Raw genomic sequence first — 55,482 nt, forward strand, 5'->3', positions numbered from 1 at the left:
TCTGCCCGCTCGGTGTAGCGGGACATCCAGAACAGATGGTCGGCAGTGCGGCTCAGCATCTCATTGACCTCCATCCTCATCCCCCAGCACCCAGGTGTCCTTGGTGCCGCCGCCCTGCGACGAGTTGACGACGAGCGAGCCCTCCTTGAGCGCCACGCGCGTGAGCCCGCCGGCCACCATCTGCACTTTCTGTCCACTGAGCACGAAGGGCCGCAGATCGATGTGGCGCGGCGCGATGCCCGCATCCACGTAGGTGGGACAGGTCGAGAGCGAGAGCGTGGGCTGGGCGATGTAGCCCGCGGGATTGGCGATGAGCGCGGCGCGGAAGGCCTCGATCTGGGCGCGCGTGGCCGCGGGTCCGATGAGCATGCCGTAGCCGCCCGCGCCATGCACCTCCTTGACCACCAGCTCCGGCAGATGGCCCAGCACGTACTGCAGGTCTTCAGGGCGGCGGCACATCCAGGTGGGCACGTTGGCCAGGATGGGCTGCTCGCCCAGGTAAAAGCGGATCATCTCGGGCACGTACGGGTACACCGACTTGTCGTCCGCAATGCCCGTACCCACGGCGTTGCAGATGGCCACGTTGCCCGCGCGGTAGGCTTGCATGAGCCCCGCGCAGCCCAGTGTGGAGGTGGGCCGGAACACCTGTGGGTCGAGGAAGTCGTCATCCACGCGCCGGTAGATGACATGCACGCGCTGCAGGCCGCGCGTGGTGCGCATGTAGACGACGTTGTCCTTGACGACCAGGTCCTGGCCCTCGACCAGCTCCACGCCCATCTGCTGCGCGAGGAAGGCGTGCTCGAAATAGGCGCTGTTGTGCATGCCGGGCGTGAGCACCACCACGGTGGGGTCGGCGCTGCTCCAGGCCGGCGCGCTGGCACGCAGCGTGTCCAGCAGCAGGTCGGGATAGTGCGCCACGGGGGCCACCTTGTGCAGCGCAAACAGCTCGGGAAACAGCCGCATCATCATCTTGCGGTTTTCCAGCATGTACGACACGCCGGACGGCACGCGCAGGTTGTCCTCCAGCACGTAGTGGATGCCCTCGCCATCCGCGCCCGGCGCGCGCACGAGGTCGATGCCCGCGATGTGCGCGTACACGTCCTGCGGGACGTCCAGGCCCACCATCTCGGGGCGGAACTGCGCATTGGCCAGGATCAGGTCGGCAGGCACGATGCCTGCGCGCAGGATGTCCTGGCCGTGGTAGATGTCGTGGATGAAGCGGTTGAGCGCCGTGACACGCTGCACCAGGCCGCGCCGCATGCGGCGCCATTCCTGCGCGGGGATGATGCGCGGAATCAGGTCGAAGGGGATCAGCCGCTCGGTCCCGGCGCCCTCCTCGTCCTTGTCGCCATACACGGCGAAGGTGATGCCCACGCGGCGGAAGATCACCTCGGCCTGCGCGCGGCGGGCCTGCATGGCGTCGGCCGGCTGCTGCGCCAGCCACTGGCCGTAATGCCGGTAGTGCGCCCGCACGTCGCTGCCCCCGAAGGGCAGCACGGTGTACATCTCGTCGAACTGCTGCATGCGGCGTGCCTCCTGCACCCAGGATAGCAAGTTGCAGGCCCGGCAACGCTACGGCTGCGGCAAAAGTGACGCCTCGGGCACGCGGTGGTGCCAATAGCGCCGCGTGGCCTCTCGTTCACAGTGCACGGCCAGCGGCGCATCGGATACCCAACGCGCCGCGCCGCAGGGCGGCGACTGCACGAGCAAGACGCCGCGCTGCTGGTAGCGCGCCGCCACGTCGGGCGCGGGGTGGCCGAAGCGGTTGCGGTAGCCGGCCTGCACCAGCGCGGTGCGCGGCTGCACGGCATCCAGGAATGGCGCGCTGGACGAGCTCTTGCTGCCATGGTGCGGCACCAGCAGCAGGTCTGCCGCCAGCGCGGCACCGCCATCTACCAGCGCCTGTTCCTGCGCGCGCTCGATGTCGCCCACCAGCAGGGCCACCGCACCGCCGGTGTTGTCACTGGTCCGCGCGGCTGCGATGCGCAGCACACAGCTCGTGGCGTTGGACGTCGGCGCACGGGCGCCCGGCACATCGCCCGCATCGCGCGGCGGGTGCAGCACTTCGAAAAGCACGCCGTCCCAGTTCCAGTGCTGGCCTGCCAGGCAAGGCTCAGCGGGCCGCAGGGCCTGCAGTGCATGGTCGGCCTCAATCGACCCCAGCAGGCGTGCCTGCGGCTGTTGCGCCAGCACTGCCGCGGCACCGCCGGTGTGGTCGGTATCGCGGTGGCTCAATACCAGCAGGTCCAGCCGTTCGCCCAGCGCGCGCAGCAGGGGCACCAGCACGCGCTCGCCCGCGTCGCTGTCCTGGTGGTAGCGCGGGCCGGCGTCGTACAGCAGCGCATGGCGCGCCGTGCGCACCAGCACGGCCTGGCCCTGGCCCACGTCGGCGGCCAGCAGCTCGAACTGCCCCGGCTGCGGGCGCGCGGGCTGCCACCACAGCGCCGGCAGCAGCAGCGCAAGGCCCAGGGCACGTACGCCCCACGGCAGGCGCAGCGCCAGCAATACGCCGCCGGTCACGGCTGCCGCGCCGGCCCACAGCGGGGCCATGGGCAAAGCGACCTGCGCCCAGGGCCAGGCTGCCAGCCACTGCAGCAACACCGACAACGCCTGCACGCACCACGCCGCCGCCTGCCACAGCGGCGCCCACAGCACCCCCAGCAGCGCCAGCGGCGTGACCACCAGCGTGGTCCACGGAATCGCCACCAGATTGGCCAGCAGCCCCACCAGCGCAACCTGCCCGAACAGCAATAGCGTGAGGGGCGTGAGCGCCAGCGTCACCACCCACTGTTCTCGAAGCAATGCATAAAAACGGCCTGTAACGCCCACGGGATAAGCGCTAGCAGCTCCCAAATCAGTAGCAAACAGCACGGCCACGGCCACAAAGCTCAGCCAGAAGCCCGGCTGCAGTAGCGCCCACGGATCGACCGCCAGCACCACCGCGCAGGCCAGCAGCCACACCTGCGGCCAGGGCCAGCGCCGCCCCGACAGGCGCAGCAGCGCCACAGTGGCCAACATGCACACCGTGCGCTGCGCGGGCACGCCCCATCCGCTGAAGAGCGCATAGGCAGCGGCCAGCAGCACACCGCCCACCAACGCCGCCGTGGGCGCGGGCACGGCCAGGCACAGGCGTTGCGAGCGGCGCCAGGCCCGGTCCAGCAGTGCGGCCGCAAGCCAGGCAAACAGCGTGATGTGCAGCCCCGAGATGCTCATGAGGTGGGCCACGCCCGTGGCGCGGAACACATCCCAGTCCGCCCGCTCGATGGCGCGCTGGTCGCCCGTGACCAGCGCCGCCACCACCCCGGCCGCACGCTGGCGGGCTGCATCCTGCGCAGGGTCCACCAGCGTGCGCACGATGGCGTCGCGCACTCGCTGGCGCAGTTGCTCCACGGGGTGGCGCCAGGTGGCGCCCAGCCGCTCAGGCGGGCCGTGCAGCGCATCCAGCCGCGCGCTGGTGCGCACGTAGCCCGTGGCCTGCACCCCTTGCTCCCACAGCCACAGCTCGTAATCGAAGCCGTGCGGATTGCGCCCGCCGTGCGGCGCCTTCAGGCGCACGGTCAGGCGCCAGCGTTCACCGGCGCGCACAGCGGGCGGTGGATTGTCCGCGCCTGCCTCACCACCCAGCCCGCCGGCATACCAGGTCAGGTCGATAAGCGGCGGCACACGCACGGGCGCACCGTCCAGTTGCGCCGTCTCCACTTCCAGCCGCAGGCGCAACCCGGTCTCGCGCGGCTGCGGCATGGCGGCAACCACGCCCGTCACGCGCAGATCACGCCCCTCCAGCGCCGGCGCCAGAGACTGCTCCAGGAAGACCGCAGCGCGCATGCCGCACAGCCCGTACATCAGCACCGCGGCCAGAATCGCCACGCCGCTGCCGTGCCAGCGGCGCGGGCCGCGCACACCGGCCCACCAGGCGAGCCCCCCGGCCGCCAGCAGCGCGCCAACCATCAACCCCGCATAGGACGGCCAGGGCCACAGCGCAGGCTGCTGCAGTTGCAGCGCCACGCCCACCACCCCCGCAGCCAGCGCAACGGGCAGATGCCAGGCCCGCACCACAGGCACGCGAGCGACCGGCACGCGAGCGGACGCCGTCGCCACCCGCGCGGCGGTGCTCCCTCCCTGCTGGTGCTGTGGCCCTTCGGGCGCCCACTGGTCCATGGCCGCATGCTATGCGAACGCACGCGGTGGACGCTCCGCCGGCGTGGCGATGTGCAACACTCGCCCGGTCCCACGCCGCGTCGGCGGCCGTGGGCGCGCTTCCCGGGCCGTGCCGCGCCCGCCCTCGTTTTCAAGGATTGCCATGAGCGTTTACGACAAGCTGAAGGAACTCAACATCACCCTGCCCCCCGTGGCCGTGCCCGCCGCCGCCTACGTGCCCTATGTGCAGACCGGCAACCTGGTGTTCCTGAGCGGCCACATTGCCCGCAAGGACGGCAAGCCCTGGGCCGCGCAGTTCGGCCGCGACATCACCACCGAGGAAGGCAAGGCCGCCGCGCGCGCCGTGGCCGTCGACCTGCTGGGCACGCTGCATGCGGCCACCGGCGGCGACCTGAACCGCGTGCAGCGCATCGTGAAGGTGATGAGCCTGGTGAACTCCACGGGCGACTACACCGAGCAGCACCTGGTGACCAACGGCGCCAGCGAACTGCTGGGCGAAGTGTTCGGCGACAAGGGCAAGCACGCGCGCAGCGCCTTTGGGGTGGCACAGATCCCCCTGGGTGCCTGCGTGGAGATCGAGTTGATCGCCGAGCTGGCCTAAGCCGCGCACCGCGTTCTTTCCCAGCCTCCCGCGTGCGCTCGTCGCGGCATGCGGAAGGTGAAGGAGCCAGCCCCGCGCGCCCGCGTGGCAAGCAAGGCGCCCCGTCAGCGCAAGGTGTGCGACCGCACGCGGATCAGAAGGACTCCCAATCGTCCTCACCACCTTGGGCCAGTGCCGCAGGCCGTGCGGCGGCGGCAGGTGCAGCAGCCGCACGCAGGGGGGCCGCCACGCGCTGCGCCGGCGCCCGTGCCGGCACTGCCGCCGCGCGGGGCGCGGCGGGGGCCTTGCCCACAGGTGCCACCGGCATGGAACGTGCCTGTGGAGCGGCCGGCACGGGGCGTGCGGCTGGCGGCACAGCAGCTACCGCGCCATCGATGCGGAATGCTGCCACCACGCGCGTGAGGTGATCGGCCTGCTCGCGCAGGCTTTGCGCCGCGGCGGCGCTCTCCTCCACCAGCGCCGCGTTCTGTTGCGTCATCTGGTCCAGTTGACCCACGGCCTGGTTCACCTGCGAGATGCCCGCGCTTTGCTCGGTGGCGGCGGCGGTGATCTCGCCCATCATGTCGGCCACGCGCTGCACCGACTGCACCACCTCTTGCATGGTGGAGCCCGCGCTGTGCACCAAGCGCGAGCCGCTTTCCACGCGGCCCACCGAGTCGCTGATCAGGTCCTTGATCTCCTTGGCGGCCGATGCCGAGCGCTGCGCCAGGTTGCGCACTTCGCCCGCCACCACGGCAAAGCCCCGGCCTTGCTCACCGGCGCGCGCGGCCTCCACGGCCGCATTCAGCGCCAGGATGTTGGTCTGGAAGGCGATCCCGTCGATGACGCCGATGATGTCGGCGATCTTGCGGCTGCTGTGCTGGATGTCGTCCATGGTGGACACCACCTCCCCCACCACGCTGCCGCCGCGGCGCGCGACGTCGCTCGCGCCGCCGGCCAGCTGGCTGGCCTGGCCCGCCGTCGCCGCGCTGTGCTGGACGGTGCTGGTGAACTCCTCCATGGCCGCGGCGGTTTGCTGCAGGTTGCTGGAGGTGGATTCGGTGCGCGCGGACAGGTCCTGGTTGCCGGTGGCGATCTGCGCGCTGGCCACGGCAATGCTGTCGGTGGTGTGGCGCACCTCCTGCACCATGCGCGCCAGCGAGTCGCGCATGCCCGCCAGCGAACGCAGCAGCTCGCCAAATTCATCGCCACGCTGCACATCCACCGCCTGCTCGCGCAGGTCGCCGTCCGCCACGCGCGCCGCGAGCGCGTTGGCCTCGGCCAGCGGGCGCTGGATGCTGCGGATCAGGAAATACGCCCCCAGCACGATGGCCACGAGCATCACGGCTGCGGCCGCGGCCGCCAGCTTCACCGTGAGCATGCGCGTGGCGGCCATCTCCGCCTGGCGCGCCTGGGCGGTCTGCTCCTGCATGCGCACGAAATCCTGCAGCGTGCCCAGATAGGTGGCCACGGCGGGCACGTAGGACTGCTGCGCCAGGCGCACCGCCTCATCATGGCTGCCGGCGTCCTTGAGCTGGCGGGCCTGGTTGCGCAGATCGATCATGGCCTTGCGCGCGGTGGCGATGCGCCCCATCTGCTCGCGGTCGGCGGGCGTGAGGGCCATGGCTTCCAGCCCCTTTTGCAGTTCGCTGATGCGCGCCGAGGTGGCGGCAATGTCGCCCTTGAACGCCTGCTCCACCACGGCGTCGGTGCTGAGCACCAGCGCCAGCGTGCGGGCCGCATTGGTCTCGGTCAGGCCGGCCCAGCGTGTGGCCGTCTGCACGCGCTGCGTCATCTCGCGGCTCAAGGCGTCGGATTCGGCCTGCGCCCTGGCAGAGCGCACACCAGCCACGCCCACGACGGTCAGTTGGGCCAGCACGATGCAGCCCACGGCGAGCCAGAGTTTGTGGGAAATGCGCAGCGATCTCATGGGGTGGGCTCCTGGAATTCGTTATGGCGGGGTTGCGAGAATGCTACCAAACGCAACAAAGAAGCCCCGCCGCCCACGCGACATACTATCGCTATCAAAAAAATAGCTTCTCGCGCTTTCTACACCGGAACTTCAACGGCTTTTATCCGTAAAAGCTTGTACCAGCAAGCGCGACCAGCTATTGTTTTTGAATCACTCCACGCGCAGCACGTCGGACGGCTTGAAACCCAAGTCGGCCGCCTTGCCCTTGCGCCCGCGCGCCGCGCGCGCGTTGTTGAGCGAGCGGATCTCCAGTTGCTCCTCGCGCGGCTTGCCGCCACGGCCCACGCCCACGAAGCGCACGCTGCGCGTGTAGGCCGCCGCGCCGGCCAGTTGGTCCTTGGGCTCCAGGTCGATGAGCATCAGCCCGCGGCCGCCCTTTTCCATGAGCTTGAGTTCGGCGATCTCAAACGTGAGCACTCGCCCACCCACGGATGCGCAGCACACATGGGTGGCGGGCGCCAGCGGCTGGCTGCCGCTGGTGAACGCCGCATGCGAGGGGCGGCACAGGCGTTCGCCCTCACCCAGGTTCACAAAGGCCTTGCCGCCACGGTTGCGTGCGGTCATGTGCTCCACGGTGGACAGGAAACCATAGCCGCCCGAGCCTGCAAGCAGCAGCGCTGCGTTGGCCGGTCCGGCGAAGTAGTGCACCGGCTGCGTGCCGGCCTCCAGCTCGATCAGCGTGGTGATGGGCTGGCCGTCGCCACGCCCGCCCGGCAGGCTGGACACGGCCACCGAGTACACCCGCCCGTTGCTGCCGAAGACGATGAGCGTGTCCACCGTGCGGCACTCAAAGGTGCCGTACAGGCCGTCGCCCGACTTGAAGGCGAAGCTGCCCGCCTCGTGCCCGTGGCCCTGGCGCGCACGCACCCAGCCCTTTTCGGACACCACCACGGTGACGGGTTCGTCCAGCACCTTGACCTCGGCCACGGCCTTCTTTTCGGCCTGGATCAGCGTGCGGCGCGCATCGCCGAACAGTTTGGCGTCTGCCTCGATCTCCTTGACCATCAGGCGGCGCAGCGAGGCGGGGTTGGCGAGGATGTCCTCCAACTTGCCCTGCTCGTCGCGCAGCTCTTTCAGCTCCTGCTCGATCTTGATGGCTTCCAGCCGCGCCAGTTGGCGCAGGCGGATTTCCAGAATGTCCTCAGCCTGGCGGTCCGACAGGTGAAAGCGCGCGATCAGCGCCGCCTTCGGCTCGTCGGCCTGGCGGATGATGGCGATCACCTCGTCGATGTTCAGCAGCACCAGCTGCCGCCCCTCCAGGATGTGGATGCGGTCCAGCACCTTGTCCAGCCGGTGCTGGCTGCGCCGCGTGATGGTGGTCTGGCGGAAGTCGATCCACTCCTGCAGCATCTCGCGCAGCGACTTCTGCACGGGCCGGCCGTCCAGCCCCACCATGGTCAGGTTGATGGGCGCGGAAGTCTCCAGGCTGGTGTGCGCCAGCAGCGCGGTGATGAGATCCTGCTGCGGCACCTTACCGGTCTTGGGCTCGATGACCAGGCGCACCGGCGCGTCCTTGCTGGACTCGTCGCGCACGCCGTCCAGCAGCGCCAGCAGCGCGGCCTTGAGCTGCGTCTGCTCCTGTGTGAGCGCCTTCTTGCCGGTCTTGACCTTGGGGTTGGTGAGCTCCTCGATCTCCTCCAGCACCTTCTGCGCAGAGACGCCGGGCGGGAGCTCGGTCACCACCATCTGCCACTGGCCGCGCGCCAGGTCCTCGATCTTCCAGCGCGCGCGCACCTTGAGGCTGCCGCGGCCCGTGCGGTAGGCGTCCTGGATGTCCGCATCAGTGCTGATGATCTGGCCGCCGCCCGGGTAGTCAGGGCCGGGGACCAGCGCGAACAGCTCCTCGTCGCTCAGCTGCGGCTTCTTGACCAAGGCCACGCAGGCGTCGGCCACCTCGCGCAGGTTGTGGCTGGGGATCTCGGTGGCCAGGCCCACGGCGATGCCGCTGGCGCCGTTGAGCAGCGCGAATGGCAACCGCGCGGGCAGCTGGCGCGGCTCCTGCGTGCTGCCGTCGTAGTTGGGCACGAAATCCACCGTGCCCATGTCGATCTCGTCCAGCAGCAGGCCGGCGATGCGGGTCAAACGCGCCTCGGTGTAGCGCATGGCCGCCGCGCCGTCGCCATCGCGGCTGCCGAAGTTGCCCTGGCCGTCGATCAGCGGGTAACGCTGGTTGAAGTCCTGCGCCAGGCGCACCAGTGCGTCGTAGGCCGACTGGTCGCCATGCGGGTGAAAGCGGCCCAGCACGTCGCCCACCACGCGGGCGCTTTTGACGGGCTTGGCCGCCACGTTGCGGTTTGGCCCGCTGTAGCCCAGGCCCATGCGGTCCATGGCATAGAGGATGCGCCGCTGCACGGGCTTGAGGCCGTCGCACACGTCGGGCAGCGCGCGGCCCTTGACGACCGAGAGGGCGTATTCCAGATAGGCGCGCTGGGCATAGCCGGCCAGTTCCAGGCTGTCGCCGTGGTCGGCGGGCGCGGAGAAGTCGAGAGTGGGTTGGTCGCTCATTCAGTGAAGACAGACTCGGTCGATGACTGCCGGGCCAGGCGCGTGGGCGCAGGTGTGGACATGCGCTGCGCGTCGCCGCGCTCACCGGCATCGGATAGGGAATGGGGCGTGGCGGGCAGTTCCATGCGCACGCGCCCGGGGTTCGCGCGCTGATTGCGCGTCGGTAGCGGCGGCTTGAGCAGCGCATACAGGCCCATCACGCTCTGTACGTAGTTGCGCGTCTCGCGGTAGGCGGGAACGCGGTTGCCGGCGCGCTGCACGGCACCCTCGCCCGCGTTGTAGGCCGCCAGCGCCAAGTCCAGGCGGCCCTCGAAGAGATCCATGAGGTAGCGCAGGTAGCGCGTGCCCGCGGCCACGTTGGTGGCGGGGTCCACCAGCTTTTGCTCCACCGAGCGCCTGGCGTCGCCGCTCACGCCGAAGCGGCTGGCGGTGGCGGGCATGAGCTGCATCAGCCCCACGGCGCCGCGCGGCGAAACCGCACGGGTGTTGAAACCCGACTCGGTGGCGATCACCGCCTGCAGCAGCGCGTAGTCCACGCCATGGCGCGCCGACGCCGAGCGCAGGTGCTGGCGCACGAGCTTGTAGTCGTGCGACCCCTCGAAGAAGGCCAGCAGCCGCGCCCCCGAGGGACTGGCCGGCCCGGTGGAGACATCGGCCGCACCCTGACGTCCGGTGTTGGAGCCGTCGCGCTCGGAGTCGAAGTCGTTGCCGCGAAAGAACAGCGCATAACGCTCGTCCAGCTGCTGCGCGGCGAAATGCGTCACCCCGCGCTCGTCCACGAAGGCCCACAGGTCCGCATGCGCGGTTTGCTGCAAAAACAGGAGCGCGCAGCACATTCCAGTCGTGCGCAAAAGCCCCAAAAGGCTGTTACGCATACAGTATCCCAGGCGCGCAGTCATGGCGAGGGTGCCTTCGTCAGATGTCCACATCCACCAGGTCGCCGTGCAGCTCCATGAGCTCGCGGCGCGCGGCGGCCTCGCCCTTGCCCATGAGCTTGGTGATCAGGCCCTCGGTGGCGGAGAAGTCGAACGTGCCCAACTGCACCGGCAGCAGGCGGCGCGTGTCGGGGTTGAGCGTGGTCTCCCACAGCTGCTCGGCGTTCATTTCGCCCAGGCCCTTGAAGCGGCTGATCTGGCATTTCTCGCGCGGCACGCCGTCCTTGGCGCACTTGTCGAGGATGCTTTCCAGCTCGGATTCGTCCAGCGCATACACCTTGGCCGCTGGCTTCTTGCCGCGCGCCGGCACGTCCACGCGAAACAGCGGTGGCCGGGCGACAAAGATATGGCCGGCCTCGATGAGCTTGGGGAAGTGGCGGAAGAACAGCGTGAGCAGCAGCACCTGGATGTGCGAGCCGTCCACGTCCGCGTCCGAAAGGATGCAGATCTTGCCGTAGCGCAGGCCGGACAGGTCGGGGGTGTCGCTCGGGCCGTGCGGGTCCACGCCGATGGCTACCGAGATGTCATGCACCTCGGTGTTGGCAAACAGGCGGTCGCGGTCGACCTCCCAGGTGTTGAGCACCTTGCCGCGCAGCGGCAGGATGGCCTGGCTTTCCTTGTCGCGGCCCATCTTGGCACTGCCGCCGGCCGAGTCGCCCTCGACCAGGAAGACCTCGTTGTAGGCCAGGTCACGGCTTTCGCAGTCGGTGAGCTTGCCGGGCAGCACGGCCACGCCCGAGCCCTTGCGCTTTTCGACCTTCTGGCCGGCCTTTTGCCGTGTCTGCGCGGCCTTGATGGCCAGTTCGGCCAGCTTCTTGCCGTATTCCACGTGCTGGTTCAGCCACAGCTCCAGCGCCGGGCGCACGAAGCTGGACACCAGCCGCACGGCGTCGCGCGAGTTCAGCCGCTCCTTGATCTGCCCCTGGAACTGTGGGTCCAGCACCTTGGCCGCCAGCACATAGCTGGCGCGCGCAAACACGTCCTCGGGCAGCAGCTTCACCCCCTTGGGCAGGAGCGAGTGCAGCTCGATGAAACTCTTGACCGCGTTGAACAGGCCGTCGCGCAGGCCGCTTTCATGGGTGCCGCCGGCGCTGGTGGGGATCAGGTTCACGTAGCTCTCGCGCACCGGCTGGCCTTCCTCGGTGAAGGCCACACACCATGCGGCGCCCTCGCCCTCGGCAAAGCTCTCGTTGTGGCGGTCGGCGAAGCCCTCGCCCTCGAACAGCGGGATCACCGGGTCAGCGCTCAGCGTCTGCGCCAGGTAGTCGCGCAGGCCGCCCTTGTACTGCCAGGTCTGGGTGTCGCGCGTCTTTTCATTGACCAGTTGCACCGTAACGCCGGGCATGAGCACCGCCTTGCTGCGCAGCAAGTGCGTCAGCTCGCCCATCGGAAGGTTGCTGGACTCAAAGTATTTGGCGTCGGGCCAGACGCGCACGGTGGTGCCCTGCTTGCGCTCGCCCGCCTGCAGCGGGCGCGCCGCCAGCGGCTCGGTCACATCGCCGCCCGCAAACACCAGGCGCGCCACCTGGCCCTCGCGGTGGGTGGCCACCTCCAGCCGGGTGGCCAGGGCGTTGGTGACGCTTACGCCCACACCATGCAGGCCGCCCGAGAAGCTGTAGGCCCCGCCCTTGCCCTTGTCGAACTTGCCGCCCGCGTGCAGGCGGGTGAACACCAGTTCCACCACCGGTGCGTTCTCCTCGGGATGCAGGCCGAACGGAATACCCCGGCCGTCGTCCTCCACGCTCACCGAGCCGTCGGTGTGCAAGGTCACCTTGATCTTCTTGCCAAAGCCCGCCAGTGCCTCGTCGGCCGCGTTGTCCAGCACCTCCTGGATGATGTGCAGGGGGTTGTCGGTGCGGGTGTACATGCCCGGCCGCTGCTTGACGGGCTCCAGTCCCTTGAGGACGCGGATCGAGCCTTCGGAGTAGTCGCTGGCGGAGGTGGATGCGGGTTTGACTGCCATGGCGGCGGATTGTAGTGCTGGATATAAAACCAGGATGGTGACGCTTTCTTGCCCCGCCAGCGTGCTGCACAGGGGGCGCCAAGCAGGCGAAACGGGTTTTCGCTACATTCGCCGGATGCACGACGCAACCCGAAAACTGTCCATGGCCCAGGTGCTGATCTGCGGCGCCGCCATCGTTACTCTGTCCATGGGCATCCGGCACGGCTTCGGCCTGTGGCTGCAGCCCATCACCCAGGACATGGGCTGGACACGCCAGACCTTTGCCCTGGCCATGGCCATTCAGAACCTGTCCTGGGGTCTGTTCGGCATCTTTGGCGGCATGCTGGCCGACCGCCTGGGCGCCTTCCGCGTGCTGATCGGCGGCGCAGCGCTCTACGCCATGGGCCTGGCCGGCATGGCGCTGTCTCCCACGCCGCTGCTGTTTTCGCTGACCACGGGCGTGCTGATCGGCGCTGCACAGGCGGGCACCACCTACGCCATCATCTACGGGGTGCTGGGCCGGCAGATCCCGGCCGACAAGCGCTCCTGGGCCATGGGCGTGGCCGCTGCGGCGGGCTCGTTCGGCCAGTTCCTCATGGTGCCGCTGGAGGGGCAACTGATCCTGCGCCTGGGCTGGCAAGAGGCCCTGCTGGTGCTCTCGGCCATGGTGATCCTGATCGTTCCGCTAGCCTTCGGCCTGCGCGAGCCGGGCTTTCATGGCAGCGCCCCCATCAAACGTACCCAGTCCGTGGGCGAGGCCTTTGCCGAGGCGCTGCGCTACCGCAGCTTCCTGCTGCTCACCGCCGGCTACTTCGTGTGCGGCTTCCAGGTGGTGTTCATCGGTGTGCACATGCCTAGCTATCTGCGCGACCAGGGCCTCACGCCCCAGGTGGCCAGCTATGCGCTGGCGCTGATCGGGCTGTTCAACGTGTTCGGCACCTATATCGCGGGCTCGCTGGGCCAACGGATCCCGAAGCGCCACATCCTGGCGTTCATCTATTTCGCCCGTGCCGTGGCCATCACCATCTTCCTGCTGGTGCCGCTGTCGCCGCTGTCGGTCTACGTGTTCTCGGCCGTGATCGGCGCACTGTGGCTGTCCACGGTGCCCCCCACCAATGCCACCGTTGCGCAGATCTTCGGGGTGCAGCACCTGTCCATGCTCAGCGGCTTCGTGTTCTTCAGCCACCAGATCGGCAGTTTCCTGGGCGTGTGGCTGGGCGGCTATCTGTATGACCGCACGGGCAGCTACGACATCGTGTGGTACCTGGCGATTGTGTTGGGCATCCTCGCCGGCTTGGTGAACCTGCCCGTACGCGAGGGCGCCATCGTGCGCGCCACCCCTCAGGCGGCCTGACCATGCGCACCCTGTACAAGCGGTCGATCGTCGCAGCAGCGCTGCTCGCGGTGCTGCTGGGGGTGTTCGTGCTGTACCTGCAGCCCGACTTCATGCTGACGCTGGCGGACCAGATCTGGGCCTGCTTCTGACGATGGCCCCGCACGGCACCGCCCATGCGCCGCTGCCCGCGGCCTCGGAATGGATACAGCGCTGGTCCCACCTGGTGCCTGCGGGCGGCAGTGTGCTGGACGTGGCTTGCGGTCACGGCCGTCACATGCGCTGGTTTTATGAAAGAAAACACCCGGTAACGGGCATAGATAAAGCGCCAGAAGCTATCGAAAGAATAGCACCATGGGGCGCAACGATCGTTGCGGATATCGAGGCTGGCCCCTGGCCCCTGCCCGGGCAGCGCTTTGCCGGCGTGGTGGTCACCAATTACCTGTGGCGTCCTTTGCTGCCCACCATCGTGGACAGCGTGGCGCCCGGTGGCGTGCTGCTCTATGAGACCTTCGCCGTGGGCAACGAAACTGTCGGCCGGCCTGCGCGGGCCGAATTCCTTCTGAGGCCGGGCGAACTGCTGCAGGCCTGCCGGGACCTGCGCATCGTGGCTTACGAGGAAGGCTTCCTCGACGCGCCCGCGCGCTTCGTGCAGCGCATCGCCGCCGTGCGGCCTGCGCCGTCCATGGACGAGCCTCTGCGCGCGCCGCTGCGCGCGCCGCTGCAGGGCCCCGTCTAGTTAGAATGTCTTTTTACCGTTTTTGAACGCGGACATGACTTCTCCCAGCGCCCCCCTGACCGGCAGCATCGTCGCCCTCGTCACGCCCATGCATGACGACGGCAGTGTGGACTACCCCGCGCTGCGCAAACTCATCGACTGGCACATCGCAGAAGGCACCGACTGCATCGGCGTGGTGGGCACGACCGGCGAATCGCCCACGGTGAACGTAGAGGAGCACTGCGAAATCATTCGCGTGTCCGTGGAACAGGCCGCCAAGCGCGTGCCCATCATGGCGGGCTGCGGCGCCAATTCCACGGCCGAGGCCATCGAGCTGGCCAGGTTCGCCAAGAAGGTCGGCGCCGACAGCCAGTTGCAGGTCGTGCCCTATTACAACAAGCCCACGCAGGAAGGCCAGTACCGCCACTTCAAGGCGATCGCCGAGGCCGTAGGCGACCTGCCGATGGTGCTGTACAACGTGCCCGGCCGGTCAGTGGCGGACATGCAGCACGAAACCGTGCTGCGCCTCACGCAGGTGCCCGGCATCGTGGGCATCAAGGAAGCCACAGGCAACATCGAACGCGCGCAATGGCTCATCCGCGACGTGCCCAAGGGCTTTGCCGTGTATTCCGGCGATGACCCCACGGCCGTGGCACTCATGCTGTGCGGCGGCCAGGGCAACATCAGCGTGACGGCCAACGTGGCGCCCCGCCTGATGCACGAGCTATGCGTAGCCGCGCTGGCCGGCGACACCCGCCGCGCCATGGAGATCCAGTTCCGCCTGATGCCCGTGCACAAGCAACTGTTCGTCGAGGCCAACCCCATCCCCGTAAAGTGGGCTGTGCAGCGCATGGGCCTGTGCGGCGGCGCTCTGCGCCTGCCCATGACGCCCCTGAGCCAGGGCAACGAAGCCGTGGTCGAGGCCGCCCTGCGCGCCGCGGGGCTGCTCTAAGCTCTAATTTCACCCAGCCTGTTGCCAGCTTGCAGCGTATTTGGAACGCTCCCGGCCGAATCTGGATCAATGAGGATTTTCGCGTGAACGCTACCACCCGTTTGGGCCTGCTGGGCCTTGCCGTGACCCTGTCCGCTTGCTCCGTGCTGGAGAACGACAAGATCGATTACAAAAGCGCCACCAAGGGGGCAACGCTGGAGGTGCCTCCGGACCTGACGCAGCTCTCGCGCGACACACGCTACACGGTGCCTGGCGGCGTCGTGTCTGCTGCCGCTTTCGAAGCCGGCCAGGCGCAACAGCCCCGCGGCGCGGCGAGCGCAGCCCCGAAGTCCATTGGAGACGTACGCATCGAGCGCGACGGCAACCAACGATGGCTGGTGGTGGACCGCCCTGCCGACCAACTGTGGGACCCGGTGCGTGACTTCTGGATTGAAAACGGGTTCGTGTACGTGCTGGAACAACCCAAGCTCGGCCTGCTGGAGACCGACTGGGCCGAAAACCGCGCCAAGCTGCCGCAGGACATCATCCGCTCCACGATCGGCAAGGTCTTCGATTCGCTGTATTCCACAGGCGAACGCGACAAGTTCCGTACCCGCCTGGAGCGCAACGCCAGCGGCGGCACGGAGATCTACATCAGCCACCGCGGCATGGTGGAGGTCTACACCAACACCCAGAAGGACAACACCGTCTGGCAGCCCCGTCCGGCCGATCCGGAACTGGAAACCGAATTCCTGCGCCGGCTGATGGTCAAGCTGGGCGTAAGCGAGGAGCAATCCAAGGCCGCCGCCGCAGCGCCCGTACCCTCCGCCCCGTCCGCGCGCATGGCCACGGTCGACAACGTGCCGGTGGTGCAGCTTGATGAAGGCTTTGACCGCGCGTGGCGCCGCGTGGGCGTGTCGCTGGACCGCACCGGCTTCACCGTGGAGGACCGAGACCGCAGCCAGGGCGTGTACTTCGTACGCTACGTCGCCCCGACCGAGAAGAAGGAGCAAGGCTTCTTCAGCAAGCTGTTCAGCCGCTCGCCCGACGCGGTGCCGCCGCTGAAGTACCGCATCGTGGTGCGCAGCGAGGGCAACCGAAGCACCGTGTCTGTGCTCAACGCCGCAGGCGCGCCCGAGACCTCCGCCAATGCACAGCGCATCGTGCGCGTGCTCGCGGATGATCTGAAGTAAAAGGGGCGGCGCCGCGCCGCTTGCGCTCCACGATGCTGCGCTTTCGCAATCTGGCCAGCGGCAGCACCGGCAACGCCACGCTGGTTGAAGGGCGCAGCGGCGCGCATACCCGGCGCCTGCTCGTGGATTGTGGGCTGGGCATCCGGCAACTGCAATGGCGCCTGGAGGCTGCCGGTACGGCCCCGGCGCAGTTGGATGCCGTCTTCATCACGCATGAGCATTCCGATCATGTGGGCTGCGTGCTGAAGCTCGCCCTGCGCGAACGCATCCCCGTTTGGATGAGCGAGGGCACCTACGGCGCCCTAGGGTCACCCGACCTTGACGGCCTGCTGCATGTCGCGTGCGATGGCGTACCCGTCGATATGGGCAGCTTTTGCGCACATCCTTTCAGCGTGCCGCATGACGCACGTGAACCATTGCACTTGCGCTGCAGCGATGGCGCGACGCACATCGGCCTACTGACCGACCTGGGCCATGCGGCAGAAACGGTGGTGGAACGGCTGCAGGGTTGTCACGCGCTGCTGCTCGAAGCCAACCACGACGCCGACCTTCTGGCGTCGGGCGACTATCCCGTGTTCCTGAAACGGCGCATCGCAAGTCCGCGTGGGCACCTTCCCAACCATGTCAGCGCGGACATCCTGCACGCCGTACATCACCCGAATCTGCGACACGTGGTGGCTGCACACCTGAGCGCACACAACAACCGACCGGATCTCGCGCAATCCGCTCTGGCGCAAGCTGTGGGGTGGCATGCAAGTGACATCGTAGTGGCCGATCCGCGCGAGGGCACTCCCTGGATCGAGGCCAGCTACTGAGCCATTGCCTAAAAAAGAAAACCCCGACCTTGCGGTACGGGGTTTGCAGCAAGCCCGGCCCCTGGAGGGGCCCGGCATCAGGGTGTTCTTACTTGGCTTCGGAAGCGGCAGCGCCGGTAGCAGCGGCAGCAGCAGCATCAGCAGCCGCCTTGGCGGCATCGGAAGCTGCGTCGGTAGCGGCAGCAGCAGGTGCCTCGACAGAGGCTGCGGGCGCGGGAGCAGGTGCGGGCTCAACAGCCGGTGCGGGAGCGGGAGCCTCCACAGGAGCGGGAGCAGGTGCGGGCTCTTCCTTCTTGCCGCAGGCGGCGAGAGCGGCAGCAGCGATCAAAGCAGCCAGAACGACGGAGTTCTTCATTTGGTGTCCTATCAAGGGGAACGATTGTTATCAAACAGCCCAACGCCGCCATCCACGCGGCCTGTCAGGCAGTGGCGCTACGCTTTGCGAAGCAAACGCCGGGGGCAAAACCAGTTCGAAATTATAGAAAGATTTCGTCAATAGTGGATAACACGAATAACTGGCTACCCTTGTTACAAAGAGGGTGAATCCGTCACAGGCCAAGTACGGATGCAGGGAATCCAGGAGTGCTCTTGCGGTCTACCCACTCCTGCAGCGATTCGCGCAGGATGATGCGGCGCTCCGGCTCGGCGCCGGCGACGCCGTTGCACCGCACCGGGTCGTGCCGTTGTAGCGCCCACAGCGGCGACCACAGTGCACTGGGCACATCCTGCGGATCTGCGACGGACGCCTTGCGGCAGACAATGATGTGGTCCCAGCGCACGCGCCACTGCACAAAGCGCGCGTGCCGCCGCACGATTTCATCGAACCCCGCCGCCACCAGCACGAAGCGCCGCCCCGCCCGCGCCCAATCCTGCAGGGAATCGGCCACGGAGCGCTCCCCCAACGGCCAATCGTGGAAGCTGGCGTCCGACAGGATGAGCTCGGGCCAACCTTCGCGCGCAGCGCATGCCAGGGCATCGCGCACCAGTTGCTGAAATGCCACCCGCCCTTCAAACCGGCCAGCGGGCAGCGATGACTGTGCGTGCGAGATGGCGTCTTCCATGGTTTGTCTCCGGCGGCGACACGTCAGGCCTGCGCGCCCGCATGGGCCCAGCCTGCCTCGCACCAGGCGGACAGCAGCTCCAATGCTTCATCGCTCGCCCGCGCGAGGTCCCGCGAGCCCAGGAGACGCTCGTCGGCCAAGCGACGCATCAGTACCGCATCGCGACCGGCCGCGCGATAGCTTTCGCCGTTGATGAACACATGCCTGTCGTCATACATCATGCGCGTGCGCCGGTCCAGCACCACGCTCTCCAGCATGCCCGCCGGAGACGGCTCGAACCACACGTTGGGCTTGGGTTCGGTCAGAGCCTCGCCCAGCGCGCACTCCAGCGCCTGAGGCTGCTGCAACGCGCGCTGCACCGCCTTGCGTGCGAAGTCTTGCAACGCGGCCGGGATGGCTCCCGGGTTCGCAACAGCGGACTGCTGTGCGTCACGGTAGATGGCCCCCTCCTCGTCGGCCGCCGCCTCCGCCATGCGCTGCAGCACCTCATGCGCCAACTGGGCACCATTGGGCGAGCGAAAGCCGATGGAATAGGTCATGCATTCCCCCTCGGCAATGCCATCGTGGGCCCAGCCCGGGGGCAGGTAGAGCATGTCGCCGGGCTCGAGCACATGCTCTTCTTCGGGCTCGAAAGCCGCGAGGATCTTCAGCGGCAAGCCGGGGCGCAGCGTCTTGTCCTTTTGCCGGCCAATGCGCCAGCGCCGCCGCCCATGGGCCTGCAGCAGGAAGACGTCGTAGTTGTCGAAATGCGGCCCCACGCCTCCGCCGTCGGTGGCGTAGCTGATCATCAGGTCATCAAGCCGCGCCTCGGGCACGAAACGGAACTGCTGCAGCAGCGCGTGCACGGCATCGTTGTGCAGATCCACGCCTTGCACCAGCGCGGTCCAGCGCGGCGTGGCCAGGGACGGCAGGGAGCGGCGTGCCAACGGCCCGTGGCGCAGCACCCATTGGCCGGCCTTGTCCTGGATGAAGCGCGACTCCACACCGTCCTGCCCCGCCAGCTCCAGCAGTTCGGCGCGACTCAGCAGCGGCTTGAAGCCGGGGATGGCCTGGCGCACCAGCAGCGGCTTCTTGTGCCAGTGGCGGCGCATGAACTGCGCCGGGCTCAGGCCCCCGAGCAGGGCCAGCGGTTGTTGAACGTCCATGGAATCAAAATGGCCGCGCGCGCGGCAGGGCAGTGAACTGCGACAATTCTCCTATGGAAATTACCGAACAATGTGTAGTCGCCTTGACCTGGGTCTTGAAAGACACGCTGGGCGAGGAACTGGATGTGCTCGACGATCCCGTGGAATTCCTCGTGGGGGGCGACGACCTGCTGGGCCGCATCGACCAGGCCCTGCAGGGCCATGGCGTCGGCGCCGAACTCTCGCTGCACCTGGAGCCCGAGGAAGCTTTTGGGGACTACCAGGACAAGCTGCTCTTCCTGGAGCCCCGCCAACTGTTTCCCGCGGATATCGAAGAAGGCATGACGTTCGAGGGAACGGCTTTGCCCCAAGGCGTCAACCCCGATGCACCGCGCGACGCGCTGTACACCGTGGCGCAGGTCTACCCTGAGCACGTGGTGCTGGACGGCAACCATCCGCTGGCAGGCATCGCACTGCGGCTGCAGCTCAAGGTGCACGCGGTGCGCGAAGCCACGGAGGAAGAAATCGGCCGTGGCACAGCGGGTACGGGGTTCTTCCGCATTCAGCCGCAGGCGCCGGGCAGCGACCTGATCCACTGAACCACGCACCTTTCGACACACAGCCCCAAAAGACGGGCTCCCCTCGGGAGCCCGTTGTGTGTGCGCGGCGCCGCCATCGGCGCGTCAATCGTCTTACATGCGCGATATTTGTCCGCCATACAGCCGCACGCGGTCGCCGGTGCGCAAATCGCCTGGCGACGGCACTTCGTACACCCGCTGGCCGCCCCGGTCCAAGTTCACCGTGATGCGATAGGCCTCGTAATCGCCGGTGTTATTGCGGCCTTCGATGGCGTTGCCCGCCACCGCGCCACCCACGGCCCCGATGGCGGTAGCCGCCGTGCGGCCGGAGCCCGAGCCAATTTGATTGCCCAGCACGCCGCCCACGACGGCACCCAGGATCGCGCCAGCGCCGGAGGTGCGGTTGCGCGCCTGCAGTCCCTCGATGTAGGCCACGGTGCCGTACTCGGTACCTTGCTGGTTAGGGTAGGTGGTGTATCCCGGCGCCGGTTGGCTGGTGTAGCCGGGCGTCGGATGGTAGTCAGAATAGCGCGGCTGTTCGGCGCAGGCGACCAGTGCGCCAGCCACCAGCGCGGAGCCGGCCAAGGCGATGAAGCGGGAATGAGGACGCATGGAAATCTCCTTGGTTCAACAATGCAAGCATGGCTACATGAAAGCGGCCACCCATTGGCAGATTGAAGCACCGCGGCATCCTGCACGCTGCCGGCCATGCCCGGCGGGCCTCGTAGTGAAGTGCGCACCCGCCATGTAGGCAGGTGCCGACAGCGGCGCTGGCGCTCAGTGCTTGCCTGTGGAGCCGTAGCCGCCCTCACCGCGCTCGCTGGCCGGAAACTCCTGCACCAAGTTGAACTGGGCTTGCACCACCGGCACGATGACCAATTGCGCCAGGCGCTCCATGGGTTGCAAGGTGAAAGCCTGGGGGCTGCGGTTCCACGCGCTGACCATGAGTTGCCCCTGGTAGTCGCTGTCGATCAGGCCCACGAGGTTGCCCAGCACGATGCCGTGCTTGTGGCCCAGCCCCGAGCGCGGCAGGATCAGCGCGGCATAGCCCGGGTCCTGAAGGTAGATGGCGATGCCCGTGGGCACCAATTGCCAGGCGTTGGGCTCCAGCGTGAGCGGCGCATCCAGGCACGCGCGCAGGTCCAGCCCCGCGCTGCCGGGCGTGGCATACGTTGGCAATTGATCCGCCATGCGGGGGTCGAGAATCTTGACGTCGATTTTCATGGGAGCAGAGGTTCAAAGGAATGGTCGCGCGGTGTCACGCCGGCAGCACCGCGGGCCGAACCCGCGATCATCGCCCAACCGGTGCGCCCCTACCCGCTCAAATGGCGGCAAGGCGCCGCGCGATCTCCGCCACCAGCTGATGGCCCAGCGCTTCCTTTGAAGCACGGGGCAGTTCACGATGGCCCTGCGCGTCGACCAGCAGCAGCGCATTGTCGTCCTGCCCGAACGTGGCCGGGCCGATATTGCCCACCAGCAACGGCACGCCCTTGCGCTCGCGCTTGGCGCTGGCATGCTCCAGCAGGTTCTCGCTCTCGGCGGCAAACCCCACACAGTACAGACGGCCAGCGCGCGCGCGCTCGGTGCGCGCCACCGTGGTCAGGATGTCGGGGTTTTCCACAAACTCCAGCGCCGGCACGTCGCCCGAGCCGTCCTTCTTGATCTTGTGCAGCGCAGCAGTGGCGGGACGCCAATCCGCCACCGCGGCCGTAGCTATGAAAATAGTAGCTTCTCGCGCTTGCTCCTCAACGATTGCAAGCATATTTTGTGCTGAACGCACGTCGATGCGGCGCACGCCGCGCGGGGTGGGCAGGTGCACCGGCCCGGCGACCAATGTGACCTGTGCGCCAGCGGCACGCGCCGCGCGGGCAATCGCAAAGCCCATCTTGCCGCTGGACAGGTTGGTAATGCCGCGCACTGGGTCAATGGCCTCGAAGGTGGGGCCTGCGGTAATCAGCACGTGCTGGCCCGTGAGCAACTGGGGGGTAAAGAAGGCCTCCAGTTCCTCCAGAATCTCCGCGGCCTCCAGCATGCGGCCGTCGCCCGTCTCGCCACAGGCCTGGTCGCCAAAGCCCACGCCCAGCACCGTCGCGCCGTCGCGCGCCACCTGAGCCAGGTTGCGCTGCGTAGCCGGGTGGCCCCACATCTCGCGGTTCATGGCGGGGGCCAGCAGCAACGGCACCCGATCCCGGGGCCGTGCCAGACACAGCAGGCTCAATAACTCGTCGGCCCGCCCCTGCACCAGCCGCGCGATGAAGTCCGCGCTGCACGGCGCAATGAGGATCGCGTCCGCCTCGCGGCTCAGGTTGATATGGGGCATGTTGTTCGCCTCGCGCGCGTCCCACTGCGAGGTGTAGACGCTGCGTCCCGACAGCGCCTGCATGGTCACGGGCGTGATGAACTGCGCAGCCGCCTCGGTCATGACCACCTGCACCGTGGCGCCGGCCTTCACCAGCAGCCGGCACAGTTCCGCCGATTTGTAGCAGGCCACGCCGCCGCTCAAGCCCAGGACAATGTGTTTGCCAGCCAACTGTTCGTTCATGGGGGCGCAATTTAGCAGAGGGCATGGCCCCTGCCACTGCGTCCCTGCAGTGGGCTGATTACAATCCCAATTTCCCACCACCATCAAAGACATGACCAAATTCGTCTTCGTCACCGGCGGTGTGGTGTCTTCCCTGGGCAAGGGAATCGCCTCAGCCTCCCTTGCCGCGATCCTCGAATCGCGGGGTCTCAAAGTCACCCTCATCAAGCTCGACCCGTACATCAACGTGGACCCGGGCACCATGTCGCCCTTCCAGCATGGTGAGGTCTTCGTGACCGACGACGGCGCCGAAACCGACCTGGACCTCGGCCACTACGAGCGCTTCATCGAAACGCGCATGAAGCAGGCCAACAACTTCACCACCGGCCGCATCTACCAGTCCGTGCTGGAGAAGGAGCGCCGCGGCGACTACCTTGGCAAGACCGTGCAGGTGATCCCGCACGTGACCAATGAAATCCAGGAGTTCATCAAGCGCGGCGCCGGCATCGGCACGCCAGACGCCGTGGACGTGGCCATCTGCGAGGTGGGCGGCACGGTGGGCGACATCGAGTCGCTGCCCTTCCTGGAGGCGGTGCGCCAGCTCTCGCTGAAGCTGGGCCCGAACAATTCGGCCTTCGTGCACCTGACCTACCTGCCGTGGATCGCCGCGGCCGGCGAACTCAAAACCAAGCCCACGCAGCACACCGTGCAGAAGCTGCGCGAGATCGGCATCCAGCCCGACGCACTGCTGTGCCGCGCGCTGCACGCCGTGCCCGAGGAAGAGAAAGAGAAGATCTCCCTGTTCACCAACGTGGCCGAATGGGGCGTGATCTCCATGTGGGACGTGGACACCATCTACAAGGTGCCGCGCATGCTGCACGAGCAGGGCCTGGACGGACTGATCTGCGACAAGCTGCGCCTGAACACACCGCCCGCCAACCTCAAGCGCTGGGACGACCTGGTGTATGAGACCGAGCACCCGCGCGGCGAGGTGCAGATCGCCATGGTGGGCAAGTACGTGGAACTGTCGGACGCCTACAAGTCCGTCAACGAAGCGCTCAAGCATGCAGGCATGCAAAGCCATGTGCGCGTGAAGATCACCCACCTGGATTCCGAGACCATCACCGACGACAACGCCGCGCAACAGCTGGCGCAGTACGACGCGATCCTGGTGCCCGGCGGCTTCGGCAGCCGCGGTGTGGAGGGCAAGATCTCCACCGCCCGCTATGCCCGCGAGCACAAGGTGCCCTACCTGGGCATCTGTCTGGGCATGCAGGTGGCCACCATCGAATATGCACGCCATGTGGCGGGCCTGGCGGGCGCCAACTCCACCGAGTTCGACGCACACTGCAAGCACCCCGTGATCGCCCTCATCACCGAGTGGAAGGACGAGGACGGCACCATCAAGACGCGCGATGCCAACTCCGACCTGGGCGGCACCATGCGCCTGGGCGCGCAGTCCTCCGACGTGCAGCCGGGAACGCTGGCCCACAGCATCTACGGCGACGTGGTGACCGAGCGCCACCGCCACCGCTACGAGGCCAACGTGCAGTACCTGGACAAGCTGCGCACCGCCGGCTTGGTGATCTCGGCGCTCACGCAGCGTGAGCACCTGACCGAGATCGTCGAGCTGCCCAAGAGCGTTCACCCCTGGTACATCGGCGTGCAGTTCCACCCCGAGTTCAAGTCCACGCCCTGGAGCGGCCACCCGCTGTTCAACGCCTTCATCAAGGCGGCCGTGGAACACCAGAAGCCAGCGGCGAAAGCCTGATTGGAAGGAAAGCCCATGCAGCTGTGCGGATTCAACGTCGGCCTTCAACATCGCTTCTTCCTGATCGCGGGCACCTGCTCCATTGAAGGCCTGGAGATGTCGCTCGACGTGGCCGGCCAACTCAAGGAGGCCTGCGCGCCGCTGGGCATCCCGCTGATCTACAAGGGCTCGTTCGACAAGGCCAACCGCTCGTCCGGCACCAGCAAGCGCGGTGTCGGCCTGGATGCCGGTTTGAAGATCCTGGACGAAGTGCGCCGCCAGCTGCAGCTGCCCATCCTGACCGATGTGCACGACACCTCGCACGTGGCCGAAGTGGCCAGCGTGGTCGACGTGCTGCAGACCCCGGCCTTCCTGTGCCGCCAGACGGATTTCATCCGCGCCGTGGCGCAAAGCGGCAAGCCGGTGAACATCAAGAAGGGCCAGTTCCTTGCGCCCTGGGACATGAAGAACGTCATCGACAAGGCCCGCGCCGCCGCGCGCGAGGTGGGCCTGTCGGAAGACCGCTTCCTGGCCTGCGAGCGCGGCGTGAGCTTTGGCTACAACAACCTCGTGGCCGACATGACCAGCCTGGCCGAGATGCGCAACTCCGGCGCGCCCGTGGTGTTCGACGTGACCCACTCGGTACAGAAGCCCGGCGGCCTGGGCGCCGTGAGCGGCGGCGCGCGCGACATGGTGCCCGTGCTGGCCCGCGCCGGCGTGGCCGTCGGCGTGGCGGGCCTGTTCATGGAAACGCACCCCAAGCCCGCCGAGGCCTGGTCGGACGGCCCCAACGCCGTGCCGCTCAAGCACATGCGCGCGTTGCTTGAAACGCTGGTGGCGCTCGACGACGTGACCAAGAAGAACGGTTTTCTCGAAAACAACTTTGGAGCCTGACACCATGCCCAGCGGCTACATCATCGCCAACGTCCGCGTGACCAACCCCGCGCAGTACGAGGAATACAAGAAGTGGTCCACCGCCGCCTTCGCGGCGCACAACGCCGAGATCTGCGTGCGTGGCGGCCAGGTGGAGGTGATGGAGGGCGACTGGCAGCCCGAGCGTGTGGTGATCGCCAAGTTCCCCAGCTTCGAGGCGGCCAAGGCGTTCTACCATTCGCCCGAATACGGCAAGGCCCGTGCGGCGCGCGAGGGCGCGGCCATCATGCGGCTGGTGTGCGTCGAAGGCCTTTGACGCTACCTATTTGATAGCTGCCAGCGCTTGATGGAAAAGCGCTAGCGGCCAATTTGATTAAAAACTCCCGCAAAAGGAAACCCATGAGTGCCATCGTTGACATCGTAGGCCGCGAAGTGCTGGACAGCCGCGGCAATCCCACCGTCGAATGCGACGTGCTGCTGGAATCGGGCGTGATGGGCCGCGCGGCCGTGCCCTCGGGCGCGTCCACCGGCTCGCGCGAAGCCATCGAGCTGCGCGACGGCGACAAGGCCCGCTACCTGGGCAAGGGCGTGCTCAAGGCCGTGGAGCACATCAACACCGAGATCAGCGAGGCCGTACTGGGCCTGGACGCCTCCGAGCAGGCCTTCTTGGACAAGACCCTGATCGACCTGGACGGCACCGACAACAAGAGCCGCCTGGGCGCCAACGCCATGTTGGCCGTCTCGATGGCCGTGGCCCGCGCCGCCGCCGAAGAGTCCGGCCTGCCCCTGTACCGCTACCTCGGCGGCATGGGTGGCATGCAGCTGCCCGTGCCGATGATGAACGTCATCAACGGCGGCGCGCACGCCAACAACAGCCTGGACCTGCAGGAGTTCATGATCATCCCCGTGGGCGCGCCGAGCTTCCGCGAGGCTGTGCGCTGGGGCGCCGAGGTGTTCCACGCGCTCAAGAAGATCATCCACGACAAGGGCATGAGCACCGCCGTGGGCGACGAAGGTGGTTTTGCGCCTTCCGTGGAAAACCACGAAGCCGCCATCCAGCTGATCCTGCAGGCGATTGAAGCCGCCGGCTACACCGCGGGCGAGCAGATCGCCCTGGGCCTGGACTGCGCCGCCAGCGAGTTCTACAAGGACGGCATGTACGTGCTCGAAGGCGAAGGCGGCTTGCGCCTGACGGCCCAGCAGTGGACCGACATGCTCGCCACCTGGTGCGACAAGTACCCCATCATCTCCATCGAAGACGGCATGGCCGAAGGCGACTGGGACGGCTGGAAGACCCTGACCGAGCGCCTGGGCCAGAACGTGCAGTTGGTGGGCGACGACCTGTTCGTGACCAACACCAAGATCCTGAAGGAAGGCATCGACAAGCGCATCGCCAACTCGATCCTCATCAAGATCAACCAGATCGGCACGTTGACCGAGACCTTCGCCGCCATCGAGATGGCCAAGCGCGCCGGCTACACCGCCGTGATCAGCCACCGCTCGGGCGAGACCGAGGACTCGACGATCGCCGACATCGCCGTGGGCACCAACGCCGGCCAGATCAAGACCGGCTCGCTCTCGCGCTCCGACCGCATCGCCAAGTACAACCAGCTGCTGCGCATCGAAGAAGACCTGGGCGACATCGCCTTCTATCCCGGCCGCGCCGCGTTCTACAACCTGCGCTAAGCCCACCCGCACCGCTGCGCCCCGCCATGGGCACACGCATCGTTCCGCTCGCCCTGCTGCTGCTCCTCGTGGGGATCCACGCGCAGCTGTGGACCGGGCGCGGCAGTGTCGGCCATGTAGAGGACATGCGCCGGCAGATCGCCGCCCAGCAGGCGGCGAATGCGCAGGCGCGCCAGGCCAATGAGCGCCTGGCCGCCGAAGTGCAGGACCTGAAGGACGGCCTGGAGATGGTCGAGGAAAAGGCGCGCAGCGAACTGGGCATGGTCAAGCCCGGCGAGATCTACGTGCACGTCACCCCGGCCCGCAAGTGAGCCCCTCGCCCGGCCCCGTGCCCGGCGCTACGGCGGTGCGCATCGCCATCCTGGGTGCGCACACGCCCGCGTGTGCAGCCTTGCGCGACGGCATCGCACAGCACTGTCCCGCGCTCGCAGTCGCGCTGGCCGGCCCCGATCTGCCGGCCCTGCCGGCGGACCTCACGCTGCTGTGCGCACTGGACCTTCCCGATGCACACGAGCTGCAACTGCGCGCCGCGCTGGCCCAGGCCGGCACGGCCTATCAGGTGCTGTACGGGCCGCCAGCGGCGCAACTTCGCAACGCACTAAATGCTATTGATTTAATAGCTACTCGCGCTTACCCATCAAGCGCAGAAGCCGAATTGGAGTCGGAACCCAGCCGTCCTCGGCTGCGCGCTTGGGGTTGCGAAGAATGCGTGGAGCCCCAGTGCGAGCACCGGCTGTTCACCGCGCTGCGCGGCCTGGGTGCAGGGGCGTGAGGCGGACGCTTCACGCTCGTTGAAGCGCGACCGCCTGCAGCGCCGCGGCGCGCAGGCTGGGTCGCAAAAGCCGCCCAGAGCGGCCGCCTGGATCACTGCATGCGCGACGGCGCGGGCGGCTGCTTGTGCGGATCGGTGAACAGCTGCGCGGCATCCACCGGGTCGAAGTGGTACTGCTGGCCGCAGTATTCGCAGCCCACCTCGATGTTGCCACGCTCCTCCAGGATGCTCTCGACCTCTTCCGTGCCCAGGCTGCGCAGCATGTTGCCCACACGCTCGCGGCTGCAGGAGCACGCGAAGCGCGGGCCGCTATCGCCCTGCTGAGGCGCAAAGCGCAGCAGTTTTTCCTCCCAGAACAAGCGGCGCAGGATGGTGTCCACGTCCAGCGTGAGCAGCTCCTCACGCGTGAGGCTGCTCGCCAGCGTGGCGATACGGTTGTAGTCCTCGTTGCGGCCGATCTGGTCCTCGTCCTCGCGCCCATGGCCGCCGGCCAGGTTGGCCTCGCCCTTCAGGGGCATGCGCTGGATCAGCACGCCCGCGGCCACCTGGTCGTTGGCAGCCAGCACCAGGGTGGTATCAAGCTGCTCGGACTGCAGCATGTAGTGCTGCAGCACGTCGCTGAGTTTGTGCAGCTTTTCCTGGTGATCGCCATACAGCGGCACCACACCCTGGTAGGGCTGCTGGCCGGGCAGACGGTCCTTGGGGTCCAGCGTGATGGCGCAGCGCCCGCCGCCGCCCACGTTCACCATGTCCGGCAGGCCCGCGTTCGCGGGCAGTTCGCCCGACACCGACGCGGTGGCGCGCAGGCTCAGGTCGGACCGCACCTCGGCCACGGCCAGCTTGACGGGGCCGTCACCAAAGACCTGCAGCACCAGCGCGCCGTTGAACTTGATGTTCGACTGCATCAGCACGCCGGCGGCGGCCATCTCACCCAGCAGCTCGCTCACGGGCGCGGGGTATGGCCCCGTTTCGGTGTTGGCCGCGCGGCGGCGCAGCAGCTCTGTCCAGGCGTCGGTCAGGCGCACGATCATGCCGCGCACGGGCAGGCCATCAAACAAAAACTTGTGCAGTTCGGACACGCAGTATTTCCAGTCAATCAACGGCCGGGCTATTACCCCAGCTTGCGCAGACCCGCCTTGAAGCGGCGCGCGTTTTCCATGTAATGCCGCGCACTCTGGCGCAGCCCTTCGATCTGCTCGGGCGTGAGCTGGCGCACCACCTTGGCCGGACTGCCCAGGATCATCGATCCGTCAGGAAACTCCTTGCCCTCGGTGACCAGCGAGCCGGCGCCCACCAGGCAGTTGCGGCCGATCTTCGCGCCGTTGAGCACGATGGCGCCAATGCCGATCAGTGATTCATCCCCGACGGTGCAGCCATGCAGCATGACCTGGTGGCCCACGGTGACGCGCTCACCGATCACCAGCGGCTGGCCGATGTCGGCGTGCAGCACGCTCGCGTCCTGCACGTTGGTGCCCGCGCCGATGGTGATGCGCGCCGTGTCGCCACGCACCACGGTGCCGAACCATACGCTGGCGTCCTCGCCCAGCACCACGTCGCCCATCACCTGGCCACTGTCGGCCACCCAGGCCGATGCGGCTACCTGCGGCGCCACGCCGTCGAGTTCATAAATCGCCATCGCTTGTCTGTCTCCGTTGTTTGTGTAGGGGGAACCTAGAATTGTAGGGATGGAGCTTCGCCAACGTGCCCTGGAGGTCTTGCGCCTCTGCGACCCTGAAGAAAAATCGGCCGCAGCGCTGGATATGTATGCGCAAGCAGCTCGCATTTCAATAGCGAAAGAAACGCGTCTCACCGCCCCGCCCGCCGACACCCTGCCCGGCCGCCCCGCGCGGCCGCAGTTGCTGCACCACACCGCCGTGGCACGCCGCTCGCCCGCCACGCCCGAGGGGCGCGCGGTGCTGATCCACGCCATCGCCCATATCGAGTTCAACGCCATCAACCTCGCGCTGGACGCCATCTGGCGCTTTGCGGGCATGCCCGAGACGTTCTACCGCGACTGGCTGCGCGTGGCGGCCGAGGAGGCGAAGCACTTTCGCCTGCTGCGTGACCACCTGCGCCGGCAACTGCACCATGACTATGGCGACTTTCCCGCGCACCAGGGCCTGTGGAGCATGTGCGAGAAGACGGCCGACGACATCGTGGCGCGCATGGCCCTGGTGCCGCGCACCCTGGAGGCGCGCGGACTGGACGCCACGCCGCTGATCCAGCACAAGCTGCGCCAGGTCGGTACACCGGACGCGCTGGCCGCCGTGGCGATCCTGGACACCATCCTGCGCGAGGAAGTGGGCCACGTGGCCATCGGCAACCACTGGTACGGCTGGCTGTGCACGCGCGCCGGACTGGACCCCGTGGCGCACTACGCCGCGCTGGTCCAGCGTTACGAAGCCCCCCGCCCGAAGCCGCCGCTGAACGAGGCGGCACGCCGCGCCGCCGGTTTCAGCGAGGCGGAGATGCGCTGGCTGCAGCACGGCTGAATCGCCTCCAGCCGCACTGCCATTCCCCAGCCATCGGGGGTTCTTCCCTACAATGCCAGCAGCGATACGCCACGCCGCTGCCGCCAGCCCTCGCGCCTGCGGCGGCATCCGCATCGCCCGGTATCCCGCACACGCCCAGGCATTCCATGACGAACCCCACACCTCCCGCTTCTCCCTCGGCGGCCGGCGCCTCCCAGGCTGGCAGCACCGGCTCCATGATCGCCCGGCAGGCCATCATGAACGGCCAGCAGGCGGTCGTCGGCTACGAACTCTTCAACCGCTCGCGCTCCACCGTCGGCCACACGGCCGCCAGCGACGTGATCCTGGTCTTCACCGCGCTGTCGCATGCGGGCACCGAAGAGCTGGTGGGCAAGATGCTGATTTTCGTGAACTGCACCCACGAAAGCCTGACGGGCGGGCACCTGGAACTGGTGAACCCCGACAAAGTGGTGCTGGAGATCCCTCCGCTGGGCCACGTGGCCGCGGCCGAGGTGCATGCGCGGCTTCCCATCTTGCAGGCGCTGCGCAGCCGCGGCTTTCACCTCGCCTTCAACCACACGGTGCTGGAGTCCACCTACGCGCCCTGGCTGCCGCTGGCCGACTACATCAAACTCGACATGTCGGTGCTTGCGCGCGACCAGCTCGCGGTGCTGATCAACTACGCGGGGCGCCATTCCCAGGCCGAACTGATCGCGGAAAAGCTCGAAACCGCGCAACAGTACGACATGGTGTCGTCCATGGGCGTGGAAATGTTCCAGGGCTACTGGTTCTCGCGTCCCACGCTGGTGGAGGCCAAACTGCTCACCCCCGGCCAGGCGAGCATCGTGCAGCTGCTCAACCTGGTGCGCAGCCAGGCCAGTACCGACGAGATCGAAGAGGTCCTCAAAAAGGATGCTGGGCTGGCCTTCAACCTGATGCGCCTGATCAACTCCGCGGGGCTGGGCATGACGCGCGAGATCACCTCCTTTCGCCAGGCGGTGCTGCTGCTGGGACTCAAGAAGCTGTTCCGCTGGGCCGCCCTGCTGCTCACGGCGGTGCGCAGCGGCGGTACGCCCCCGGCCGTGGGGCAGACGGCCGTGGTGCGCGGCCGCCTCATGGAACTGCTGGCCCAGGAATTTCTGCCCGCCGAAGAAGCCGACCAGGCGTTCGTGATCGGCATCTTCTCCATGCTGGACCAGATGCTCGGCATGCCGCTGGCCTCCGCCGTGGGGCTGCTCAACCTGCCCGAAGAGCTGTCCACTGCCCTGCTACAACGCAGCAACGTGTACGGCCAGCTGCTGACACTGGCCGAAGCCTGCGAGACCAGCGACGACCACACCTTCGACCAGATCGCCCAATCGCTCCACCTGACGAACCAGCAGATCAACTGGGCCCACTTGCAAGCCCTGGCCTGGGCGGACCAGATGGCGCCCGCCTGAGCCACTGCCGCGCCGACCTCCTAGAATCCAACGAACTTCCCACGCCATCCATGTCGAGCCTTCCAGACACCGCCGCACAGCTCCCCGCCGATTCCGCCCAGCCGTCACCCGAGGCCACCGAGGCGCAGAACCAGGTCGTCATCGCACGACAGGCCATCCTGGACGAACAGCGCACCGTCTTTGGCTACGAACTGTTCGACCGGTCCACCGCCGCGGACGCGCACACCGCCGCCAGCGATGCGGCGCTGCTGTTCAACGCGCTGTCGTATGCGGGCTCCGAGGCGCTGGTGGGCAAGAAAACCGTCTTCATCAATTGCACGCACGACAGCCTGGCCGGCGGACACCTGGAGCTGATCCACCCTGAAAAAGTGGTGCTGGAAGTACCCACACTCGGCGCCCAGGCCACGGCCGAGCAGATCGAGCAGTACATCCCCACGCTGCAAGCGGTGCGCACGCGCGGCTTTCGGCTGGCCTTCAGCCAGGACGTACTGCGGCGCGCCTACAGCAGCTGGGTGCCTCTGGCCTCGTTCATCAAGCTGGACATGCAGGCCTTCAAGCCGGAGCTCGCCGAGCCGCTCGTGAAGTTCGCCCAAGCCCACTCGCAGGCCACCCTGGTGGCCGAGAAGGTAGAAACGGCCGAACAGTACCAGCGCATGGCTTCGCTGGGCGTGAAGCTGTTCCAGGGCTACTGGTTCGCACAGCCCTCGCTGGTCAAGGCGCAAACCATCCGTCCCTCGCAGGCGACCATCATCCAGCTCATCAACCTGGTGCGCCAGCAGGCCAGCACCGGAGAGATCGAGGAGCTGCTCAAGAAGGACCCCACGCTGTCCTTCAACCTGCTGCGTTTCATCAATTCCTCGGGCTTCGGCCTGTCGTGCGAGGTGACCTCGTTCCGTCACGCGGTGATGATCCTGGGCCTGAAGAAGCTGTTCCGCTGGGCGGCACTGTTGATGACGACCTCGCGCGCCAGCGGCTCGCCGCCCGCCGTGGGCCAGACGGCCGTGGTGCGCGGCCGCCTCATGGAACTGCTGGCCGCCGAGCTGCTGCCCCCCGAGGAATGCGACAACGCCTTCGTGGTGGGGGTCTTCTCGCTGCTGGACGCGATGCTGGGCGTGCCGCTGGAGCGCGCCCTGGAAACGGTGGCCCTGCCCCAGCCGGTGCTTGACGCACTGCTGCACAACAAGGGCGTGTTCGCCCCCTTCCTCGAACTCACCAAGGCCTGCGAAAGCGGTGACGACGAGGCTTTCGCGCGCACGGCCGAGGCGCTGCACCTGTCCAACCGCCAGGTCAACTGGGCCCACCTGCAGGCCCTGGCCTGGGCCGAGAGCCTGACGGCCGACGAATAAACCCGATGCCCCCTGTGCGCGGGCCGGCCGGCGCGCGCACGGGGCAGCCGTCAGTTCAGGCGGATGTTGGCGGCGCGGATGATGCGCGCGTTGCTCTGCGACTCCGCCGCGATCTGCCGGCGAAATGCCTCGGCGCTGCCGCCCGTGGGCACGTTGTCCGAAGCCTCCAGGCGCGCCTGGATGTCGGGCAGCGCCAGCGCGCGGTTGATCTCGGCATTCAAGCGCTCCAGCACCGCGGCCGGCACGCCCGCTGGCGCGAACATGCCGAACACCGAATTCAGGTTGGCCGCGGGCAGGCCCAGTTCGCCCAGCGTGGGCACGTTCGGCAGGGTGTTCAGCCGCGCGGGCGCACCCACGGCCAGCGGGTGCAGCTTGCCCGCCTTGATCTGCTGCATCACGGCCGGGCCGGCGTTGGTGGACAGCACCTCGAACTGACCCGAAAGCGCATCGTTCAGTTGTTGCCCGCCGCCCTTGTAGGGCACGTGCGTGATCTGCACACCGCTGCCCTGCATGATGTGTTCCAGCATGATGTGGCCCAGCGACGCCAGCCCCGATGTGGCCCATCGCACCTGGCCCGGCTGCGCCTTGGCGGTCGCCAGCAGGCTGCGGAAGTCACGCTCCTTGGCGGCCTGCGTGCCCAACAACAGCACGGGCGAGTACATCACGCTGGCCACGGGCACGATGTCGCGCGTTGCGTCGTACGGCGGCGTGCCCAGGTGCGGGTTGAGCACCAGCGGGCTGATCGCCGAGAAGCCCAGCGTGTAACCATCCGGCGCCGCCTTGGCCACCGCGTCCATGCCGATGGTGCCGCCCGCGCCGGCCTTGTTCTCCACCACCACGGGCGTGCCCAGGCGTTCGGACAGTTTGTCGCCCAACGCGCGGGCGACCACGTCGCTGACGCCGCCCGCGGGATAGGCCACGATGATGCGGATGGGCTTGGCGGGCCAAGTCTGGGCCTGCGCGCCCAGGGGCAGCGCGGCAGCCAGCGCGAGGGAGGCCAGCACGCGACGGCGCACGGAATCTGTCATTGCAACTCCAGAGTTTCAAGAAAGAGCGCGATTTTTCACCCGTTTGCCGCTGTCCGCCGGCACTCCGCGTCATGCCCCTTCAACCGCGCGGATGGTGCTGCGCATGCAGCGCCTTCAGCCGCTCGCGCGCCACGTGGGTGTAGATGGTGGTGGTGGAAATGTCGGCGTGGCCCAGCAGCAGTTGCACCACGCGCAGGTCCGCACCGTGGTTCAACAGGTGCGTGGCAAACGCATGGCGCAGCGTGTGGGGCGACAGCGGCGCGGTAATGCCCGCAGCCTGCGCGCATTTCTTGACGATGACCCAGAACATCACGCGCGACATGGCCGCGCCGCGCTGCGTGACGAACAGGTCATCCGTTTGTTGCCCGCCCAGGATGGCGCCACGCCCCTCGGCCAGGTAGCGCTGCAGCCAGCGGTGCGCCTCTTCGCCAAAGGGCACCAGCCGCTCCTTGCCGCCCTTGCCCATGACGCGCAGCACGCCTTCGGCCAACCCCAGGTGGAAGGTTTTCAGCGTGACCAGCTCGCTCACGCGCAGGCCGCTCGCGTACATCAGCTCCAACATGGTGCGGTCGCGCAGGCCCAGCGGCGTGGCATCGTCCGGCGCATGCAGCAGGGCCTCCACCTGCGCCTGCGTCAGCGTCTTGGGCACGCGCAGCGGCTGGCGCGCGGCTTGCAGGCGCACTGTGGGGTCGGCTGCGATGCGCCGCTCGCGCAATGCCCAGTGGAAGTAGCGCCGCAGCACGGTGAGGCGGCGGTTGGCCGACGTGGCGCGCGTCTGCGCGTGGCGGGCAGCGAAGTAGCCCTGCAGGTGGTGCTCGGCCGTGGCATCCAGCGCCAGCGGAGGGCTCTGCTGCGCCAGCCATTGGGCATACAGCGTGAGGTCCCGGCGGTAGGCGGCCAGCGTGTTGCGCGACAGGCCGTCCTCCAGCCACAGGGCGTCGATGAAGGGGTCTATGGCGTTCTGGCTGTCGGGCAACATGGCGAAAACCATAGCATCAAAAAACGCCCGCGGCAGGCGGGCGTTTTTCAGAGGGCTGGGGACGCGCTTATTCCAGCGTGAGCTTCTGCTTTTGCACCACCTGCTTGTACACGGCGAACTCGGCCTTGATCTGCTCGGCGAACTGCTCGGGCGTGTTGGCGACGATGATCGAGTCGGTGTCCTCGATGCGCTTGCGCACGGCGGCATCTTCCAGCGCCTTCTTCACGCCGCCGTTGATCTTGTCCACCACGTCCTTGGGCAGGTTCTTGGGACCCAGAATGCCGTAGTAGGCCATGCGGTTCACCGGCTCCAGGCCCACTTCCTTGAACGTGGGCACATTGGGCAGTGCCGCCACGCGCTGCGGCGCGGACACCACGATGGGCACGAGCTTGCCGCTCTTGATGAAGGGCAGCGCCGAGGGCAGGTTGTCGAAGATGATGGGCACCTGACCCGCCACGGTGTCGTTGAGGGCCGGACCCGCGCCGCGGTAGGGAATGTGCGTGACGAAGCTGTTGGTGAGGCTCTTGTACAACTCCATCAGCAGGTGGCCGATGCCGCCTGTGCCCGAGGACGCGTACGAGTACTTGCCTGGGTTCTTCTGGATCTCCGCCAGGAAGGACTTGTAGTCCTTGGCCGGGAAGCTGGGGTGCACCGCGATGATGTTGGGCGTGGCCGCGATGTTGATGATGGGCGTGAAGTCCGTGATCGGGTTGTACGGGATCTTGGAGTTGATGGCCGGATTGGCCGCCGTGGTGGACACGGTGGCCACGCCCAGGTTGTACCCATCGGGCGCTGCGCGCGCCGTTTCCTGCGCGCCAATCACGCCGCCGCCGCCCCCCCGGTTCTCCACCACCACCGACTGGCCGAGCGCGCGCGACAGTGGGTCGGCGATCACGCGGGCGATGATGTCGGTGGTGCCGCCGGGCGCGAAGGGCACCAGCAGCTTGACGGGCTTGTTGGGGTAGCCCTGGGCGAAGGCGGTGCCCGCGGTGGCCGCCAGCACCAAAGCCAGCAGGTTGCGACGTTGCATGCGAAATCTCCTCATCAAATTGTGTTTGGTGGAAAAAACGGGGGGTAGGCGGCGATCCTACGGTGCCATGCCGCTTTGACCACCGCGGGCGCCGCGCTGATTTGTTGGGAGTTTCCCCAATCATTCGCGCCGCCGGCCTACAGCGCCACGGTATGCTGCGCGCCGTGAGTTACGCGCAGCTTCTTCTCCCGGATTTCTCGCTGATCCTGTTCGGCTACCTGCTGTGCCGCTACACGCCCCTCAACCGCTCCGTCTGGCAGCCGGTGGAAAGCCTGGTGTATTACCTGCTGTTCCCGGTGCTGCTGTTCCAGTCCATCGTCAAGAGCCCCATCAACGTGGGCGAGGCCACCGGCCTGGTGGTGGCTGGCGTGGGCACGGGCCTGTGCGGCGTGGTGCTGGCCTACAGCCTGCCGCACCTGCCTTGGCTGGGCAGGCACATCGACCGGCGCGACCACGCGGCGGCGGCGCAGGTGGCCTTCCGTTTCAACTCCTTCATCGTGCTGGCCCTGGCCGAGCGCCTGGCGGGTGCGCAGGGCCTGCTCATGGTGGCGGTGCTGATTGGCGTGTGCGTACCGCTGCTGAACGTGGCCGCCGTGTGGCCCATGGCGCGCGGCGGCCAGCAGGGCTTCGTGCGCGAACTGCTGCGCAACCCGCTGATCATCGCCACGGCGACGGGGCTGGCGGCCAACCTGCTGGGCTTTCGCATCCCGCCGTGGCTGGAGCCCACGGTGGGTCGCATCAGCGCCGCGTCGCTGGCGCTGGGGCTCATGGCGGCGGGCGCGGGCATGCAGTTCGGCCTGCTCACGCGCAGCAAGCTGCTGTCTGCGTCGGTGCTGACCATTCGCCACCTGGCACAGCCGCTGATCGCCTGGGGGTTCGCGCATCTGCTGGGGCTGGACGCCACGCAGACCTCGGTGCTGATGGCGTTCTGCGCCGTGTCCACCGCATCCACCTGCTATGTACTCGCCGCACGCATGGGCTACAACGGCGCGTATGTCGCAGGCCTGGTCACGCTGTCCACCGTGCTGGGGGTGGTGAGCCTGCCCTTCGCGCTGGGCTTGTTGCGTTGACGCTATTTAATTAATAGCTACTCGCGCTTGTTCTGCAAGCGTTGCAGGCCATTTTTATTCATTTTCCTGTGCCAGCGCCCAGGCCACATGCTCGCGCACCAGCGGGCTCGGGTCATTGGCACGCGCAGCCAGCGCGGCGCGAACGACAGGGTCGCGGGTCGCGCGCAACGCGTTGCCCAGCGCCACGGCGATGTTGCGCAGCCAGCGCTCATGGCCGATGCGACGGATCGGGCCGCCCTCGGTCATGCGCAGGAAGGTCTCCTCGTCCCACGTAAACAGATGCACGAGCTGCTGCCCCACCAGCCCCGCACGCACATCGAAATCGGGCAGGCTGCTGGTCTGCGCGAACTTGTTCCACGGGCAGATGAGCTGGCAATCGTCGCAGCCATAGATGCGGTTGCCCATGAGCGGACGCAACTCCAGCGGAATGGGCCCGGCGTGCTCGATGGTGAGGTAGGAGATGCAGCGGCGCGCATCCAGGCGGTACGGCGCGATGATGGCCTGCGTGGGGCAGACGTCGATACATGCCTGGCAACTGCCGCAGTGGTGCGTGACGGGCTCGGTGGGTTCAAGGGGCATGTCCACATAGATCTCGCCCAGAAAGAACATCGAGCCGGCCTCGCGGCTCAGCACCAGTGTGTGCTTGCCGCGCCAACCCTGGCCGCTGCGGCGCGCAAGCTCAGCCTCCAGTACCGGCGCCGAGTCGGTGAACACGCGGTGGCCAAAGGGCCCTACTGCCTCGGCGACACGGTCGCTGAGCTTTTGCAGCCGCGCGCGCAGCACCTTGTGGTAGTCGCGTCCCCGGGCGTAGACGGAAACCACCGCCTCGGTGGGTCGCGCCAGCCGGCCAAGTTCAATGGCCTGCCAGCCTTCGGGGGCATCCAGCGCCATCGCGCGCGGCAGGTAGTCCATGCGCGCGGTGATCACGCTCACGGTGCCGGGCACCAGTTCCGCCGGGCGGGCACGCTTCAGGCCATGCGCCGCCATGTAATGCATCTCGCCATGGAACCCTTGGGCCAGCCATTGCATCAATCCGGGCTCGGCGGAGGACAAGTCCACGCCGGCCACCTTGATTTGGGAAAATCCCAGCTCGCGGGCCCAGCCTTGTATTTGAGGAACGAGTTGACTGCTGCACACCATCAACACCCGATTGTAGAAACGCCGCACTGCCTGTCGCTGCAATGGAAGGACGAGGAGGACACGGCACGCTTCGCCGTGCGCCTGGCCGCGCAGCCCGGCCTGCGCAATGCCTTCATCGCCCTGCATGGCGACCTGGGTGCGGGCAAGACTACGCTGGTGCGCCACCTGCTGCGCGCCCTGGGCGTGCAGGGGCGCGTCAAGAGCCCCACCTACGCCGTGGTCGAGCCGCACCAGGCACCAGGACTGAACATCTGGCACTTCGACTTCTACCGCTTCAGCGACCCGCGCGAGTGGGAAGACGCAGGCTTTCGCGACATCTTCGCTAGCCCCGGCCTGAAGCTGGCCGAGTGGCCTGGCCATGCAGGAACCCTCATCCCGCCTGCGGATATTGCTATTCACATTGAAGCGGAGGATGATTCAGCCCGGCACGTGACGCTGCGAGCCCACACGCCCCATGGCAGCGCCATACTGCAAGGACTGGACACCCCATGAGCGATGCCCGCCGCCCTTCCCCCCTTCACAGCCGCCGCACTCTTCTGCGCGCGGGTAGCCTGGTACTGCTGCTGGGCACGCAGCAGATCGCGCGCGGCGCCACCATCGTCGCGGTGCGTGTCTGGCCCGCGCCCGACTATTCACGGGTGACCATCGAATCGGACCGCGCGCTCACGGCCCGCCAGACCTTCGTGGACACGCCGCCGCGCCTGGCAGTGGACATCGAGGGTATCGACCTCAACCCCTCGCTGCGCGAACTGGTCGCCAAGGTGCGCGCAGACGACCCCAACATCGCCGGCATCCGCGTGGGCCAGAACGCGCCCGGCGTGGTGCGCCTGGTGGTGGACCTGAAGCAGGCGGCGCGGCCGCAGGTCTTCACGCTGCAGCCCGTGGCCGCGTACCAGCACCGGCTGGTGTTCGACCTGTATCCCGCGCAGCCGCCCGACCCGCTGGAGGCGCTGATCGCCGAGCGGCTGCGTGACGCCACCGCGCCGCTGCCCGGCAGCGCGGGTACAGGGCGCGCCATGGCGGCTCCCCCATTGACGGACCCGCTGGGTGACCTGATCGCACGGCATTCCGCACCGCAGGCCATGCCCCCTGCCCTGCCCGTGCCGGGCACGGCGGTGGCAACCGCACCCGTGGCGCCGGCACCCGCCGCCCCGGCGCGCCCTGCCGCGCCCGCCACCCCGCCCACGACGGCCCGCGCGGCGTATTCCACCGACCGCCTCATCATCATCGCGCTGGACCCCGGCCACGGCGGCGAAGACCCGGGCGCCATCGGCCCGCGCGGCACGCGCGAAAAGGACGTGGTGCTGAAAGTGGCGCACCTGCTGCGCGACCGCATCAATGCCACGCAGGTGGGCGGCAACCCCATGCGCGCCTTTCTCACGCGCGACGGTGACTTCTTCGTGCCGCTGGCGGCGCGCGTCGACAAGGCGCGCCGCGTGCAGGCGGACCTGTTCGTGTCCATCCACGCCGACGCCTTCACCACCCCGTCGGCACGCGGCGCCAGCGTGTTCGCGCTGAGCCAGGGCGGCGCGTCCAGCTCCGCCGCGCGCTGGCTGGCCAACAAGGAGAACGAGGCCGACCTGATCGGCGGCGTGAACCTGGGCGCTCAGCAGGACCGCCATGTGCAGCGCGCGCTGCTGGACATGAGCACCACGGCGCAGATCAACGACAGCCTGAAGCTCGGCAGCGTGCTGCTGGGCGAGATCGGCGGCATGGCCAAGCTGCACAAGCCGCGCGTGGAGCAGGCTGGCTTTGCCGTGCTCAAGGCGCCCGACATTCCCAGCGTGCTGGTGGAGACGGCCTTCATCAGCAACCCCGAGGAAGAGTCCAAGCTGCGGTCCGCCGCGTATCAAGAGCAGTTGGCCGACGCGCTGATGCGCGGCATCGTCCGATACTTCGCGAAAAACCCGCCGCTGGCGCGCAGCCGCACCGTCTGAGCAGCGCGGCCGTGCCGGCGGCCAGGAGACCGCCATGGCACTGCCCCACGCCCAGTCCTGCGAAGTCGTCAGCCTCCGGCCCCTGGGGCCGCGCCTGCACGGCACCCCCACCTGCGCCCTCATCAAGGCCGGCCAGCTGGAAGTGATCCGCGTGGTGCTGCCCGCCGGTAAAGAGCAGCACCAGCACGACGCACCGGGCGAAATCACGCTGCTGTGCCTGGAGGGCGAGGTGCTTTTCCAGGCCGGCGCGCAGTCGCATACCCTGCGCGAGGGCGACTTCCTGCACCTGGTGCCGCGCATTCCGCATGTGCTGCGGGCGCTGCAGGACGCCTCGCTGCTGGTGACGATCTGTCTCGTGCCGGTTTAGGGCCGAGGGCCGCCGCGTCCTACACGCGCCGGCAAGACGGGCCTACACCGGCGCCGGGCCGGCGGGGTGACAGTTGAGTCACGGCCCCACACCGGGGTCTGTTGACCATAAGGAGCCACCATGCAATACCGCCACCTTCTCTCCGCCGCCGCCTGCGCAGCCGCCCTGGGCCTGGTGGGCTGCTCGTCCAATCCCACCAACGCCCAGATCGGCACCGGTGTCGGCGCCGTGGCTGGCGGCGCACTCGGTAGCGCCGTGGGCGGCACGGCCGCCACCATTGGCGGCGCCGCCGCTGGCGCGCTGATCGGCCACGAACTGGGTGAGGACCGGGACCGCGATCGCCGCCGTTGACGGCCCGCCTGAGCGCCTCACCATGCAGAACGCCACCCCTCTCGCGAGGCGGTGGCTTTTTATATGGAATATGGCTCTAACGCTTTTCTAATAAGCGTTACGAGCTATCTATTCAATAGCAACCGCAGTTCCTTGAGCCTTGCGCCCGGCGCGCCATGCGCCAAAGATGGCAATCAGGCCGGGGATGAAGATCATGGCCCAGATGATCTTGTCCAGATGCCGCTGCACCCAGGCCATGTTTCCAAAGAAGTACCCCGCCGTGCAGATGCCCACGACCCACAGTACTGCACCACCGACGTTGTAGGCCGTGAACTTGCCCCGCCCCATGGCCGCCACGCCGCCCACGAAGGGAGCGAACGTGCGGATGAAGGGCATGAAGCGCGCCAGCACGATGGTGATGCCGCCATAGCGTTCATAGAACGCATGGGCCTGGTCGAAGGCCTTCTTGTTGAACCAGCGCGAGCTTTCCCACTGGAATACCTTGGGTCCGAAATAGCGCCCGATGCTGTAGTTGCACTGGTCGCCCAGGATCGCCGCAGCCAGTAGAACCGCGCAGGCCAGCGGGAAGTTCATCAGCCCTGCACCGCTGAGCGCCCCCACCACGAACAGCAGCGAGTCACCCGGCAGAAAGGGCATGACCACTACGCCCGTCTCCACGAACACGATGATGAACAGCAGCGCGTACACCCAGGGGCCATAGCTGGCCACGAAGGCGGCGAGATGCTTGTCCACATGCAGGATGAAATCGATCAGGAACGCAAAGACTTCCAAAACACAAACCTCCCGTTGGCGAAGTGCGCCGTAATGTACCCGCGCCCCCAATGCCCCTGGTTGCACCACACCACCATTGGCAATTGCTCACACTTGTTGGCAATTGGCAAACAAACCGCGGGGCACACTTCACACGGCCGCGCCATAGTGCACCCACGGCGTGCGCACCGCGCCGCACCTCATTACAAGACCATCTCCCCGAAAGGAACCGCCATGACCGTCCTCCGCCACAGCCGCCTGATCGCCACTGCCGCACTGCTCACGGGCGCCCTTGCACTGGGCGGCTGCGCCCACCGGCCCAGCAACGCACAGATCGGCACGGGCGTCGGCGCCGTGGCCGGCGGCCTGGTGGGCAGCGCGGTGTTCGGCTCCACGCTGGGTACCGTGGGCGGCGCCGCTGCCGGCGCGCTGATCGGTAACGAGGTCGGCCGCAACAACGACCGCGGCTACCGCCACCGCCACTGACCCTTACAGCACCCGCGGTCGCATCGCCACCTAAAATCCCCGCGTGACCGCACAGCCTTCCGACACCGCCCTCGCCCCCGCGCCCCGGCGCCCGATTCGCGACCTGCCCGACGAGCTCATCAGCCAGATCGCCGCGGGCGAAGTGGTGGAGCGCCCCGCCTCTGCCGTGCGCGAGCTGGTGGACAACGCCCTGGATGCGGGCGCCACCCAGATCACCGTGCGCCTGCTGGCCGGCGGCGTGCGCCTGATCGCCGTGGAGGACGACGGCAGCGGCATCCCGCAGGATGAGCTGCCGGTGGCCCTGCGCCGCCACGCCACGAGCAAGATCACCAACCTGCACGACCTGGAATCGGTCGCCACCATGGGTTTTCGCGGCGAGGCGCTGGCCGCCATCGCGTCGGTGTCCGAGATGGCGCTGCTGTCGCGCACCGCTCAGCAGGCCAGCGCCTTTCTGCTGGATGCGCGCAGCGGCGAACTGCGCCCCGCGGCACGCAGCCGTGGCACGACCGTGGAGGTCAAGGAGCTGTTCTTCTCCACGCCCGCGCGGCGCAAGTTCCTCAAGACCGACGCGACCGAGCTCGCCCACTGCATCGAGGCCGTGCGCCGCCATGCGCTGGCGCGGCCCGATGTGGGCTTTGCCATCTGGCACGAAGGCAAGCTGGTGGAGCAGTGGCGCGCCACCCTGGCTCCCGCTGCCACTGCGGACGAGGGCGAACGCCAGCAGGCCCTGCAGCAGCGCCTGAGCGACGTGCTGGGCGAGGACTTCATTCGCGACTCCGTACCCGTACACCTGCGCCTGGGCGCGGTCACGGTGACGGGCCGCGCCGGGCTGCCCGATGCCGCCCGTTCGCGTGCAGACCAGCAGTTCTGCTACGTGAACGGCCGCTTCGTGCGCGACAAGGTGCTCACGCACGCTGCGCGCAGCGCCTACGAGGACGTGCTGCACGGCCACAAGCAGCCGGTGTACGCGCTATACGTACAGATCGACCCGCAGCGTGTGGACGTGAACGTGCACCCGACCAAGATCGAGGTGCGTTTTCGCGACAGCCGCGAGGTGCACCAGGCCGTGCGCCACGCGGTGGAGAACGCTCTGGCGGCGCCGCGCGCGCAGGCGCTGGCGGCTGCCGCCGCTTCAACTTCTGTAGCGCCTGCCGCTCCATCCGTGGGCGATTCAGATAGAAACCCGGCTCATCCCCCCTATTGGCAAGCGCAAGCAGCTATCAAATTTGAAGAGCGCGCAGGCCACAAGGTCTCTGACCTGCAAGCTCTATGGGGCACATCCACGGCTGCGCCACCGCCCGGTATGCCGGCAATCACCGCCATGGCACCGGTCGCTCCAGGCACGCCCACGGCGCCGTCCTTCTCGCCCGCCAGCGCGGCTCCACTAGCTGCCGTCGACATGGCGACTGCGCACGTCGAGGATGCACACACCTGGCCGCTGGGCCGCGCCGTGGCGCAGGTCCATGGCGTGTATATCCTGGCCGAAAGCGCACAAGGCTTGGTGGTGGTGGACATGCATGCGGCGCACGAACGCATCGTGTACGAGCGGCTCAAGGCCCAGGTGGACCAAGGTGCACGCATCGCCAGCCAGCCACTGCTCATCCCCGCCACCTTTGCCGCCACCCCCGAAGAGGTGGCGACCGCCGAGGCGCATGCCGACACGTTGGCCCTGCTGGGACTGGAGGTCGTGCCGTTCTCGCCGCGCACCCTGGCCGTGCGCGCCGTGCCCACGACGCTGGCCCAGGGCAACCCCGTGGAGCTGGCGCGCAGCGTGCTGGCCGAGCTGGCCACCCATGACGCCAGCACCGTGGTGCAGCGCGCGCAGAGCGAGATCCTTGCCACCATGGCCTGCCATGGCGCCGTGCGGGCCAATCGCCGGTTGACGCTGGACGAGATGAACGCCCTGCTGCGCCAGATGGAAGTCACCGATCGCTCCGACCAGTGCAACCACGGCCGCCCCACCTGGCGCCAGCTCAGCATGAAAGAGCTGGACGCGCTGTTCCTGCGCGGGCGCTGAGCGCATCCACACACCCTCTCACGCCGCTACCACCCAGCGGCATTCCCTTCTCCCCCGACTGCCTTGCACTGCCAGCGCTGCTTTGGCGGTGCCCAGGACGGCGCAGCCGTGCCCCTGTCAAACCGTTGCGCAATCCCGCGCAACAGGGCATTCGCCGCCGACTTCGCACCAAAAGCGCGCAAGAAAACGCACCAGCAACGCACGACAACCCCGAAAACCTGTCCCATTGCGGGGCATCAAATCCAAAATGGTGCATAACCACATGTCTTTTTGACATAATTCGATGCTGCATTGCCGCATCGCTAATTTCCCTTGAGCAGAAAGTCCTTATGAAGCACCAATCCGTGGGCCATTTCCTTGAACAGGTTGCACAGCGCAACCCCGGCCAGCCCGAATACCTGCAAGCCGTGACCGAGGTCATGGAAAGCCTGTGGCCGTTCATCGAAAAGAACCCGCGCTATGCCGAGCAAGGCCTGCTGGAGCGCCTGGTGGAGCCCGAGCGGGTGGTGATGTTCCGCGTGTCCTGGTTCGACGATCACGGCAATGTGCATATCAACCGCGGCTACCGCATCCAGCACAGCATGGCGATCGGCCCTTACAAGGGCGGCCTGCGCTTTCACCCCTCGGTAAACCTGTCGGTGCTGAAGTTCCTGGCCTTCGAGCAAACCTTCAAGAACGCCCTGACCACGCTGCCCATGGGCGGCGGCAAGGGCGGCTCGGACTTCGACCCCAAGGGCAAGAGCCCGGCCGAAGTCATGCGCTTTTGCCAGGCCTTCGTGACGGAGCTGTTCCGCCATGTGGGTCCCGACACCGACGTGCCCGCGGGTGATATCGGCGTGGGCGGCCGTGAGGTCGGCTTCATGGCCGGCATGTACAAGAAACTGGCCAACAACGCCGCCAGCGTGTTCACGGGCAAGGGCCTGGCCTTCGGCGGCTCGCTGATCCGCCCCGAGGCCACCGGCTACGGCACGGTGTACTTCGCCGACGAGATGCTCAAGACCCGCGGCCGCAGCTTCGACGGCCTGCGCGTGTCCGTGTCCGGCTCGGGCAACGTGGCCCAGTACGCCGTGGAAAAGGCCATGCAACTCGGCGCCAAGGTCATCACCGTGTCGGACTCCAGCGGCACCATCATCGACGAAGACGGCTTCACCCCCGAGAAGCTGGCCATCCTGATGGACGTAAAGAACCACCATTACGGCCGCGTGAGCGACTACGCCGCCCGCACCGGTGTGAAGTTCGAAGCCGGCGTGCGTCCCTGGCATGTCAAGGTGGACGTGGCTCTGCCCTGCGCTACGCAGAACGAACTGGACGAGAACGACGCCAACACCCTCATCAAGAACGGCGTGCTGTGCGTGGCTGAAGGCGCCAACATGCCTTCGACCAACGAGGCAGCCAAGCTGTTCGAGCAGGCGGGCGTGCTGTACGCACCGGGCAAGGCCAGCAACGCCGGTGGCGTGGCCACCTCGGGCCTGGAAATGAGCCAGAACGCGATGCGTCTGTCGTGGACCCGCGACGAAGTGGATGCGCGCCTGCTCCAGATCATGCAGGGCATCCACGCCGCCTGCCTGCAATACGGCAAGCGCGCCGATGGCAGCGTGAGCTACATCAACGGTGCCAACGTGGCTGGGTTCGTGAAGGTGGCCGACGCCATGCTGGCGCAAGGCGTGGTCTGATACCCCTGCGCAGGCCCCGCGCCTGCGGCACACGGCGCAAGCCGGCCCCTGGGCCGGCTTTTTTTAGCGGTTGGCCGTCAGCAACAAGCCGCCAGCTCCCATGAAGAAGCCACCTGTGGCACGGTTCAGCCGCACCACGCCGCGCTGCGTGCGAATCACGCGGCGGATCTGCCGCCCGCACGTGGCATACACCGCTGTGGCCACGAATTCCGCCATCAGGTAGATGCTGCCCAGCACCAAGAACTGCCGCGCCGCGGGCTGTGCCGGATCGATGAACTGCGGGAAGACGGCCGCAAAGAGGATGATGGCCTTGGGGTTGGTGATGCCCAGCAGGAACTCCTGTGCCATCAGGGCGCGCACCGAGGCGCGCGCGGGTGCGGGTGCCTCATCTCCCTCGACCAGCGCCGCGCCACCGAACTCCCGGCTGCGCCATGCGCGCCAGCCAATCCAGAACAGATAAACGGCGCCGGCCCATTTGACGGCCGTGAATGCGGCCTCCGAAGCCAGCAGCATGGCCCCCAATCCCACGGCCGAGACACTGAGGAAAATGGCGAATGCGGCCACCCGCCCCACGGTCGCGATCAGCGCGGCTGCGACACCGGCGCGGATGCCGTTGTTGAGCCCGCAGAAATTGTTGGGGCCGGGCGTGAGCGCAATGGCAACGGCGGCGGGGGCAAACAGCAGGGCTTCCACGACAACTCCTTGCGCCAGCGGGCGCGGGAAAAGGTGCGCCAGTTTATTCCGGCAGTACCACCCGGTGGCGCCAGGGCAGATCGCCCAACGCATCGTAATGCGCCACTACTAACACGCGCCCAGCGGTGCGGGGTGCACTTGCCTCCCGCTGCAGCGCCTGCAGCAGGTAGGCAATGGACGCCTTGTCCAGGCCGGCCAGCGGCTCATCCAGCAATGTCAGTGGGGCGCCGCTGGCCAGTGCACCGGCCATCAGCACCTTGCGCTGGCTGCCTGCGGAAAGCTGGTGCATGGCCTTGTGCAAATGCCCGGCAATGCCCCAGCCCACGACGTGGGCGTGCCAGTCCTCCTCGGACCAGCGCGCATGGACCGTGCGCAGCCCGGCGGCCCAGTCCCGCGCCGTCATCGCCTGCGGCCACGGCGCGCGCGGGTCGCGCCAAAAGACCTGTGCCCGGTATTGCGCAGGATTCTGAGTCGCGCTCGTGCCATGCAGCAGCATCCGCCCGGCCTGCGGCGCCCACTCTCCGGCCATCAGGCGCAACAGGCTGGTCTTGCCCGCCCCGTCCCCACCCTGCACCAGCACCAGGCCTGCGGGAAAATCCGCGCTCCAATGCTGGAACAAGGGCCGTTGCGCAAAGCCGAAGCAGATCCCGTCGGCCCGCAACGCGGGCGGGGATGCAATAGGCTCGGGGCACTTCAGCATGATTTCTCCTGAAGAAACAGCGCCCGCATCACAGGGCTGGGTTGTCGCATGACTTTGCATTTTCTGGATTTTGACTACAGCGAGGATGAGGAAGGCACGGCCACCTGGGATGCCGTGGCGAGCGTGCCCACGGATCGCCTGCCCGAGCTGCTAGCGGAGATTACAGCGCTGCTGGACTGGGCGCACACCGAGTTCGGCGCTCTGCGCGGCCCGGTCGAGACGGGAGGACTGTGGGACTACGACCTGCAGTGCGAGCGCGACGGGTTGCCCTTGCTGGCGCTGGGGTTCGACATCCACGAACGGCAAATTCATCCACGACCACAATCCCAGCCCCAGGCGTGGGTGACCTTGACGCTGACCCTCAGTGGTGGCCCGGCCTTTGCAGCGGCGTTCGTGGACCGCTTCGGCGCCGCGTAACCCAGCGACTCTTCCGCCCTACACTGGCGCATGGCAAGGTCCACCAACGCTCAGAAAAAACCCCAGGACATGCGCCACCTGATGAGGGAACTGGCGCCGTTCCTGCGTCCCTACCGGATACACCTCGCTGGCGCGATGGCGTTTCTGCTGCTCGCCGCCTTGGCGACGCTGGCCTTTCCCACGGCCCTGCGTCAATTGATCGATGGCGCGATTAGCGCAGCCACCCCCGGGGGAAAAGGCGTCGGCGCACCCGCGTTGCGCACGCACTTTGCGGTGCTGTTCGCGGTCGCCGTGGCACTTGGATTGGCGTCGGCCGCACGCTACTACCTCATGAGCTGGCTGGGCGAACGCGTCACGGCAGATCTGCGCAACGCCGTCTACGCACACGTGCTGCGGCAGAGCCCGGAGTTCTTTGAAACCACGCAAACGGGGGAAGTGCTGTCGCGCCTCACGGCCGACACGACACTGGTGCAGACCGTCGTGGGCTCATCGCTGTCCATGGGGCTGCGCAATGCCGTGCTGGGCGCCGGGGCGCTGGGCATGCTGATCTGGAGCACACCCTACGTGATGGCGCTCGCCTTCGGGGCCATCGTCGCCATCGTGCTGCCGTCGATGTGGATCGGACGGCGTGTTCGGCGTCTGTCACGCGCAAGCCAGGACCGCGTGGCAGATGCCAGCGCCATCGCCGCAGAGGTGTTGGGCGCCATTCCCGTGGTGCAAAGCTACACCGCAGAAGCGCGCGAGGCCGCCCGCTTCGCGGCGGCTACGGAGAGTGCGCTGCGCGCAGCCCTGCGCCGCAGCGGCGCCCGTGCAGCGCTGATGGCCTTCATCATCATTGCCAGCGCCGCGCTGTTGCTGTGGGGGTTGTATCTCGGGGCCCAGGCGGTCCTCGCAGGGACGCTCTCGGCCGGGCAACTGGGGCAGACCATTCTCTATGCGATGTTTCTCGCGGGTGCCGTAGCCGTGCTGGGCGAGGTCTATGGCGACCTGTTGCGCGCCGCGGGTGCGATGGAGCGGCTGATGGAACTGCTCGCAACACGCCCCACGCTTGCCGCACCATCCCGGCCCGCCATGCCGCGGGCCACAGACCTTTCGATCGAGTTCACGGGCGTAGGCTTCTCCTATCCCTCGCGCCCCGTGCCACCCGCGCTGCGCCACTTCGACCTGCGCCTGCTGCCAGGAGAAACCGTTGCGTTGGTGGGCAGCAGCGGCGCCGGCAAGTCCACCGTCTTTCAATTGCTGCAACGCTTCTACGACGTGAGCGAGGGCCGCATCACGTTGGGTGGCGTGGATTTGCGCGACATGGACCCGCAGGTGCTGCGAAGCCACATTGGCGTGGTTCCGCAAGACGCCGAGATTTTTTCCGCATCGGCCCTGGACAATATCCGCTATGGCGATCCGCAGGCGAGCCGGCACGCGGTGGAAGCAGCGGCACGCGCCGCATTTGCCCATGAATTCATCGACGCGCTGCCGCAGGGGTACGACACCTTTCTCGGCGAGCATGGCGTGCGCCTCTCAGGAGGCCAACGCCAGCGCATTGCCATAGCCCGCGCGCTGCTGAAGAACGCCCCCGTACTGCTCCTGGACGAGGCCACAAGCGCCCTGGACGCGCACAGCGAGCGTGCCGTGCAGCTTGCGCTGGACACCGCGCTTCGCCAGCATTCCCGCCAACGTATTACCCTGGTCATCGCCCACCGGCTGGCCACCGTCCAGCATGCGGACCGCATTGTGGTCATGGACCATGGAAGCATGGTCGAGCAGGGGCGGCACGAGGACTTGCTGCATCAGGGCGGCGTCTATGCCCGCTTGGCAGCGCTGCAGTTCTCGCGTTGAAGGGTCATTGGGGGCGGCGCCGACGCGCTAGAGTCAGCCAAAGCCAGAACCCTAGTGCAGAGGCTCTTTCGCTGCCTGCGGCAACGCCAGCGGCAGCACTGCAATGCCCTCATCCAGCAGCTCGGCGGTTTCCTGAGGCGTCGCTTGGCCGCGTATGCCGCGCTCTTCCGTCTCGCCGTAGTGCATGCGGCGTGCCTCGGATGCGAAGCGGTCTCCCACGTCCTCGGTCTGCGCCATGACCCGGCGCGCCATGGCAAGCCATGCAGCCTGAAAGGCGGCAGATACCCCTTCTGGCGGAACGGGAGCGGGAGCCATCGCAGCGGCTTCCCGTGATGTGGAGGCCCCGGTGCTCAGGTTCAACCGGGGAGCGCTGACCCCCTTGCGCACCTGCGAGTCTCCGCACATCGGACACTGCACCAGGCCACGGGCCTGCTGGCTGTGAAAGTCGCCCTCACTCGCAAACCAGCCTTCAAACGTGTGGTCGAGCGAACACAGCAGGTCGAGTACTTTCAAGGCCAACCCTCATCAGTCCTCGGCGGCACTGCGGTCGCGGCGACGCATCAGGTAGCGGTAGACGAACCCCGGAAATGCCAGCGTCACGAACAGCGCCCCGGTGACCGCGTAGAACTCCCAGCCCTGGGGCGCAATCTGCCCCGCCCGTTTTTCGAGCGCCAACGCCAGACCACCGACCAGGAAGTACAGCAACACCAATTCCAGCGCGCGGACGAAGAAGGGTTTGCCTTCCCGGGCGCGCGCGCCGACGACCAGCCACCGGTCATTGATGAAAGGGAGATTGGCCGCCACAAGGGCGGCCAAAATTACCAGCCAGATGGCCCCCGTCTGGGTCATGGCAGCCGCGGCGCCCGGTCAGGTGGCGAGGGCGCGCACGATGGCGTCGGCGCACAGGGCCATCAGCCCACCCGGCAGCAGTCCCAGGACCAGGACCAGAGCGCCATTGATGGTCAGCACCACACGCACGTCCAACGGTGCGGACACGCTGGTAGCAGTCAATGGTGCGTCGAAGTACATCACCTTCACCACGCGCAGGTAGTAGAACGCGCCGATCAACGACATCATGACGGCGAATACCGCCAAGGCGATGTGCAGTACCTGCCCGGACGCGACCAGCGCTTGCAGCACGGCCAGCTTGGCATAGAAACCGACCAGCGGCGGAATGCCGGCCATCGAGAACAGACACACGGCCATCACGCCTGCGTACAGCGGGCTGCGCTGGTTCAGACCGGCCAGGTCGGAAATTTCTTCGCTTTCAAAACCTTCGCGCGCCAACAGCAGGATCACACCGAAGGCCGCCAACGTGGTGAGCACATAGGTCACCACGTAGAACATGGCGGAGCTGTAGGCGTTCTCCACAGCGGTGGCGTCCACGTTGCCATGCACCACACCCGACATCAGGCCCAGTAGCACGAATGCCATCTGCGAGATCGTCGAGTACGCCAGCATGCGCTTGAGATTGGTCTGCATGATCGCAGCCAGGTTACCCACCAGCAGCGACCCGATGGCCAGTACCGCGAGCATCTGCTGCCAGTCGATGGCCAGCGGCAACAGGCCGTCCACCAGCAGGCGGATGGTCATGGCGAACGCGGCCAGCTTGGGGGCGCTACCGATGAACAGCGTCACGGCCGTGGGCGCGCCCTGGTACACGTCAGGCACCCACATATGGAACGGAACCACGCCCATCTTGAAAGCCAGCCCGGCGACCACGAACACCAGACCGAACACCAGTACCTGGTGACGGATCTGCCCCGCGTTGATGGCCTTGAATACCTGGCCGATGTCCAGCGAACCGGTGGCGCCGTAGAGCATGGACAGGCCATACAGCAGGAAGCCGCTGGCCATAGCACCCAATACGAAATACTTCATCGCGGCCTCGGTGGCCGTGGTGTTGTCGCGCCGCAGGGCCACCAGGGCATAGCTGGAGAGAGTGAGCAGTTCCAGGCCCAGATAGATCAGCAGGAAGTTGTTGGCCGAGATCAGCACAAACATCCCCAGCAGAGCGAGCATGGTCAGCGTGAACAACTCACCACCACGCAACATGTCGCGGTCCGCGGCATAGGGACGGCCATAAACGAGCAGGACCATCACGGCCACGGTCGCGAAGCACTTGAGCCAATTGCCCATGGCATCGCTGACCACCATGTTGCCCCAGGCATAGAAGGTGTTGCCACTGCTCGCGTACATGGCCTGGAGCGCCGCCACCACCGCCAGGGTGAGCATGGTGAGCACGTAGGTTCCCGTGCGGCGCGCGCTGCTGACGCCCAGATCCACCAGGGCAATCACGCAAGCCATGACCAGCAGCACGATCTCGGGATAAATCGCCAGCCAGCTGATGTTGTCAATCATCTCGTATCTCTCGGTTCAGTCTGGTCAGTTGAGCTTGGATTGCGCCACATGCTTGAGCAACTCTGCCACGGACACATCCATCACGTCCGTGAAGGGCTTGGGATAGACGCCCATGTACAGCACGGCAATCGCCAGCAATCCCAGCACAAGGAATTCCCGTCCGCCAATATCCGTCAGGCCGCGCACGTTGTCGTTCGTGACGGGGCCCAGATAGACGCGCTTGTACATCCACAGCGAATAGCTGGCGCCCAGGATCAACGCCAACGCCGCGCCAAGGCCGACCCAAAAGTCGAACTTCACGGCGGCGATGATGACCATCCATTCACCGACGAAGCCCGCCGTAGCCGGCAGCCCGCAATTGGCCATGGTGAACAGCAGCGCAAAGGCCGCGAACTTGGGCATGGTGTTGACCACGCCGCCATAGGAAGCGATCTCGCGCGAATGCACGCGGTCGTACAGCACGCCAATGCACAGGAACATGGCGCCGGACACGAAGCCGTGCGCAATCATCTGGACCAGGCCACCCGAGACACCCATGTCATTGAAGACGAAGAAGCCCAGCGTGACAAAGCCCATGTGCGCAACCGACGAGTAGGCCACGAGTTTCTTCATGTCCTTTTGCACCATGGCCACCAGCCCCACGTAGATCACAGCCACCAGCGACAACGTGATCATCAGCCAGGCCCATTCGTGCGACGCGTCCGGCGCGATCGGCAGCGAGAAGCGCAAGAAGCCATACGCGCCCAGCTTCAGCATGATGGCGGCCAGCACTGCGGAGCCGCCCGTGGGCGCTTCCACGTGCACATCGGGCAGCCAGGTATGCACCGGCCACATTGGCACCTTCACGGCAAATGCCGCGAAGAAGGCGAAGAACAGCAGGGTCTGCGCGGTCGCCGACAGGGGCAGCTTGTGCCACGTAGCGATGTCAAAGCTGCCGCCGGACTGGTTGTACAGGTAGATGAACGCAATCAGCGTGAGCAGCGAGCCCAGCAGCGTGTACAGGAAAAACTTGAACGCCGCGTAAATCTTGTTCGGCCCGCCCCAGATACCGATGATCAGGTACATCGGGATCAGCGTGGCCTCGAAGAACACGTAGAACAGCATGCCGTCCATGGCGCTGAAGACGCCGACCATCAGACCCGAAAGGATCAGGAACGCGCCCATGTACTGATTCACCCGCTCGGTGATCGATTCCCAGGAGGCAATCACGACGATGACGGTGATGAACGCCGTCAGCGGCACGAACCAGAAAGCGATGCCGTCCACACCCAGGTGGTAGTAGACGTTGAAGCGCTCGATCCACATGGACTTTTCGACAAACTGCGCAGCCGCGCTGCCGTTGTCGAAGCCGCCCATGAGCGGGAGCGTGACAGCCAAACCCAGCAGCGCGCCGATGAGCGCCAGCCAGCGGACCATGCGTGCATGCTCATCGCGCCCCAAGGCCAGCAGGAGGGTGCCGAAGGCAATGGGCACCCAGATGGCAAGACTCAACAAACCCATTTTCTTTTTTCTCCTACTTGTTGAGCCAGACGAAATAAGTCATGAGCGCGAACACACCCAGGATCATCACCAGCGCATAGTGGTAGACATAGCCCGACTGGAGCCAGCGCACCAGGCCTGCGATACGTCCCACGAGCTTCCACGAGCCGTTCACGAGGGCCCCGTCGATCACGCCTTGGTCGCCGCCCTTCCACAGGGCAATGCCCAAGCCGCGGGCACCACGCGCGATGATGTTCTCGTTGATCCAGTCGAGGTAGTACTTGTTTTCGAACAAGGTATAGATCGGCTGGAACATACGCTTGATGGCCGCGGGCAGCGCCGGGTTGACCATGTACATGTAGTACGCCATCGCGACGCCAGCCAGTGCCAGCCAGAACGGTGCCGTCTGCAGGCCGTGCAGAGCCATGGCCAACGGACCGTGGAAGATCTCCGCCAGTTCCGCCATCGCGGGGTGCTTGGCGGCGTCCACGAAGATCACGTCCTTGAAGAAATCGCCAAACAGCATCGGCTGGATGGTCATGAAGCCGATCAGTACGGAGGGAATGGCCAACAGAATCAGCGGCACGGTCACCACCCACGGGGACTCATGCGGCTCATGATGGTCATCGTGGCCATGGTGGTCGCCGTGGTGCGCATCGGGATTTTGGTCGTAGCGTTCCTTGCCGTGAAACACAAGAAAATACATACGGAAGGAGTAGAACGCCGTCACGAACACGCCGGCCAGCACGGCGAAATGGGCGAAGCCCGCAGCCGGCAGCGTGCTGGCATGCACCGCCTCGATGATGCTGTCCTTGGAATAGAAGCCTGAGAACAGCGGCGTGCCGATCAGGGCCAGAGATCCCAACAGAGAGGTAATCCAAGTGATGGGCATGTACTTGCGTACGCCTCCCATCCAGCGGATATCCTGGTTGTGGTGCATGCCCATGATCACCGAGCCGGCGCCCAGGAACAGCAAGGCCTTGAAGAACGCATGCGTCATCAGGTGGAAGACGGCCACCGAATAGGCCGATGCGCCCAGGGCGACGGTCATGTAACCCAGCTGCGACAGCGTGGAATACGCCACCACCCGCTTGATGTCGTTCTGGATGATGCCCAAGAAACCCATGAACAGTGCGGTGATCGCGCCGATCACCAGAATGAAGTTCAGCGCGGTATCCGACAACTCAAACAGCGGCGACATGCGCGACACCATGAAAATGCCGGCCGTCACCATGGTGGCCGCGTGAATCAGCGCCGAAATCGGTGTCGGGCCTTCCATCGAATCGGGCAGCCACACGTGCAGCGGGAACTGAGCAGACTTGCCCATCGCGCCGATGAACAGGCAGATGCAGATCACGGTGATCAGCATCCAGTCGGTGCCGGGGAAGCCAATCGCGCCCAGTTCGCCCGACTTGGCGAAGATCTCGCTGTAGTTGAAGGTGCCCGCGTAGGCAGCGATCAAGCCAATGCCAAGGATGAAGCCGAAGTCGCCGACGCGGTTGACCAGGAAGGCCTTCATGTTGGCGAAGATCGCCGACTGCTTGTTGAACCAGAAGCCGATCAACAGGTAGGACACCAAGCCCACCGCCTCCCAGCCAAAGAACAGTTGCAGCAGGTTGTTGCTCATGACAAGCATGAGCATGGAGAACGTGAACAGCGAGATGTAGGCGAAGAAACGGTTATAGCCTTCGTCCTCCTCCATGTAGCCGATGGTGTAGATGTGCACCATCAAGGAGACGAAGGTCACCACGCACATCATCATGGCGGTGAGGCTGTCGATGAGGAAGCCCACCTCCATCTTCAGACCGCCCACCACCATCCATGTATAGATGGTCTCGTTGAAACGGGCGCCATCCACAGCCACGCTCTTGAGCGTCATCGCCGAGAGCACGAAGGCGACCAACACCCCCAGGATGGTGAGCGAATGGGAAGCACGGCGACCGAACCAGTTGCCGCCGAAGGCCGTGCCAAAGATGCCCGCAAGCACGGAGCCGACGAGCGGCGCCAGGGGCACCGCCAGCAGCGTCGAAGCAGAAAGGGTTTGACTCATTCTTGAGAACCTTGCAAGTACCGGGGCGACCCATCAACCCTTGAGGGTGTTGAGATCTTCCGCATCAATGCTGGTCTTGTTACGGAACAGCAGCACCAGGATGGCCAGGCCAATGGCGGACTCAGCAGCCGCCACCGTGAGGATGAAGAACACGAATACCTGACCGTGCATATCGCCCAGGTAATGAGAAAACGCCACGAAGTTGATGTTGACCGCGAGCAGCATCAGCTCGATCGCCATGAGCAGGACGATGAGGTTCTTACGGTTCAGGAAGATGCCAATCACCGCCAGGGCGAACAGCATGGCGCCCAGCGAGAGAAAGTGGCCCAGAGTCAATGTCATTGCTTCTTCTCCTCTGCGGACTCGGGGACTGCTGGCGCGGCGGCCTGCTGCGTGACGGGCAACTGGACCATGACAA

The 55,482-nt window shown here is 66.8% G+C and carries 56 protein-coding genes (1 of these 56 only partly in view); 27 read left to right on the forward strand and 29 right to left on the reverse strand.

What is annotated here, in order from left to right; genetic code table 11:
• From AC1PPL_RS15135 to AC1PPL_RS15145, 3 genes are all read right to left on the reverse strand, one after another.
• On the reverse strand, positions 1–80 hold an 80-nt coding region (locus AC1PPL_RS15135; protein ID WP_479973689.1), incomplete at its 3' end, for an alpha-E domain-containing protein.
• Positions 61–1,524: a circularly permuted type 2 ATP-grasp protein gene (locus tag AC1PPL_RS15140; RefSeq protein WP_135147872.1), complete on the reverse strand. Its 1,464-nt coding sequence runs from the start codon at positions 1,522–1,524 to the stop codon at positions 61–63. The genes AC1PPL_RS15135 and AC1PPL_RS15140, both read right to left, overlap by 20 nt.
• A 48-nt stretch (positions 1,525–1,572) precedes the next feature.
• Positions 1,573–4,158 carry a DNA internalization-related competence protein ComEC/Rec2 gene (locus AC1PPL_RS15145; RefSeq protein ID WP_479973647.1) on the reverse strand — a complete coding sequence of 862 codons (2,586 nt, stop codon included), beginning with the start codon at positions 4,156–4,158 and terminating at the stop codon, positions 1,573–1,575.
• 142 nt (positions 4,159–4,300) lie between these two features.
• Here AC1PPL_RS15145 and AC1PPL_RS15150 point away from each other — a divergent pair, with 142 nt between their 5' ends.
• The gene (locus tag AC1PPL_RS15150) at positions 4,301–4,759 is read left to right on the forward strand and encodes a RidA family protein (RefSeq protein WP_011804457.1); all 459 of its coding nucleotides are present in this window, start codon (positions 4,301–4,303) and stop codon (positions 4,757–4,759) included.
• Between the two features lie 133 nt (positions 4,760–4,892).
• Here AC1PPL_RS15150 and AC1PPL_RS15155 read toward each other — a convergent pair whose 3' ends face one another.
• The 4 genes from AC1PPL_RS15155 to AC1PPL_RS15170 all read right to left on the reverse strand — a co-directional run bounded on the left by AC1PPL_RS15155 (position 4,893) and on the right by AC1PPL_RS15170 (position 12,113).
• Positions 4,893–6,668, reverse strand: coding sequence for a methyl-accepting chemotaxis protein (locus tag AC1PPL_RS15155; RefSeq protein ID WP_479973648.1), 1,776 nt, complete (start codon positions 6,666–6,668; stop codon positions 4,893–4,895).
• 192 nt (positions 6,669–6,860) lie between these two features.
• Positions 6,861–9,215 (reverse strand): DNA topoisomerase IV subunit A, encoded by a 2,355-nt coding sequence (gene parC / locus AC1PPL_RS15160; RefSeq protein ID WP_011804455.1) that lies wholly within the window; start codon positions 9,213–9,215, stop codon positions 6,861–6,863.
• On the reverse strand, positions 9,212–10,090 hold the full coding sequence (locus tag AC1PPL_RS15165; protein ID WP_479973649.1) for a lytic transglycosylase domain-containing protein: 879 nt from the start codon (positions 10,088–10,090) through the stop codon (positions 9,212–9,214). Before AC1PPL_RS15165 ends, parC begins: the two co-directional genes overlap by 4 nt.
• Before the next feature lie 40 nt (positions 10,091–10,130).
• Entirely contained in the window at positions 10,131–12,113 is a 1,983-nt protein-coding gene (locus tag AC1PPL_RS15170; RefSeq protein WP_015912658.1) for a DNA topoisomerase IV subunit B, read from the reverse strand.
• 115 nt (positions 12,114–12,228) lie between these two features.
• Between AC1PPL_RS15170 and AC1PPL_RS15175 the strand changes: the two genes are divergently transcribed.
• The 6 genes from AC1PPL_RS15175 to AC1PPL_RS15200 all read left to right on the forward strand — a co-directional run bounded on the left by AC1PPL_RS15175 (position 12,229) and on the right by AC1PPL_RS15200 (position 17,082).
• Positions 12,229–13,446, forward strand: coding sequence for an MFS transporter (locus AC1PPL_RS15175; RefSeq protein WP_015912657.1), 1,218 nt, complete (start codon positions 12,229–12,231; stop codon positions 13,444–13,446).
• Positions 13,447–13,448: 2 nt separating this feature from the next.
• On the forward strand, positions 13,449–13,577 hold the full coding sequence (locus AC1PPL_RS15180; protein ID WP_015912656.1) for a hypothetical protein: 129 nt from the start codon (positions 13,449–13,451) through the stop codon (positions 13,575–13,577).
• A 2-nt stretch (positions 13,578–13,579) separates the two neighbouring features.
• Complete coding sequence (locus tag AC1PPL_RS15185; RefSeq protein WP_479973650.1) at positions 13,580–14,164, forward strand: class I SAM-dependent methyltransferase; 585 nt, start codon at positions 13,580–13,582, stop codon at positions 14,162–14,164.
• A 34-nt stretch (positions 14,165–14,198) separates the two neighbouring features.
• Positions 14,199–15,095, forward strand: a complete 897-nt coding sequence (gene dapA / locus AC1PPL_RS15190; RefSeq protein ID WP_011804449.1) for a 4-hydroxy-tetrahydrodipicolinate synthase — start codon at positions 14,199–14,201, stop codon at positions 15,093–15,095.
• 83 nt (positions 15,096–15,178) lie between these two features.
• The gene (gene bamC, locus AC1PPL_RS15195) at positions 15,179–16,267 is read left to right on the forward strand and encodes an outer membrane protein assembly factor BamC (RefSeq protein ID WP_015912654.1); all 1,089 of its coding nucleotides are present in this window, start codon (positions 15,179–15,181) and stop codon (positions 16,265–16,267) included.
• A gap of 32 nt (positions 16,268–16,299) precedes the next feature.
• Positions 16,300–17,082 carry an MBL fold metallo-hydrolase gene (locus tag AC1PPL_RS15200; protein ID WP_479973651.1) on the forward strand — a complete coding sequence of 261 codons (783 nt, stop codon included), beginning with the start codon at positions 16,300–16,302 and terminating at the stop codon, positions 17,080–17,082.
• 88 nt (positions 17,083–17,170) lie between these two features.
• On the opposite strand, the gene AC1PPL_RS15205 is transcribed toward AC1PPL_RS15200, so the two are convergent.
• From AC1PPL_RS15205 to AC1PPL_RS15215, 3 genes are all read right to left on the reverse strand, one after another.
• Positions 17,171–17,437 carry a hypothetical protein gene (locus AC1PPL_RS15205; protein WP_041835919.1) on the reverse strand — a complete coding sequence of 89 codons (267 nt, stop codon included), beginning with the start codon at positions 17,435–17,437 and terminating at the stop codon, positions 17,171–17,173.
• A 193-nt stretch (positions 17,438–17,630) separates the two neighbouring features.
• Positions 17,631–18,143 carry a hypothetical protein gene (locus tag AC1PPL_RS15210; RefSeq protein ID WP_015912652.1) on the reverse strand — a complete coding sequence of 171 codons (513 nt, stop codon included), beginning with the start codon at positions 18,141–18,143 and terminating at the stop codon, positions 17,631–17,633.
• 23 nt (positions 18,144–18,166) lie between these two features.
• A complete protein-coding gene (locus tag AC1PPL_RS15215) occupies positions 18,167–19,288 on the reverse strand; it encodes a JmjC domain-containing protein (protein ID WP_424297702.1) in 1,122 nt (373 codons plus the stop codon).
• Between the two features lie 53 nt (positions 19,289–19,341).
• Here AC1PPL_RS15215 and AC1PPL_RS15220 point away from each other — a divergent pair, with 53 nt between their 5' ends.
• Positions 19,342–19,866, forward strand: a complete 525-nt coding sequence (locus tag AC1PPL_RS15220) for an FKBP-type peptidyl-prolyl cis-trans isomerase (protein ID WP_479973652.1) — start codon at positions 19,342–19,344, stop codon at positions 19,864–19,866.
• Between the two features lie 93 nt (positions 19,867–19,959).
• Here AC1PPL_RS15220 and AC1PPL_RS15225 read toward each other — a convergent pair whose 3' ends face one another.
• The 3 genes from AC1PPL_RS15225 to coaBC all read right to left on the reverse strand — a co-directional run bounded on the left by AC1PPL_RS15225 (position 19,960) and on the right by coaBC (position 22,387).
• Complete coding sequence (locus AC1PPL_RS15225) at positions 19,960–20,457, reverse strand: outer membrane lipoprotein (protein WP_015912649.1); 498 nt, start codon at positions 20,455–20,457, stop codon at positions 19,960–19,962.
• A gap of 165 nt (positions 20,458–20,622) precedes the next feature.
• Positions 20,623–21,069: a dUTP diphosphatase gene (gene dut / locus AC1PPL_RS15230; RefSeq protein ID WP_479973653.1), complete on the reverse strand. Its 447-nt coding sequence runs from the start codon at positions 21,067–21,069 to the stop codon at positions 20,623–20,625.
• A 97-nt stretch (positions 21,070–21,166) separates the two neighbouring features.
• Positions 21,167–22,387 carry a bifunctional phosphopantothenoylcysteine decarboxylase/phosphopantothenate--cysteine ligase CoaBC gene (coaBC, locus tag AC1PPL_RS15235; protein WP_479973654.1) on the reverse strand — a complete coding sequence of 407 codons (1,221 nt, stop codon included), beginning with the start codon at positions 22,385–22,387 and terminating at the stop codon, positions 21,167–21,169.
• 91 nt (positions 22,388–22,478) lie between these two features.
• On the opposite strand from coaBC, the gene AC1PPL_RS15240 reads away from it, so the two are divergent.
• From AC1PPL_RS15240 to AC1PPL_RS15265, 6 genes are all read left to right on the forward strand, one after another.
• On the forward strand, positions 22,479–24,137 hold the full coding sequence (locus AC1PPL_RS15240) for a CTP synthase (RefSeq protein WP_015912646.1): 1,659 nt from the start codon (positions 22,479–22,481) through the stop codon (positions 24,135–24,137).
• Between the two features lie 15 nt (positions 24,138–24,152).
• A complete protein-coding gene (gene kdsA, locus AC1PPL_RS15245; RefSeq protein WP_103737323.1) occupies positions 24,153–25,010 on the forward strand; it encodes a 3-deoxy-8-phosphooctulonate synthase in 858 nt (285 codons plus the stop codon).
• Positions 25,011–25,014: 4 nt separating this feature from the next.
• Positions 25,015–25,305, forward strand: coding sequence for a DUF1330 domain-containing protein (locus AC1PPL_RS15250; protein ID WP_103737324.1), 291 nt, complete (start codon positions 25,015–25,017; stop codon positions 25,303–25,305).
• A gap of 83 nt (positions 25,306–25,388) precedes the next feature.
• Positions 25,389–26,675, forward strand: a complete 1,287-nt coding sequence (gene eno / locus AC1PPL_RS15255) for a phosphopyruvate hydratase (protein WP_287805605.1) — start codon at positions 25,389–25,391, stop codon at positions 26,673–26,675.
• A gap of 26 nt (positions 26,676–26,701) precedes the next feature.
• Positions 26,702–26,986, forward strand: coding sequence for a septum formation initiator family protein (locus AC1PPL_RS15260; RefSeq protein ID WP_011804436.1), 285 nt, complete (start codon positions 26,702–26,704; stop codon positions 26,984–26,986).
• Complete coding sequence (locus AC1PPL_RS15265; RefSeq protein ID WP_479973655.1) at positions 26,983–27,447, forward strand: hypothetical protein; 465 nt, start codon at positions 26,983–26,985, stop codon at positions 27,445–27,447. Before AC1PPL_RS15260 ends, AC1PPL_RS15265 begins: the two co-directional genes overlap by 4 nt.
• Before the next feature lie 92 nt (positions 27,448–27,539).
• On the opposite strand, the gene hslO is transcribed toward AC1PPL_RS15265, so the two are convergent.
• Positions 27,540–28,526 (reverse strand): Hsp33 family molecular chaperone HslO, encoded by a 987-nt coding sequence (hslO, locus tag AC1PPL_RS15270; protein WP_479973656.1) that lies wholly within the window; start codon positions 28,524–28,526, stop codon positions 27,540–27,542.
• 32 nt (positions 28,527–28,558) lie between these two features.
• Positions 28,559–29,083: a gamma carbonic anhydrase family protein gene (locus AC1PPL_RS15275; RefSeq protein ID WP_011804433.1), complete on the reverse strand. Its 525-nt coding sequence runs from the start codon at positions 29,081–29,083 to the stop codon at positions 28,559–28,561.
• A 49-nt stretch (positions 29,084–29,132) separates the two neighbouring features.
• Here AC1PPL_RS15275 and AC1PPL_RS15280 point away from each other — a divergent pair, with 49 nt between their 5' ends.
• The 3 genes from AC1PPL_RS15280 to AC1PPL_RS15290 all read left to right on the forward strand — a co-directional run bounded on the left by AC1PPL_RS15280 (position 29,133) and on the right by AC1PPL_RS15290 (position 32,703).
• Positions 29,133–29,939 carry a ferritin-like domain-containing protein gene (locus tag AC1PPL_RS15280; RefSeq protein ID WP_479973657.1) on the forward strand — a complete coding sequence of 269 codons (807 nt, stop codon included), beginning with the start codon at positions 29,133–29,135 and terminating at the stop codon, positions 29,937–29,939.
• Positions 29,940–30,085: 146 nt separating this feature from the next.
• The gene (locus AC1PPL_RS15285) at positions 30,086–31,357 is read left to right on the forward strand and encodes an EAL and HDOD domain-containing protein (protein WP_103737327.1); all 1,272 of its coding nucleotides are present in this window, start codon (positions 30,086–30,088) and stop codon (positions 31,355–31,357) included.
• Between the two features lie 50 nt (positions 31,358–31,407).
• On the forward strand, positions 31,408–32,703 hold the full coding sequence (locus AC1PPL_RS15290) for an EAL and HDOD domain-containing protein (RefSeq protein WP_088887471.1): 1,296 nt from the start codon (positions 31,408–31,410) through the stop codon (positions 32,701–32,703).
• Between the two features lie 50 nt (positions 32,704–32,753).
• On the opposite strand, the gene AC1PPL_RS15295 is transcribed toward AC1PPL_RS15290, so the two are convergent.
• The 3 genes from AC1PPL_RS15295 to AC1PPL_RS15305 form a co-directional block, all read right to left on the reverse strand.
• The gene (locus AC1PPL_RS15295) at positions 32,754–33,731 is read right to left on the reverse strand and encodes a Bug family tripartite tricarboxylate transporter substrate binding protein (protein WP_123675113.1); all 978 of its coding nucleotides are present in this window, start codon (positions 33,729–33,731) and stop codon (positions 32,754–32,756) included.
• A gap of 79 nt (positions 33,732–33,810) precedes the next feature.
• On the reverse strand, positions 33,811–34,710 hold the full coding sequence (xerD, locus tag AC1PPL_RS15300; protein WP_123675254.1) for a site-specific tyrosine recombinase XerD: 900 nt from the start codon (positions 34,708–34,710) through the stop codon (positions 33,811–33,813).
• A gap of 67 nt (positions 34,711–34,777) precedes the next feature.
• On the reverse strand, positions 34,778–35,740 hold the full coding sequence (locus AC1PPL_RS15305) for a tripartite tricarboxylate transporter substrate binding protein BugE (protein ID WP_287926085.1): 963 nt from the start codon (positions 35,738–35,740) through the stop codon (positions 34,778–34,780).
• Positions 35,741–35,892: 152 nt separating this feature from the next.
• Here AC1PPL_RS15305 and AC1PPL_RS15310 point away from each other — a divergent pair, with 152 nt between their 5' ends.
• Positions 35,893–36,810: an AEC family transporter gene (locus AC1PPL_RS15310; protein ID WP_479973658.1), complete on the forward strand. Its 918-nt coding sequence runs from the start codon at positions 35,893–35,895 to the stop codon at positions 36,808–36,810.
• 54 nt (positions 36,811–36,864) lie between these two features.
• On the opposite strand, the gene queG is transcribed toward AC1PPL_RS15310, so the two are convergent.
• Positions 36,865–37,950 (reverse strand): tRNA epoxyqueuosine(34) reductase QueG, encoded by a 1,086-nt coding sequence (queG, locus tag AC1PPL_RS15315; RefSeq protein ID WP_313145022.1) that lies wholly within the window; start codon positions 37,948–37,950, stop codon positions 36,865–36,867.
• On the opposite strand from queG, the gene tsaE reads away from it, so the two are divergent.
• The 4 genes from tsaE (at position 37,933) to AC1PPL_RS15335 (ending at position 40,605) form a co-directional block, all read left to right on the forward strand.
• The gene (gene tsaE, locus AC1PPL_RS15320; protein ID WP_103737363.1) at positions 37,933–38,442 is read left to right on the forward strand and encodes a tRNA (adenosine(37)-N6)-threonylcarbamoyltransferase complex ATPase subunit type 1 TsaE; all 510 of its coding nucleotides are present in this window, start codon (positions 37,933–37,935) and stop codon (positions 38,440–38,442) included. The genes queG and tsaE overlap by 18 nt on opposite strands.
• Positions 38,439–39,887, forward strand: a complete 1,449-nt coding sequence (locus tag AC1PPL_RS15325; protein WP_047350035.1) for an N-acetylmuramoyl-L-alanine amidase — start codon at positions 38,439–38,441, stop codon at positions 39,885–39,887. Before tsaE ends, AC1PPL_RS15325 begins: the two co-directional genes overlap by 4 nt.
• A gap of 34 nt (positions 39,888–39,921) precedes the next feature.
• Positions 39,922–40,254: a cupin domain-containing protein gene (locus AC1PPL_RS15330; RefSeq protein ID WP_479973659.1), complete on the forward strand. Its 333-nt coding sequence runs from the start codon at positions 39,922–39,924 to the stop codon at positions 40,252–40,254.
• Positions 40,255–40,374: 120 nt separating this feature from the next.
• Positions 40,375–40,605, forward strand: coding sequence for a glycine zipper domain-containing protein (locus tag AC1PPL_RS15335; RefSeq protein ID WP_015912630.1), 231 nt, complete (start codon positions 40,375–40,377; stop codon positions 40,603–40,605).
• A gap of 108 nt (positions 40,606–40,713) precedes the next feature.
• Here the strand turns inward: AC1PPL_RS15335 and AC1PPL_RS15340 are convergent, their stop codons facing one another.
• Positions 40,714–41,376 (reverse strand): DedA family protein, encoded by a 663-nt coding sequence (locus AC1PPL_RS15340; RefSeq protein ID WP_015912629.1) that lies wholly within the window; start codon positions 41,374–41,376, stop codon positions 40,714–40,716.
• 213 nt (positions 41,377–41,589) lie between these two features.
• Between AC1PPL_RS15340 and AC1PPL_RS15345 the strand changes: the two genes are divergently transcribed.
• From AC1PPL_RS15345 to gdhA, 3 genes are all read left to right on the forward strand, one after another.
• Positions 41,590–41,841 (forward strand): glycine zipper 2TM domain-containing protein, encoded by a 252-nt coding sequence (locus AC1PPL_RS15345; RefSeq protein WP_011804420.1) that lies wholly within the window; start codon positions 41,590–41,592, stop codon positions 41,839–41,841.
• Positions 41,842–41,884: 43 nt separating this feature from the next.
• The gene (mutL, locus tag AC1PPL_RS15350) at positions 41,885–43,858 is read left to right on the forward strand and encodes a DNA mismatch repair endonuclease MutL (RefSeq protein ID WP_479973660.1); all 1,974 of its coding nucleotides are present in this window, start codon (positions 41,885–41,887) and stop codon (positions 43,856–43,858) included.
• Positions 43,859–44,187: 329 nt separating this feature from the next.
• A complete protein-coding gene (gene gdhA / locus AC1PPL_RS15355) occupies positions 44,188–45,531 on the forward strand; it encodes an NADP-specific glutamate dehydrogenase (RefSeq protein ID WP_015912627.1) in 1,344 nt (447 codons plus the stop codon).
• A gap of 63 nt (positions 45,532–45,594) precedes the next feature.
• Here gdhA and AC1PPL_RS15360 read toward each other — a convergent pair whose 3' ends face one another.
• Complete coding sequence (locus AC1PPL_RS15360) at positions 45,595–46,224, reverse strand: LysE family translocator (protein ID WP_103737334.1); 630 nt, start codon at positions 46,222–46,224, stop codon at positions 45,595–45,597.
• Between the two features lie 43 nt (positions 46,225–46,267).
• Entirely contained in the window at positions 46,268–46,924 is a 657-nt protein-coding gene (locus AC1PPL_RS15365) for an ABC transporter ATP-binding protein (RefSeq protein WP_220638622.1), read from the reverse strand.
• A 48-nt stretch (positions 46,925–46,972) separates the two neighbouring features.
• Between AC1PPL_RS15365 and AC1PPL_RS15370 the strand changes: the two genes are divergently transcribed.
• Together AC1PPL_RS15370 and AC1PPL_RS15375 are read left to right on the forward strand one after the other, a co-directional pair.
• A complete protein-coding gene (locus tag AC1PPL_RS15370) occupies positions 46,973–47,341 on the forward strand; it encodes a hypothetical protein (protein WP_220638621.1) in 369 nt (122 codons plus the stop codon).
• 30 nt (positions 47,342–47,371) lie between these two features.
• On the forward strand, positions 47,372–49,174 hold the full coding sequence (locus AC1PPL_RS15375; protein WP_015912623.1) for an ABC transporter transmembrane domain-containing protein: 1,803 nt from the start codon (positions 47,372–47,374) through the stop codon (positions 49,172–49,174).
• Positions 49,175–49,225: 51 nt separating this feature from the next.
• On the opposite strand, the gene AC1PPL_RS15380 is transcribed toward AC1PPL_RS15375, so the two are convergent.
• The 7 genes in view from AC1PPL_RS15380 to AC1PPL_RS15410 are tightly spaced (at most 33 nt apart) and all read right to left on the reverse strand, a layout consistent with a single transcriptional unit that may run on beyond the window.
• Complete coding sequence (locus tag AC1PPL_RS15380; protein WP_287805564.1) at positions 49,226–49,687, reverse strand: DUF1178 family protein; 462 nt, start codon at positions 49,685–49,687, stop codon at positions 49,226–49,228.
• Between the two features lie 12 nt (positions 49,688–49,699).
• Positions 49,700–50,023 carry a DUF2818 family protein gene (locus tag AC1PPL_RS15385; protein ID WP_015912621.1) on the reverse strand — a complete coding sequence of 108 codons (324 nt, stop codon included), beginning with the start codon at positions 50,021–50,023 and terminating at the stop codon, positions 49,700–49,702.
• An 18-nt stretch (positions 50,024–50,041) separates the two neighbouring features.
• The gene (gene nuoN / locus AC1PPL_RS15390) at positions 50,042–51,535 is read right to left on the reverse strand and encodes an NADH-quinone oxidoreductase subunit NuoN (protein ID WP_015912620.1); all 1,494 of its coding nucleotides are present in this window, start codon (positions 51,533–51,535) and stop codon (positions 50,042–50,044) included.
• 24 nt (positions 51,536–51,559) lie between these two features.
• Positions 51,560–53,035: an NADH-quinone oxidoreductase subunit M gene (locus AC1PPL_RS15395; RefSeq protein ID WP_088887485.1), complete on the reverse strand. Its 1,476-nt coding sequence runs from the start codon at positions 53,033–53,035 to the stop codon at positions 51,560–51,562.
• 13 nt (positions 53,036–53,048) lie between these two features.
• Positions 53,049–55,064: an NADH-quinone oxidoreductase subunit L gene (gene nuoL / locus AC1PPL_RS15400; RefSeq protein WP_015912618.1), complete on the reverse strand. Its 2,016-nt coding sequence runs from the start codon at positions 55,062–55,064 to the stop codon at positions 53,049–53,051.
• Between the two features lie 33 nt (positions 55,065–55,097).
• On the reverse strand, positions 55,098–55,406 hold the full coding sequence (gene nuoK, locus AC1PPL_RS15405; protein WP_015912617.1) for an NADH-quinone oxidoreductase subunit NuoK: 309 nt from the start codon (positions 55,404–55,406) through the stop codon (positions 55,098–55,100).
• On the reverse strand, positions 55,403–55,482 hold the final stretch of the coding sequence (locus AC1PPL_RS15410) for an NADH-quinone oxidoreductase subunit J (RefSeq protein ID WP_015912616.1). The gene runs 586 nt beyond the window's last position; the window shows 80 of its 666 coding nt (coding positions 587–666); its start codon lies beyond the right edge, outside the window; the stop codon is at positions 55,403–55,405. Before AC1PPL_RS15410 ends, nuoK begins: the two co-directional genes overlap by 4 nt.

The sequence above is a fragment of the Diaphorobacter sp. B2A2W2 genome (assembly GCF_056730635.1).

Coding starts and splice junctions, on each gene's coding strand:
- AC1PPL_RS15140 (WP_135147872.1), bottom strand. CDS start 1,524: ATGCAGCAGTTCGACGAGATGTACACCGTGCTGCCCTTCGGGGGCAGC.
- AC1PPL_RS15145 (WP_479973647.1), bottom strand. CDS start 4,158: ATGGACCAGTGGGCGCCCGAAGGGCCACAGCACCAGCAGGGAGGGAGC.
- AC1PPL_RS15150 (WP_011804457.1), top strand. CDS start 4,301: ATGAGCGTTTACGACAAGCTGAAGGAACTCAACATCACCCTGCCCCCC.
- AC1PPL_RS15155 (WP_479973648.1), bottom strand. CDS start 6,668: ATGAGATCGCTGCGCATTTCCCACAAACTCTGGCTCGCCGTGGGCTGC.
- parC (WP_011804455.1), bottom strand. CDS start 9,215: ATGAGCGACCAACCCACTCTCGACTTCTCCGCGCCCGCCGACCACGGC.
- AC1PPL_RS15165 (WP_479973649.1), bottom strand. CDS start 10,090: ATGCGTAACAGCCTTTTGGGGCTTTTGCGCACGACTGGAATGTGCTGC.
- AC1PPL_RS15170 (WP_015912658.1), bottom strand. CDS start 12,113: ATGGCAGTCAAACCCGCATCCACCTCCGCCAGCGACTACTCCGAAGGC.
- AC1PPL_RS15175 (WP_015912657.1), top strand. CDS start 12,229: ATGCACGACGCAACCCGAAAACTGTCCATGGCCCAGGTGCTGATCTGC.
- AC1PPL_RS15180 (WP_015912656.1), top strand. CDS start 13,449: ATGCGCACCCTGTACAAGCGGTCGATCGTCGCAGCAGCGCTGCTCGCG.
- AC1PPL_RS15185 (WP_479973650.1), top strand. CDS start 13,580: ATGGCCCCGCACGGCACCGCCCATGCGCCGCTGCCCGCGGCCTCGGAA.
- dapA (WP_011804449.1), top strand. CDS start 14,199: ATGACTTCTCCCAGCGCCCCCCTGACCGGCAGCATCGTCGCCCTCGTC.
- AC1PPL_RS15200 (WP_479973651.1), top strand. CDS start 16,300: ATGCTGCGCTTTCGCAATCTGGCCAGCGGCAGCACCGGCAACGCCACG.
- AC1PPL_RS15205 (WP_041835919.1), bottom strand. CDS start 17,437: ATGAAGAACTCCGTCGTTCTGGCTGCTTTGATCGCTGCTGCCGCTCTC.
- AC1PPL_RS15210 (WP_015912652.1), bottom strand. CDS start 18,143: ATGGAAGACGCCATCTCGCACGCACAGTCATCGCTGCCCGCTGGCCGG.
- AC1PPL_RS15215 (WP_424297702.1), bottom strand. CDS start 19,288: ATGGACGTTCAACAACCGCTGGCCCTGCTCGGGGGCCTGAGCCCGGCG.
- AC1PPL_RS15220 (WP_479973652.1), top strand. CDS start 19,342: ATGGAAATTACCGAACAATGTGTAGTCGCCTTGACCTGGGTCTTGAAA.
- AC1PPL_RS15225 (WP_015912649.1), bottom strand. CDS start 20,457: ATGCGTCCTCATTCCCGCTTCATCGCCTTGGCCGGCTCCGCGCTGGTG.
- dut (WP_479973653.1), bottom strand. CDS start 21,069: ATGAAAATCGACGTCAAGATTCTCGACCCCCGCATGGCGGATCAATTG.
- coaBC (WP_479973654.1), bottom strand. CDS start 22,387: ATGAACGAACAGTTGGCTGGCAAACACATTGTCCTGGGCTTGAGCGGC.
- AC1PPL_RS15240 (WP_015912646.1), top strand. CDS start 22,479: ATGACCAAATTCGTCTTCGTCACCGGCGGTGTGGTGTCTTCCCTGGGC.
- kdsA (WP_103737323.1), top strand. CDS start 24,153: ATGCAGCTGTGCGGATTCAACGTCGGCCTTCAACATCGCTTCTTCCTG.
- AC1PPL_RS15250 (WP_103737324.1), top strand. CDS start 25,015: ATGCCCAGCGGCTACATCATCGCCAACGTCCGCGTGACCAACCCCGCG.
- eno (WP_287805605.1), top strand. CDS start 25,389: ATGAGTGCCATCGTTGACATCGTAGGCCGCGAAGTGCTGGACAGCCGC.
- AC1PPL_RS15260 (WP_011804436.1), top strand. CDS start 26,702: ATGGGCACACGCATCGTTCCGCTCGCCCTGCTGCTGCTCCTCGTGGGG.
- AC1PPL_RS15275 (WP_011804433.1), bottom strand. CDS start 29,083: ATGGCGATTTATGAACTCGACGGCGTGGCGCCGCAGGTAGCCGCATCG.
- AC1PPL_RS15280 (WP_479973657.1), top strand. CDS start 29,133: ATGGAGCTTCGCCAACGTGCCCTGGAGGTCTTGCGCCTCTGCGACCCT.
- AC1PPL_RS15285 (WP_103737327.1), top strand. CDS start 30,086: ATGACGAACCCCACACCTCCCGCTTCTCCCTCGGCGGCCGGCGCCTCC.
- AC1PPL_RS15290 (WP_088887471.1), top strand. CDS start 31,408: ATGTCGAGCCTTCCAGACACCGCCGCACAGCTCCCCGCCGATTCCGCC.
- AC1PPL_RS15295 (WP_123675113.1), bottom strand. CDS start 33,731: ATGACAGATTCCGTGCGCCGTCGCGTGCTGGCCTCCCTCGCGCTGGCT.
- xerD (WP_123675254.1), bottom strand. CDS start 34,710: ATGTTGCCCGACAGCCAGAACGCCATAGACCCCTTCATCGACGCCCTG.
- AC1PPL_RS15305 (WP_287926085.1), bottom strand. CDS start 35,740: ATGCAACGTCGCAACCTGCTGGCTTTGGTGCTGGCGGCCACCGCGGGC.
- AC1PPL_RS15310 (WP_479973658.1), top strand. CDS start 35,893: ATGCTGCGCGCCGTGAGTTACGCGCAGCTTCTTCTCCCGGATTTCTCG.
- queG (WP_313145022.1), bottom strand. CDS start 37,950: ATGGTGTGCAGCAGTCAACTCGTTCCTCAAATACAAGGCTGGGCCCGC.
- AC1PPL_RS15325 (WP_047350035.1), top strand. CDS start 38,439: ATGAGCGATGCCCGCCGCCCTTCCCCCCTTCACAGCCGCCGCACTCTT.
- AC1PPL_RS15330 (WP_479973659.1), top strand. CDS start 39,922: ATGGCACTGCCCCACGCCCAGTCCTGCGAAGTCGTCAGCCTCCGGCCC.
- AC1PPL_RS15335 (WP_015912630.1), top strand. CDS start 40,375: ATGCAATACCGCCACCTTCTCTCCGCCGCCGCCTGCGCAGCCGCCCTG.
- AC1PPL_RS15345 (WP_011804420.1), top strand. CDS start 41,590: ATGACCGTCCTCCGCCACAGCCGCCTGATCGCCACTGCCGCACTGCTC.
- gdhA (WP_015912627.1), top strand. CDS start 44,188: ATGAAGCACCAATCCGTGGGCCATTTCCTTGAACAGGTTGCACAGCGC.
- AC1PPL_RS15365 (WP_220638622.1), bottom strand. CDS start 46,924: ATGCTGAAGTGCCCCGAGCCTATTGCATCCCCGCCCGCGTTGCGGGCC.
- AC1PPL_RS15370 (WP_220638621.1), top strand. CDS start 46,973: ATGACTTTGCATTTTCTGGATTTTGACTACAGCGAGGATGAGGAAGGC.
- AC1PPL_RS15375 (WP_015912623.1), top strand. CDS start 47,372: ATGGCAAGGTCCACCAACGCTCAGAAAAAACCCCAGGACATGCGCCAC.
- AC1PPL_RS15385 (WP_015912621.1), bottom strand. CDS start 50,023: ATGACCCAGACGGGGGCCATCTGGCTGGTAATTTTGGCCGCCCTTGTG.
- nuoN (WP_015912620.1), bottom strand. CDS start 51,535: ATGATTGACAACATCAGCTGGCTGGCGATTTATCCCGAGATCGTGCTG.
- AC1PPL_RS15395 (WP_088887485.1), bottom strand. CDS start 53,035: ATGGGTTTGTTGAGTCTTGCCATCTGGGTGCCCATTGCCTTCGGCACC.
- nuoL (WP_015912618.1), bottom strand. CDS start 55,064: ATGAGTCAAACCCTTTCTGCTTCGACGCTGCTGGCGGTGCCCCTGGCG.
- nuoK (WP_015912617.1), bottom strand. CDS start 55,406: ATGACATTGACTCTGGGCCACTTTCTCTCGCTGGGCGCCATGCTGTTC.